This window comes from Halogeometricum sp. S1BR25-6 (assembly GCF_031624495.1).
Taxonomy (GTDB): Archaea; Halobacteriota; Halobacteria; order Halobacteriales; family Haloferacaceae; genus Halogeometricum; species Halogeometricum salsisoli.
In genome coordinates, this window is sequence record NZ_JAMQOP010000001.1 from 223,086 (window position 1) to 276,068 (window position 52,983).

The following is a 52,983-nucleotide window of genomic DNA, read 5'->3' on the forward strand; positions in this document are numbered from 1 at the left end:
GCGTGGGGTACTCCTCGAAACTCCCGCCGAGTTCGCGGACGACGTGCTTCGCGATGCCGCCGCCCATCTGGTTCGTCGATATCTTGATGTCCGGGCCGTCGCCGGACGCCGTTATCTCGGAGATGAAGGCGTTTCTGTCTCCGGTCTCCTGTCGCTCGGCGATGTAGGACTCCGCTATCTCGACGGCGCGTCGCTCCTCCTCGTCGGTCGGGTCGCGGTCCGTCCCGCGGATCTGGACGATGCTGGCGTAGTAGCCGCCGGCGATGCGACCGCACCGCTTGCAGGTCTGTCTGGAGATGAGCACCGGCACCGTCACCGTCTCCTCGACGTGCGTCCCCCGGACGATGCCGGAGAACGTGCAGTGCATGCGGATGTTGTTCTCGTCGACCTGCTCGGGTTCGACGCCCCAGCGGACGTCCTCGGCGCTCAGGTGGACGCCCAGCGCTTCAGACACCTCCTCGACGGCCACGTCGGTGTAGTCCTGGGCGCCGACGTCCACCCAACGGTTCCCTTTGTGGACCGCGCCGCACTGCGAGCAGACGCGGACCTCGATTCGCTCCGGCGCGTCCACGAGGTCGAAGTCCTCGAAGTAACACGAATCGCAGAGCACCGCGTCCTTCTCGCGCGGCATCCCGGGGAGCGGTTCCTCACGCTCCGGCACCGGGTCGCCGCACCGCGGACAGAAGTCGCCTGAACTCATTCGGCTGTTTTAGTGGACGAGCGCGTTTAAGGACGGCGACCTCGCTCCGACGATTCGAGGTACGTCAGCGCCTCCTCGTCTTTCACCTGCCCGAACGTTCGATAGTGAGCGCCGACGGCGGTGAAGTTCTCCGGCGTCTCGACGACCACCACCTCGTCCGCTTCCGTCCGGAGGTCCGACAGCGCCGACGCGGGGGCGACGGGCGCGCCGAAGATGACGCGCGAGGCGCCGCCCTCGCGGACCATCCGCAGGCAGGCCATCGCCGTCGCGCCCGTGGCGACGCCGTCGTCGACGACGACGACGCGTTTCCCCTCGACGTCCGGTACGGGGTCGCCGCCGCGGTAGTCCCGCACCTTCTCGCGCGCCACCTCGGCCTCGCTCTCGCGTTCGGAGTCGACGTAGGCGTCGTCGACGCCGAGGCGTTCGACCATCCCGTCGTTCAACCAGAGGCTCCCGTCGCCCGCGACGGCCCCGATGGCCAGTTCGGGGTTGTGCGGCGCGCCGAGTTTCGAGGCCACCGCCACGTCCAACGGGGCGCCGAGGGCGTCCGCGACGGCGCGGCCGACGGGGAGGCCGCCGCGCGGAATCGCGAGGACCACGTCCGCCTCGATGCCCGCCTCGCGCAGTCGCTCGCCGAGTCGTTCCCCCGCTTCCGTGCGGTCTGTGAACATAGATGTACCGTCGGTCGGCGGGGCGAAAAACGCTTCGCGGCCGCGCTCGGAGGGGATGGACCGGGCGAGGCGTCGTCTAGACCGAAACTCCCCACTCCAACAGCGTTTATACCGACGAACACGAAGGAGACGCCATGGATTGGAAACCCGACTGGGGGCTTCGGGGGCGCATGGCGCTCACGATGTTCCTGCTCTTCGCGCTCTACATCGTGTTCATCGCGGTGATCGCGCGGACGTACGCTGTCTTCCTTCCGCTGGTCGCGGTGTTCATGTTCGCGCAGTTCTTCTTCAGCGACAAACTCGCGCTGTACAGCATGGGTGCGAAAGAGGTGTCGGAGGAGGAGTACCCGCAACTCCACGCGACCATCGGTCGGCTCTCCCAACAGGCCGACCTGCCGAAACCGAAGGTCGCCGTCGTCGACTCGCGCGTTCCGAACGCGTTCGCCACCGGCCGGTCGCAGAAGAAGGCGGCCGTCTGCGTGACGACCGGAATCCTGCGGACGCTCGACGACGACGAACTGGAGGGCGTTCTCGCGCACGAACTCGCGCACGTGAAGAACCGCGACGTGATGGTGATGACCATCGCGTCGTTCCTCTCGACGGTCGCGTTCATGATCGTCCGCTGGGGCTTCTGGTTCGGCGGCGGCAACCGGGACCGACAGGGCGGCGGCGTCCTCGCGGCTATCGCCGCCTCCCTCGTCGTCTGGATCGTTTCGTACCTCCTCATCCGCGCGCTCTCGCGCTACCGCGAGTACGCCGCGGACCGCGGCGCGGCGGTCATCACCGGCCGTCCCTCGGCGCTCGCGTCGGCGCTGATGAAGATATCCGGGCGGATGGACCAGGTGCCGCAGGACGACCTGCGCGAGCAGTCGGAGATGAACGCGTTCTTCATCATCCCCATCAAGAGCGGCATCATCAGCCGCCTGTTCAGCACGCACCCCTCCACCGAGAACCGCATCGAACGGCTCCGCCAACTCGAACGCGAGATGGAGACGGCGTAAGATGGGTTTCATGGACTCGATTCGCTCCGTCCTCGGTATCAGCGCCGAGGCGGACGCCACGCGCGACGCCGACCCCGAGGACCTCTTCGGGATGAGCACCGCCTACCTCACGATGGAGGCCGACCTCGGCTTCGAGTCCGTCGGCGCGGCGGCGCTCTGTTTCTCCTCGGTCGACAGCACCGATTTCGAGCAGACGGTCGAGGAGGTGGAGGCCATCCTCCAGGCCGGCGAGGAGGAGACAGGCACCACGTTCCGCGTCCAAGAGGACTCGCACGGCTGGGAGTGGGTCGTCCTCGAAGACGACGACCCGGAGGACCTCGTGACGAGCATCCACTTCGCCGCCGACGAGTTCATCGAACGCGGGTACGGCTCCCGCCTCCTCGCGGCCGTCTTCGGCTTCGAACGCGACGGCGACCGGGCGTACTGGATCTACTCGTTCCGCCGCGGCGCCTACTACCCGTTCGCGCCCGGCCGCGGTCGCGAGCAGAACGACCGCGTTCTGATGAAACTGGAGTCGGTGCTTGACGGCGAACTCAGTCTCGAATCGGACAAGGAGTACTGGTACCCCATGTGGCCCGACCGCAAGGGCGGACACCCCTGGCAGTGACCCGCTGAGACGACCGTTCGATTCTCCGTTTTGGCTGCGCCGAACGCCTCCGGAAAGAGCGCCGGCGCCGCGAATCATCGCTTAAACCTTCACGACTATCTGAACGAAGATGCGCCGCTGTCGTGCGGTTTCACTTCCACTACGGTGTTAACGAGGGTTTATGTGCTCGTGGGACTCAGAGTGAGATACGATGCCCGAAGACGATCTCGAAAGTCTCCCCGGCGTGGGTCCCGCTACCGCAGACAAACTCGTGGAAGCCGGCTTCGAGAGCTACCAGTCGATAGCCGTCGCCAGCCCCAGCGAACTCTCGAACACGGCCGACGTGGGCGAGTCCACCTCCTCCGACATCATCAATGCCGCCCGCAAGGCGGCGGACATCGGCGGGTTCGAGACCGGTTCGATGGTCCTCGAACGACGTCAGGAGATCGGAAAGCTGAGCTGGCAGATTCCAGAAGTCGACGAACTGCTCGGCGGCGGACTGGAGACGCAGTCCATCACCGAGGTGTACGGCGAGTTCGGTTCCGGGAAGTCGCAGGTCACCCACCAGATGGCCGTCAACGTCCAACTTCCCCCCGAACACGGCGGTCTCGGCGGTTCCTGTATGTTCATCGACTCCGAGGACACGTTCCGCCCCGAACGCATCGACGACATGCTCCGCGGCCTCGACGACGAACTCATCCAGGCGATGATGGACGACCGCGAGATAGAGGGGACGCCGGACGACGAGGAGGCGATGTCCGTGCTCCTCGACGACGTGCTCGACAAGATTCACGTCGCGAAGGCGTTCAACTCCAACCACCAGATCCTCCTCGCCGAAAAGGCGCAGGAACTGGCGCGCGAGCACGAAGATGACGAGTTCCCCGTCCGCCTGCTCTGCGTCGACTCCCTGACCGCGCACTTCCGCGCGGAGTACGTCGGCCGCGGTCAACTGGCCGACCGCCAGCAGAAACTCAACAAGCACCTCCACGAACTCGACAAGGTCGGCAACCTCCACAACACGGTCGTCCTCGTGACGAACCAAGTCGCCTCGAACCCCGACTCGTACTTCGGCGACCCGACCCAGCCCATCGGGGGGAACATCCTCGGGCACAAATCGACGTTCCGCATCTACCTCCGCAAGTCGAAGGGCGACAAGCGTATCGTCCGCCTCGTCGACGCGCCGAACCTCGCGGACGGCGAGGGTATCATGCGCGTGCAGGACGGCGGGCTGAAACCCGAGTAACGATAACAGCAACGCCGACCGCGAGGGAGCGACTCACCCCGTCCTTTTCGACCGCCGGTAGCCGCGCCGAGAGAGCGCTCAGGGGAGCGGTCGCTCGCGCCGGCCGGTGACGACGAACCAGTCGAGGAGGAAGTTCGCGAGGAAGGGGAGCATCGTCGCCGTCGCCGCCGCCCACGCGGCCCCGTGCGGCACCACGGGAGCCAGAAGGACGGCCGTCGCCGCCATCTGTCCGCCGGCGAGCACGCGGCGCGACGTGCTGTGCGGGAGGTCGAAGACGGGCAGTCCGCGCTGTCGTCGCACCCACGCGCCGGCGACGAAGAGGTACCGCGCGGCACCGACGAGCGGGTACCACGGCGGGAGCGACCCGGCGGCGACGCCGACGACGGCGGCGGCGAGGAGTCCGGCGGCGTCGACGTTCATATCCAGCCACGCCCCGAGGAGCGTTCGCCGCCCCCGGGCGCGAGCGATGGCACCGTCGAGCGCGTCGAGCGCGGCGACGGCGCCGTAGAGAACTGCGGGGAACCACCCTACCGGCGGGTGAACGGCGAGCAACCCCGCGAGCGAGGCGACGAGCGCCCCCCGGAACAGCGTCACCGCGTTGGCGACGCCCAGCGTGTCGAACGGTCGGCCTCCCTCGGGCGGTCGATTCAGCCCGACGTTTCGACGCCCGAGGCCGACGACGGCCGCGACGCCCGCGCCCGAGAGAACGGCCCACGGGAGGCCCGCTCCGGGTGCTCGCCGCTCGACGAGGACGGCGACGACGCCGACGCACGCGAGGAATCCGACGGCGAGGGCCGCGAGTTGCCGCGCGGTCCGGGGCGGCGCAGCCTCGTCCGCGAGTCGCTCCGCCCGGTTGTCCGGGCGGGCGTCCCCCGTCTCGCTCGCTCGGGACACCCCGCGATTCTCCGGTGTCTCCTCCACGAAACGCGAATAGGGAGCCGACGGAGGTGAACGTTCGCACGCGCGACAGCTTTACCCCGACTCACCCGTCAGTCGTGGTATGCACCGACAGACAGCGGCCGGAACGGGGGCGTCGCCTCCCGCGGGCGTTCACCGGTGACCGACGCGAGGCGCGTTCGGTTCACCGAACCGCGAACCGTCGACGTCGAACACGGCCCGGTCCCGCGACCGGACGACGGGGAGGTGCTCGTGGAGACGACGGTGTCGGCCGTCAGCCCCGGCACCGAACTGCTCGTCTACCGCGACGACGTCCCCACGGACGTTCCGCTCGACGCGACGATAGACGGATTCGACGAACCGCTCTCCTATCCGGTCTCGTACGGTTACGCCGCCGTCGGCGTCGTCGTCGCCGTCGGCGACGCCGTCGACGCCGCGTGGGCGGGCCGCCGAGTCTTCGCCTTCCGCCCGCACGCGAGTCACTTCTGCGCCGCCCCCGACTCGCTCGTCGCCCTCCCGGACGACGTGTCCGACGAGGACGCCGCGATGCTCGCGACGGCGGAGACGGCGACGGGGTTCGTGATGGACGGCCGCCCGCGCGTCGGCGAACGCGTCGCCGTCTTCGGGCAGGGCGTCGTCGGCCTCCTCACCACCGCGTTGCTCGCGCGGTTCCCGCTCTCGGACCTCGTCACGGTCGACCGGCACGCCTCGCGCAGGACCCGGTCGCGGTCGCTGGGCGCGCACGAAGCGTTCACTCCCGAGGCCGTCCAGGACAGCGTCACCGACCGCTTCCCGGGCGACGGCCGGGCGGACCTCGCCTTCGAGCTATCGGGCAACCCCGAGGCTCTCTCGGACGCCATCTCGCTCACCGGCGACGATGGCCGCCTCGTCGTGGGGTCGTGGTACGGTTCGAAACCCGTCTCGCTCGACCTGGGCGGACGCTTCCACCGCAGTCGGATGCGCGTCCGGTCGAGTCAGGTGAGCGAAATCGACGCCGACCACGCCGGCCGTTGGGACAAGAAGCGTCGCCTCGACTACGTCCTCGACTCCCTGCCGGACCTCGAACCCTCGTCGCTCGTCACCCATCGCTTTCCGGTCGAGGACGCCGCCGACGCCTACCGGGTGCTCGACCGCGACCCCGCCGACGCCGTGCAGGTACTTTTCACCTACTGACTGGATTCGGCCGCTCCGGTCGCTTCGACCGCCCCGCCCGTTCCGGTCGCTCCGGCCGCCCCGACCGCGGTTTTACGGCGGTTCCGACCCACGGGACGCTATGTACGCCGTGACCGTCGTTCGGCCCTTCGTCGCCCAGCACGCGCTGACCGTTCCGAACCCCGGTCCCGAGGGGGAACCTCACTCGCATCGGTACCGACTGGAGGTCGAACTGACCGGCGAGACGCTCGACGAGTACGACTACCTGGTCGACATCGACGCCGTGGAGGCGGCGCTTGACGATGTGGAGGAGCGCTACGCCGACGCCTTCCTGAACGACTTGCCGGAGTTCGAGGGGTACAATCCCAGCGTCGAACGGTTCGCGCGGGTGGTCCACGACCGCCTCGCCGCCGAACTCGACGCCGAGGCGGTGTCGGAAGCGACGGTCACCGTCTGGGAGGACGACGTGGCGAACGCGGCCTACGCCGCGCCGCTCTGATGCGCGTCGCCCTCGTCGTTCCGGGGTCGCTCGACACCGCGTCCGGCGGGTTCGCCTACGACCGGGCGCTCGTCGATAGCCTCCGCGCCGCGGGCGAGACGGTCCGCGTCGTTTCCGTCCCGTGGCGGCGCTACCCGCTGGGCGTCGTCGACTCGCTGGTCCCCCGACGGCTCTCTCCGCCGGGGTTCGACCCGGACGTCGTCCTCGCGGACGAACTCGCCCATCCGGCGCTGCTTCGTTCTAACGTCGACGCGCCCATCGTCGCCCTCGTCCACCACCTCCGCTGCGACGCCGTCGACGGACTCGACGCGACCGTCGCACGGACGCTCGAACGACGCTTTCTCGACGACTGCGTCGCCGCCGTCTGCACGAGTCGCCCGACGGCGGACTCGGTCGAACGGCGCGCCCCCGGCCTCCGAACGCACGTCGCCCCGCCCGTCGACACGCAGTTCGACCCGGACGTGACGCCCGCCGAAGTCGACCGACGCGCCCGGAGAGAACCGTTCCGCGTCGCCTTCGTCGGCAACCTCGTCCCGCGGAAGGGCGTTCTGACGCTCCTCGACTCGCTCGCCGGACTGGACGAACCGTGGCGCGCCACGCTCGTGGGCGGCCACCCGGACGAAACCCACCTGCGCCGCGTCCGCGAGCGGATTCGGCGGCGCGGACTCGGCGACCGGGTCCGCATCACGGGGTCGCTTCCGACCGAGGAGACGGCCGCGGTCCTCCGCGAGAGCCACGTCTTCGCGATGCCTTCGGCGCACGAGGGGTTCGGCATCGCCTACCTCGAAGCGATGGGGTTCGGTCTCCCCGTCGTCGCCTCGGCGTCCGGCGGGGCGTCCGACCTCGTCGACCCCTCGACCGGCGTCCTCGCGGAACCGGGCGACGTGGGGGGCGTCCGGGACGCCATCGCTGGATTCGCCGCGGACAGAACTCGACTCGCGGCGGCCGGGCGGGCCGCCCTCGACCGGTACGCGGCGCACCCCCCGTGGTCGGAGACGGTGGCCGGCGTCCGACGCTTCCTCCGAGCGACCGTCGACCGCCGCGGTGCCGTCGTCGGCGACGCGGACCGGGACGACGACTCCGGCCCCGCTCCGCAGACGGAGACGGGAGGGAGAGGGGGGTGAAAGGCGATTTCCGACGCTACCTCGCGGCGAAGGAGTCCGTCGACGACCGGGCGTTCGCCCCCGACGTGCGCCGTCTCGTCCGGTCGGACCTCGCCGGCCGGTCGGACGGCCTCCGCCTCCTCGACGCCGGGGCGGGGACGGGGCCGTTCCTCCGCCGCCTCCTCGCGTGGGACGTCCCGGACCTCACGTACGTCGCCGTCGATTCCGACGGCGCGAACCTCGACCGCGCCCGCGAACGCGTCGCGGCGGCGGCGCCGGCGGCCGGGTACGCCGTCGATTCCGTCGACGCCGACGGCGGAGGTCCCGAGGGTGACTTCGAGTTCGACTTCAGTTTCGATTTCGACGTCCCGGGCGAGACGGTGGGGTCGCTGTCGCTGACGGGCGAGAACGATATCGACGTGCGCTTCGTCCGCGGCGACGCCCTCGACGCCGCCGAGGCGGGCGGGTGGGATTGCACCGTCGCGCAGGCGTTCGTGGACCTCCTCGACCCGGCGGGCGTGGACCGCCTCCTCGACGGCCTCGCTCCCGGCGGTCGGTTCTACTTCCCCATCACCTTCGACGGCGGCACCGCGTTCGCGCCGCCGCACGACGCCGACGACGCCGTCCTCTCGGCGTACCACGCGACGATGCACGACGGGGACCGCCTCGGGTCGCGGGCGGGGAGGTTGCTGGAGCGACACCTCGACGCGCGGGGTATCGATTACGTCGCGGCGGACGCCGACTGGTCGGTGCGGCCGGTCGGTGAGCACTCGCGGGGCGGGAACGGCCCGAACGAAGGCCCGGACGGCGATGCGGGGGACAGGCGCGGCTACCCGGCCGACGAGGCGTACTTCCTCCGCGTCGTCGTGGACACGGTGGCCGACGCCGTCCGGGGACGCGTCGACGAGGGGACGACACGCCGGTGGCACCGCGCGCGCCGACGAGAACTCGACGCTCGTCGACTGAAGTTCGCGGCGAGAAACAGGGACGTGACGGGAATCGTGTGACGCGGGCGGTGCGGTTCGCGGGCCGGCGACGCGACGGACTCAGTCGTCCGCTTCGGTCGTCGTCTTCTCCTCGTCGACGTCGCCCTCGTAGATGGCCGCACCGTCCTGGGTCACCTGTCGAGCGAGGACGGCGCACTTGATGCGCATCGGCGAGATGTCGACGCCGAGCATCTCGGTCACGTCGTCGGTGTCCATCTCCTCCAGTTCCGACAGCGTCGTCCCCTGCAGTCGCTCCGAGAGCATGCTCGCCGAGGCCTGACTGATGGCGCAACCGTCGCCGGTGAACGCGACGAACTCGATGGTCTCCTCGTCGTCTTCGAGTTTCACCTGCATCGTGATGGTGTCGCCGCAGGAGGGGTTCTCGCCGGTGTGCGAGAACGTCGGCTCTTCCATCTCGCCCTTGTTTCGGGGGTTCTTGTAGTGGTCCAGAATCTGCTGTCGATACATGTCCGAGCCCATACCCATAGTGAACGGTCGTAGGTGAGTTCGGCTGAAAAGCGTTCCGGGGCGAACGATTCCCGTCCGAACGCACTCGTGTCCGGGGGCCGTGTGGTCGCCTGATGGACCCGACCAAACGACTCGCGTCCAACCTCCGCTCGGAGTCGTCCGCCTACGGCTACACGCTCACCATCTGGGGAGCGGGCGCGCTGCTGATTCACGAGTACGGTATGCCCGGCGAGCCGTCGGTGTTCGCCTACGTCGGCGGCGCACTCCTCGGATTCGCGGCGCTCTCGTGGGTCGCGTTCGGGGGACCTCTCTCCCACGTCGACGAGACGGACGTCGACATGACCGCCCTCTCGATGATTCACGTCGCCGCCACCGCCGGCAACCTCGTCGTCGTCGTCCTCGTCGCGAACATGCTTCACGCCGCCGGCGTTCGACCGCCCGCGGCGTTCGGCGTCGTCGGCGCGCAGTCGACGGTGGTGTACAACGCGTCGCTGCTGCTCGAAGACTTCGTCTCGGAAGCGTTGGTCTCGGCGTTCAGCACGTGAACCGCGCTCACTCCGACTCCACCCGCCGCCACTTCTTCTCCACCTCGCGGTTGGCGACGACGACGGTGTCCCCCTCGTCGTCGCGGAACCGACTCTTCCGCAGGCCGATGGACTCGACGACGCCCGTCGCCGGGTCCGACTCCACGCGGTCGCCGGGGTTGAAATCCGGGTCGCGGAGCAGGTAGACGCCCGCCACCGTGTCGGCGATCATGTTCGACAGCGCGTAGGAGACGCCCAGCGCGACGAACCCCGTCGCGGTGCCGAGACTCGCAGCCACGTCCCCCATGCCGACTATCTTGAAGAACGCCAGCGCCGCGGCGAACCAGAGGAACACCCCGGCGACGGTGACGCCGAGACTGACCACGAGGTCCTGTTCGTCCGGGTAGAGGGCGTCGAGCGCCCCGCGGAGGAGCCACAGCGCGAGTCTGATGACGACGTAGGCGAGGACGAGAAAGACGATACCGCCGAGAACGTTCGGAATCGCCGCTCGAAGCCCGAGGACGAATTCCACGAACGTCCCGCGGACGACGTCTGCGACGGAACCGGTCTGTAACACACCGTTATCGACGTTTCATCGCGGAATAACGGTTGGGGAACGCCGCCTCGGTCCCTCGGTTTCCGCCGTCTGTCGACCGCGAGACGACCGTTCCCTTCCTTCACGAATTAATTTACTCATCATGTAGTAAGTCTTTTTACCACCTCAGTTGTAGCCATGTATATGGAAGCTCCCTCCAACAATGAACTCGAATTTGAGATGGAAAACAGATGATGTGGCAAGACCTCGTATTCCTCGCCGGAAACGTCTTCTCGATCGCCGCGCTCGCGCCGACGCTGAAGGACGAGACGTCGAACGTTCCGCTCGGGACGAGTCTTCCCTCGCTGACCCTCGGCTTCGTCTACGGCACGGCGTTTCTCACGATGGGCATGACCTACTCGGCGCTCGGCGCCCTCCTTACCGGTCTCATCTGGGGGCTCATCGCCCTCTTCCGGTCGCCCACGGACGTCTCCGACTTCGCGGCGTCGCTCCGCCGCTTCGGTTCCTCGCAGACGAATTCCGAAGCGATGGACTCGACGGCGTCCGCGTCGGCGCCCAGTGCGGACTGAACTCCGTCCGCACCGCTCTTCCTCGAAATCCTCCGACTGTGCGGTTTCGCTTCGCTGTTCGGTCCGTCCTCGGCGTACGTGCAACGAGTGACAAAAAACCGAGAGCGGCGACCGGACCCGCGTCGGCCGTCAGGCGACCGTACCCTGCGCCGGCGGCGCGTCCTCCGCTCTCCCGTCCGGCGTCCAGTCGCGCTCTTCTCAGGCGAACAACTGTCGGGCATCGTCGACCGCTTCCACGAGTTTGTCTATCTCCTCGTAGGTGTTGTAGACGTAGAACGACGCGCGCGTGGAGGCGGCCACGCCGAGTTTGTCGTGCAGGGGTTGCGTGCAGTGGTCGCCAGCGCGGACGGCGACGGCGTGGTCGTTGAGGATGCTGGAGAGGTCGTGGGCGTGCACGCCGTCGAGGTTGAACGCGACGAGTCCGCCCCGGTCGTCGCCCGGCGGCCCGTATATCTCGACGTCGTCGAGTTCGGTCAGTCGGTCGTAGGCGTACTCCGCGAGCAGTTCCTCGTGCTCCTGGACGTTCTCCATCCCGACGTCGTCGAGGTAGTCGATGGCGGCGTGAAGCGCGATGCCCTGTTCGATGACGGGCGTGCCGGCCTCGAACTTCCACGGGAGGTCCTCCCACGTCGAGTCCTCGTAGGTGACGCTGCGTATCATCTCGCCGCCGTAGAGGTACGGCGACATCTCCTCCAGAATCTCCTCCTTGCCGTAGAGAACGCCGATGCCCGTCGGTCCGAGCATCTTGTGTCCGGAGAACGCGTAGAAGTCGGCGTCTATCTCCTTCACGTCGACCGGACGGGTGGGGACGGCCTGCGCGCCGTCGACGAAAATGTACGCGCCCGTGTCGTGGGCCATTTCCGCGAGTTCGGCGACGGGGTTGATGGTTCCGAGCGTGTTCGAGACGTGGACGGCCGAGACCATCTTCACGTCGTCGTCGATGAGTTCCGCCGCGTGGTCCATATCGAGACGGCCCTCCTCGTCGACGCGGATGTACTCCACCGAAGCGCCCGTCTTCTTGGCTATCTGCTGCCAGGTGACCAAGGAGGCGTGGTGCTCCATCTCCGTGAGCACCACCGTGTCGCCGGCTTCGAGTTCTTCGAGGCCCCACGCGTAGGCGACGAGGTTCATCGCCTCCGTGGTGTTTTTCGTGAACACGATTTCTTCTCGTCCGGCGGCGCCGACGAACTCCGCCACCCGGTCGTGGGCGTTCTCGTAGGCGACCGAGGCCTCCTGGCTCAGGTGGTGAATTCCCCGGTGGACGTTGGAGTTGTAGCCGTAGTAGTAGTCGACGATGGCGTCGACCACCTGTTTCGGTGTCTGACTGGTCGCCGCGTTGTCGAGGTAGACGAGGGGTAAGTCGTCGTCCTCACTCTCGCCGGGTACCGTGAAGTCGCCGCCGACCTTCCGGTCGAGGATGGGGAAGTCCTCGCGGATGGCCGCGACGTCTATCGGGTACGATTCCTGCACTCCCATTGGGGAGTCATAGCGGTCCCAGCACTAACACGGCTTCGGTCCGCGCGGCGCGACGAAACCGAATCCGGTAACGTTTCGGCCGAATCGCGACGAGAACCAGCTACGACTCGCCCGCTACCGCATCCAGAGCAGTTGCGCGTGGCGCGTGTCGCCGACGTCGAGAACCGACTCCTCGTCGACGATGCCGGCGTCCACGGCGACTTCGACGGCGCGTTCCCCGACGATGTTCGCCACCGTCGCGCGCGTGAGACTGTCGACGACGGCTTGGGCGTCCGCGTCGTCGGCCTCCTCGCCGCCGTAGAACTCCTCGGTCACCTCGAGGGACACCGGACCGTCCTCGTACGTCTCGCCGAGGCAGTCGCGGTCGCAGACCGAGACGAGCAATCCCTCGGGCGTGTCTCGCTCGCGGAGGAGCATCTCCGTCACCGGTCCTCGATGAGTTCCTGTTCGCGTTGCTCTCGGAGTTCGTCGGCCTGCTGTTGGACCTGTTCGGCCTCGTCGTCGCGGCCCAAGTCCTCCAGCGCGCGGACTTTCTCCTCCAGGACGTCGGCGGTGCGCATCCCCAGTCTGATGGCGTTGTCGAAGGCGTTGACGGCCTCCTCGTTCAGGCCACGTTCGCGCAGGAAGAACCCGCGGTTGTACCACGCCTGCCCGAAGCGCGGGTCTATCTCGACGGCGCGTTCGGCGTGGTGCAACGCCTCTTCGGTCTCGCCGAACTGCCAGAGGGCGTAGGCGAGATTCGTCTCCGCGGAGGCGGCGTGCTCGGAGTCGTCGTCGATGTTGAGCGCCTCGCGGTAGGAGCCGATTGCCTCGTCGTACTCCTCTAACTCCGCGTGCGCGGCGCCTTTGTTCACCCACGCCTCCTGCGCTTCGAGGGAGTCCTCGTCGGCGAACTGCGCGGCCCGTTCGAACGCCTCGGTGGCCTCCTCGAAGCGGTTGATCTGCATGTACGAGAGACCGACGTCGACCAGTTGGTCGACGTCCACCTCGTCTTTCGCGATGTTCCGTTCGTCGAGTTCGTCGGCGATGACCCGGGTGTCGACCGGGTCGACCTTCGCCGGGTCGACGTTCAGTTCCGGCGGGTCGAGCGTGAACTCCTCGTAGTCCTCGCTGAACCCCTGTCCCTCGGAGAAACGGTGGGGTCTGTCTCGCTCGCCGTCTTCTGCCATGCGGCGCGCTTAGAGGTCGGGACGGTTAAGAACTGCGTCACGAATCCCGTCGTGCGGCGGTCTCTCGGGGGCCGGACCCCCGTCCGGCGTATGCCGGCCGAACGTTGAACCGTCGTCGGACCGTTTTCACCCCCATGCGCCTGTTCCTCAGCATCGACCTGCCCGACTCGCTCACGGAGTCCGTCGCGTCGGCGCAACAGCGGTTCGCCGGCGCCGAGGGGCTCCGGTTCGTCGCCCCCGAGCAGGTCCACGTCACGCTGAAGTTCCTCGGGGAGACGGACGAGGACCGCCTCCCGGACGTCGAGGCGGCCGTCGAGGACGCCATCGCGGACTCCGGCGTCGAGGCGTTCGACGCCACGGTCGGCGGGTTCGGCGTCTTCCCCTCCTTGGACTACATCAGCGTCGTCTGGGCCGGCGTCCGCGAGGGGGCCGGCGCGGCGGAGATGACGGCGCTCGCGGAGGCCATCGACCGAGAGACGGCCGCGAGCGGGTTCGGGTCGGAGGACCGCGAGTTCACGCCGCACGTGACGCTCGCCCGGATGGACGACGCGCGCGGCAAGGACCTCGTTCAGCGCGTCGTCCGCGAGGAGGACCCCGACGTGGGAACGTTTCCGGTGCGCGAGGTCCACCTGAAGGAGAGCGTGCTGACCGACGGCGGCCCGCGGTACGAGACGCTCCGGCGCTTCGCGCTCTGACCGCCGAGACGCGCTGTCCCCTTCTCACCGTCTCAGTCCGCGTCGCGCGGCATCCGCGCGTCGCCGTCGCACTCTCGTTCTCGTCGGCCTCCGCGCCCGCGGCCGAGCGCTCGCCGCACGTCCTCGCGCTTGACGAGCAGGAAGCCGACGAAGATGACGGCGAAGCCGGCGACGGTGGTCGCATCGAGCGCCGTCCCCCGAAGTCCCCACCCGGAGACAGCGGCGAAGACGGGGATGACGTACTCGAGGAGGCTCACCTCCACCGGTCCGACGCGGTCGAGCAGCCAGAAGTACATCACGAACCCGCCCGCGCCGGCGACGACGGCGAGGTAGAGGAGGGCGGCGACGGCCTCCGGGGTCCACTCGGCGGCCGCGAACGACTCCCACGGGAGGGCGGCGCTCGTCGCGTGCAGGAGGAGGGCCCCGACGAGCATCATCCACGCCTGCGTCGCGACGAACGGCAGGTCCGAGCGCGAGTCGTGCGTGAGCACCGCGCCGAGGGCGAACGCGACGGCCGAGGCGAGGACGAGGACGACGCCGAGGAGGTCCGACGCGCCGAGGTTCCCCGGGTCGGGGTCGGCGATGACGACCACGCCGACGAACCCGAGGAGGACGCCGGCGGCGCCGACGGGCGAGAGGCGTTCGGCCGCGGCGGTCAGACGGGTGAGCGCCGGCGTGATGACGGGGATGAGTCCGAGGAGCACGGCGGCGACGGCGCCGTCGACGTACACCTGCCCGGAGAACAGGAAGGCGTGGTGGACGCCGATGGTGAGGGCGCCGCCGGCGAGGACGGGCAGCCACTCCGCGCGCGAGGCGGGCAGGAGCCGGTCCCCCCGGACGCGCGCGAGACAGAAGAGGAGGAGCGCGGCCACGTCGAAGCGAACGGCAGCGAACAGGGCCGGCGGCAGGGAGTCGAGACCCACCTCGGTGGCGACGAAGGCGGTGCCCCAGACGGCCGAGAGAAGGACGAAGACGAGAGAGGTCCGATGACGCATCTGGCTGTCCGGAAGCGGTCGGCCGTCGTGAATGGCTCGGTTCCGCCCCGGTCGGACGGTCAACTCGGTGGGGCCGGCAGCATCGAGACGGAGGCGATACCGGCTCCGGTCGTACTGACTATCGGCCGTGGCGGCCGTGAGGCATCCTCGCACCGGCGGAACCGAAGGAACAAGATTTTATGCGGGCCGAGGGTAGTTTCGAGCACCATGAGCAAGAAATCCAAGGCCAAGAAGAAGCGCCTGGCCAAACTGGAGCGTCAGAACAGCCGCGTTCCCGCGTGGGTCATGATGAAGACGGACATGGAAGTCACGCGAAACCCGAAGCGCCGCAACTGGCGGCGGAGCAACACGGACGAGTAAGCCATGAGCGCAAGCGACTTCGAGGAGCGCGTCATCACGGTTCCGCTCCGAGACGTGAAAGCCGTTCCCGCGCACGAGCGTGCGGGCCGCGCGATGAAGATTATCCGCGAGCACCTCGCGAAGCACTTCTCGGTCGACACCGAGGAGGTCCGCCTCGACCCCGCCGTCAACGAGACGGTGTGGGCGACGGGCCGACAGCAGCCCCCGAGCAAACTGCGCGTCCGCGCCGCTCGGTTCGACGAGGACGGCGAGCGAGTCGTCGAGGCCGAGCCGGCCGAATAGCGTGCTCCGCACCTCCTTCGCTGGCTCGGGGTACGTCGGCGTCTTCGCCTGCGCGACCGACGACGTGCTGTTGGTCCGCCCGGACGCCGAGGACGACGTCGTCGGCCCGATAGCGGACGAACTCGGCGTGCCCGCGGTGCGGACAACCGTCGGCGGGTCGGGGACCGTCGGCGCCCTCGCGACGGGCAACGCCAACGGCGTCCTCGTCTCCGGGCGCGCGACCGAGCGAGAGAAGGAGACCATCGAGGACGCCGCGGGCGTCCCCGTCTCGGAACTCCCCGGCCGCATCAACGCCGCCGGGAACGTGGTCCTGGCGAACGACGCGGGCGCGTACGTCCACCCGGACTTCTCCGAGGAGGCGCTGTCCGCCGTCGAGGACGCCCTCGACGTCCCGGCCGAACGCGGCGACCTCGCGGACGTCCGAACGGTCGGCACCGCCGCCGTGGCGACGAACGACGGAGTGCTCTGTCACCCCAAGTCCCGCGAACCCGAGTTGGAGGCGCTCGAAGAGCTCCTCGACGTGCGCGCCGACATCGGGACGGTCAACTACGGCGCGCCGCTCGTCGGCTCCGGGCTGGTCGCCACCGAATCCGGCTACGTCGTCGGCGAAGAGACGACCGGGCCGGAACTCGGCCGCATCGAAGAGACGCTCGGCTACCTCGACTGACGACCGCCGCCCGACCGCTCTTCGCTTCTCTTCGTTCCGCCCCGCTCGCTCTCTCCGCCAGCGCCAGCGCCGGCGCTCGCTCATCGGTCCACCGTCGCCTGTTCCCTCCGAGTAGGAAGATACTTCCCGCTCGCGGGCCGAGGATGCGGGTATGAGCCAATTCACGGTGAGCGGCCAGTTCCAGAGCCGGGACGGCCACAGCAAGTTCGAGACAGTCGTCGACGCGCCGAACGAAAACGTCGCCCGCGACCGCGTCTTCTCGAACATCGGGAGCCAGCACGGACTCAAGCGTCCCCAGATCGAGATTTCGGAGGTGTCCGAACAATGATGGGCGGCGGCGGACAACAGCAGCTCCAGCAGCTCTCCCAGGAGCTTCAGGCGATCGACGAGGAGATCGAAGAGCTCGAAACCGACGTCGCGGACCTCGAACAGGAGAAAGAGGAGATAGACGAGGCCGTTGAGGCCATCGAGACGCTGGAGTCGGGGTCGACGGTGCAGGTGCCCCTCGGCGGCGGCGCCTACCTCCGCGCGGAAGTGCAGGACATCGACGAGGTCATCGTCGACCTCGGCGGCAACTACGCGGCCGAGCAGGAGCAGAACGACGCTATCGAGGCCCTGCGCGTGAAGCAGGACTCCCTCGACGAGCGCATCGCCGAAGTCCGCGGCGAGATCGAGGACCTCGAAGAGGAGAGCTCCGAACTCGAACAGCAGGCCCAGCAGATGCAGCAGCAGATGCAGCAACAGCAGATGCAGCAGATGCAGGGAATGCAGGGCGACGAAGACGGCGAGTAACGCCGCTCCGACCAGCTTTCACTCACTATGTTCGACGGACTGAAAAAGAAGCTCAACAGTTTCCGCGAAGACGTCGAGGACACCGCCGAGGAGAAGGCCGAAGCGGAGGCCGATGCCGAGGCGGAAGCGGACGTCGAGGCCGCCGGCGAAACCGAGGTTGACGCTACGGCCGAGACGCCGGTCGACGACGACGCCTCGGGGTCGACGGACGCCATCGCGGACGCCGACCCCGGCGCCGACGCGGACGCCGAGACGGTCCCCGAAACCGAACCCGGACCGACGGACGCGGACGCACCGACGCCCGCCGACGGCGAGAACGAACCCGGCGCGGCGACTGACGAGACGCCGGGGGACGACGCCGACGCGGAGTTGTCCGGCGAGACGACGCCCGAACCGACGGCCGACGCCGAGGCGCGGACGCCCGAGGAGAATTCCGAGACGGCATCCGCGTCAGCGGACACGTCGCCGCCGACCGACGACGCCGCGGACGCTGCCCCTACAGACGCAACTGCGGCGGACGCAGACGCGGATGCGACCGCGCCGGCGGCGGAAGCCGAGACGGCCGACCCCGCCGACGAACGCGTCGAGGAGGCGGCCGTGGACGCGGACGCCGAGGAAGCGCCGCCGCGCGAGCGTCTGGCTTCGGACGCCGCGAGCGAGGCGCTCCAAGCGGGCGAGAAGAAGGACGGCGCCGGCCGACTCAAGCGCGCCGCGGCGTTCGCCACGGGGAAGGTCATCATCGAGGAGGAGGACCTCGAAGACCCCCTCTGGGAGTTGGAGATGGCGCTCTTAGAGAGCGACGTGGAGATGCACGTTGCCGAAGAGATTCTGGAGACCATCCGCGACAAGATGATCGGCGAGTCGCGCCGGCAGGTCCAGACGATGGGCCAACTCGTCCACGAGTCGCTCCACGACGCCCTGTACGACGTCATCAGCATCGGCCAGTTCGACTTCGACCAGCGAATCGCCGAGGCGGACAAGCCCGTCACGCTCACGTTCACCGGCGTCAACGGCGTCGGGAAGACGACGAGCATCGCCAAGATGGCCCGCTACTTCGAGAAGCAGGGCCTCTCGGTGGTCATCGCGAACGGGGACACCTACCGCGCGGGCGCGAACGAGCAGATTCGCAAGCACGCCGAGAACCTCGATACGAAACTCATCACGCACGAGCAGGGCGGCGACCCGGCGGCGGTCATCTACGACGGCGTCGAGTACGCGAAGGCCCACGACATCGACGTCGTCCTCGGCGACACCGCCGGTCGCCTGCACACCTCCAACGACCTGATGGCCCAGTTGGAGAAGATAGACCGCGTTGTCTCGCCGGACATGACGCTGTTCGTCGACGAGGCAGTGGCCGGACAGGACGCCGTCGAACGCTCGAAGCAGTTCAACGACGCCGCGGAGATAGACGGCGCCATCCTGACGAAGGCTGACGCCGACTCCAACGGCGGCGCGGCCATCTCCATCGCCTACGTCACCGGGAAACCCATCCTCTTCCTCGGCGTCGGGCAGGGCTACGACGACATCGAGCGGTTCGACCCGCAACTGATGGTCGACCGCCTCCTCGGCGACGAGGAGTAGCCCGCCGCCCCCCTCCGTTTCCACTCGAACGAGGCCGCGTTCGGTCCCGACCGAAACCCCCCTGTTTCCACTCCAGACGGCCAGTTCACTCGACGGCGACGCCGACGCCGAGCGCCACCATCACGCCGCCGCCGAGCCAGTTTAACCCCGACGAAAAGCGCGAAGACTCCAGCGCGCGGCCGATTCGACCGGAACCGACCGCGACGACCGAGAGGTAGACGGCGGTCAGGCCGGCGTACGTCGCGCCGAGCAGCAGCATCCGCGCGTCCGCACCGGAACCGGTCCCCGCGAAGCCGGGGAGCAGGGAGAGAAAGAACAGCGCCACCTTCGGGTTGAGGGCGTTGACGAACACGCCGCGGCGGAAACTCCCCTCGGTGTCGACGTCGACGGTCGGGTCGAACTCGTCGTTTCGGAGCGCCGAGACGCCGAGGTAGACGAGATAGAGGGCGCCGGCGTACTTCACGACCCGGTAGGCCGTCGGCGCGGCGCGGAGGAGGGCGGCGAGGCCGAACGCCGCGGCCGCGGTGTGGACGAGCACGCCCGTCGAGATTCCGAGCGCCGACCGGACGCCGACGCCGCGGCCCTGCATCCCGCGGGCGAGGACGTACATCGTGTCCGGACCCGGCGTGAGGATGAGGGCGACGGCGGCCCCGCAGAACGCGAGGTACGTCGTCAGCGCCAGACCGGCGAACAGTTCGGGCATCGGTGGTCGGTGTGTCGGTGTCGTCCCGGCGACTAAAACTCCCCGTCACGGCGGCCCGACGCGTTAGGGCGATAGCTGGTTTCGCAGGTCGTCCCACTCGCCCGTCTCCGCGGCGCGTTCGACGTTCTCAGCGAGGATGTCGGCGAGTCGCGTGAAGTAGTGGGGCGTATGGCCCGACACGTGCGGCGTGAGGAGGACGTTCTCGAAGTCCCACAGCGGATGGTCCCGCGGGAGGGGTTCGGGGTCGGTCACGTCCAGCGCCGCCGCGCGGACGTGGTTGCGGCGAATCGCTCCGACGAGCGCGTCGGTGTCGACGACGCCGCCGCGGCCGACGTTCACCACCGCCGCGTCGTTCGGAAGCGCGTCCAGCGCGTCGGAGTCTATCAGTTTCTCCGTCGCGTCGGTCAGCGGGCAGGCGAGGACGAGATAGTCCGTCCGGACCAGGGCGGACTCCAACTCGTCGAACCCGACCACTTCGTCGGTCGGGCCGCCCTTCTCGGGCGTGTAGCGCGCGCCGACGGTGTCGACGCCGAACGGGTCCAGTCGCTCCACTATCGCCTGGCCGATGGCTCCGAGTCCGACCACGGTGACGGTCGACCCCTTCAGTTCGCCGAACGCCTGGAAGTGCCGCCATTCGCGGCGCTGCTGCCGGCGGATGCCCTCGTCGAGTCGCCGCGCGAGTATCAGCAGCCATCCGAGGACGTGCTCTGCGATGTTCGGACCGTGGACGCCCGAGGCGTTCGTCACCGCGACGCCGCGTTCGCGCAGTCGGTCGACGGGCAGGTGGTCGGTACCGGCGGACTGGGCGGCGAACAGGCGCAGGTCGTCGGCGGCCGCCAGTAGGTCGTCCGGGAGGGAGGTGCCGGTTATCACCTCGGCGTCGGCGGCTTCTTCGAGTCGCTCCGCCGACGTTTCGGGGTGGACGACCGTCGCGTCGGGGAGTCGCTCCCGGAGCGCGGTCGCGTACTCCGAGGGGGGAATGCCGTGCGCCGGGTCGCCGAGGACGAGTACTTTAGTCATCACTCGTGGCCTCGGGCGGTCGCGTGATAGCGTTTGGGCTGTTCGAGATGCGCAGACCGCTCGAACGCTCTATCGGCGTCGCCCCGCGCGACTGAGAACACCTCCGAGAACAACGGATAAAGCCTTTACACGGGCGGCGGCGTAGAGTAGGGCAATGGTACTCGACAATCTTGGGAGTTCCCTCCGCGGCAGTCTCGACAAACTGCAGGGGAAATCCCGGCTCGACGAGGACGACGTCGACGAAATCGTCCGGGAGATTCAGCGGTCGCTCCTCTCCGCGGACGTCGACGTGAGCCTCGTGATGGACCTCTCCTCGTCCATCGAAGACCGCGCGCTGCACGAGGAACCGCCGGGCGGCACGTCCGCGCGCGACCACGTCCTCAAAATCGTCTACGAGGAACTCGTCGACCTCATCGGCGAGTCGACAGACATCCCGCTGGAACCGCAGACCATCCTCCTCGCCGGCCTGCAGGGGTCGGGGAAGACGACCACCGCCGCCAAGATGGCGTGGTGGTTCTCCACGAAGGGACTGCGCCCCGCCGTCATCCAGACGGACACGTTCCGACCGGGCGCGTACGACCAGGCCAAGCAGATGTGCGAGCGGGCCGAGGTGGAGTTCTACGGTGACCCCGACGAGGAGGACCCCGTAAAAATCGCCCGCGAGGGGATGGAGGCCACCGAGGACGCCGACATCCACATCGTCGACACCGCGGGTCGACACGCCCTCGAAGACGCCCTCATCGACGAGATAGAGGAGATAGAGCGGCAGGTGAACCCTGACCGCTCCATGCTCGTCCTCGACGCGGCCATCGGGCAGGGGGCGAAAGACCAGGCCCGACAGTTCGACGACTCCATCGGCATCGACGGCGTCGTCATCACCAAATTGGACGGGACGGCGAAGGGCGGAGGGGCGCTGACCGCCGTCAACGAGACGGACTCCTCCATCGGCTTCCTCGGCACCGGCGAGACGGTGCAGGACATCGAGCGCTTCGAGCCGAACGGCTTCATCTCCCGGCTCCTCGGCATGGGCGACCTGAAGCAGTTGTCCGAACGGGTCGAGCGCGCGATGGCCGAGACTCAGGAGGGCGAGGACGACTGGGACCCCGAGGATATCATGAAGGGGTCGTTCACCCTCAAGGACATGCAAAAGCAGATGGAGGCGATGAACAAGATGGGGCCGCTCGACCAGGTGCTCGACATGATTCCGGGTCTCGGCGGCGGCTTCAAAGACCAACTCCCGGACGACGCGATGGACGTGACGCAGGACCGGATGCGCTCGTTCGACGTCATCATGGACTCGATGACCGAAGAGGAGTTGGAGAACCCCCGCATCGTCGGCGCCTCGCGCGTCCGCCGCATCGCCCGCGGGTCCGGCAAGGGCGAGGAGTTGGTGCAGGAACTGCTCGAACAGCACAAGATGATGGAACGGACGATAAAGCAGTTCCAGGGCATGGGCGACGGCGACATGCAGCGGATGATGAAGAAGCTCCAGAACCAGGGCGGCGGTGGCGGTGGCGGCGGACTCGGCGGCATGGGTCCGTTCGGCGACTGACTCGCGCACCGTCGACGCGCTCGGATTCCCTTCGCCGTTCTCCTCTGCGTTCTCTGACACCTCCCGGCCGCCGACCGACGGATAGGTCGGGGTTAAACACCGCTCGGCCTCTTCTCCGCACTCCAGACGACCGGACGCCCGCCGCGAGGACGGATCGGATTACGTTCTATCTACTAATGGTGGTGCCCGCACACTCCCGCACATGGACGTCGGAGACTGCGCCACTACCTGCCGGAACATCCTCGACGAGGTGTCCCGCGCCGTCGTCGCCGACCGCGCGGTTCTGCGGTCGATACTGTTGGGCTACCTCTCGCGGGGGCACGTCCTGTTGGAGGACGTCCCCGGGACGGGCAAGACGCTCACCGCGCGGTCGTTCGCCACCGCGCTGGGCCTCTCCGTCTCGCGCGTGCAGTTCACGCCCGACCTGCTCCCTTCGGACGTGACGGGCACGCACGTGTTCAACGAGCGGACCCGCGAGTTCGAGTTCCAGAAGGGGCCGCTGTTCGCCAACGTCGTGTTGGCCGACGAGATAAACCGCGCCTCGCCGAAGACGCAGGCCGCTCTCCTCGAAGCGATGGAGGAGGGGCAGGTCACCGTCGACGGCGACACGCACCCCCTACCGGACCCGTTCTTCGTCATCGCCACGCAGAACCCCGTCGAACAGGAGGGGACGTTCGAGTTACCCGAGGCGCAGAAGGACCGCTTCGTCGTGAAGACCAGCCTCGGCTTCCCGGACGAGGCGGGCGAACTCGAACTCATCAACCGGCGCGCGGAGCGCCACCAGCAGTCGCCGTCGGCCTCGCGCGTCTGCGACGAGCGCACGGCGACCGAGATTCGGAACGCCCCCGAACGGGTGCACGTCGAACCCGACGTGCGGCAGTACCTCGTCGACGTCGCCCGCGCGACTCGCGAGGACCGCCGCGTCCGCGAGGGCGTCTCGCCGCGCGCCACGCAGCGACTGTTCGAGGCGGCGCGCGCCCTCGCCGCGATTCAGAGCCGGGGGTTCGTGACGCCCGACGACGTGAACGCCGTCTCGAAACCCGTGCTGGCCCACAGACTCATCCTGACGCCCGACGCGCGCGTCGGGCAGGTGGACTCGCGGGACGTCGTCGACGACATCCTCGACGACCTCACGGTTCCCTCGGTGGACGTGCGGCAGCGGGCTTGAGGGAGTCGCGAGTAGCTTACTTCCCACGAAGTCAGAGCTGAAACGGCTACTCGGTAGAGACGTGCCCACCCACCTTTTGCCGAGGGCTGGCGGAGCCAGCCCTCGGCAAAAGCTGGACCATCGCCAGAAATCTTCGATTTCTGGCTGTTCAGCCAGAACGCTGCGCGTTCTGGCGACAAAAGCACTCCTCCCTCGCCTCAGGCGGCTTCGCCGCCTTCCGCTCGGTCGTCGGCCGCTCGCTCACTCCGTTCGCTCGCGGTGAGTGGCTCCCCTGTTCGGAGCGATTCCACTTCCCTACCAAAATACGCCGAGGACGACGGCCCCGGAGTTTCGGTACGACGCCGAATCAGTTCGACAGCGCCACCAGCGACGCGACGGCGGCGCACAGGAGCAACAGCAGGCCGAGGAGCGGCACGTCGGTGACGCCCATCCCGCGGACGCCGAGCGTCGCCGCGACGACGAGCGCGCCGTAGCCCGCGGTGGCGGCGGTGCGGCCGACCTCGACGGACCACGTCCGGGCCGCGACGCCGACCTGCGCGCCGAGGGAGACGGCTCGTTCGCCGGCGTCCCACGCGACGACGGCGGCGACCATCGCGGCGAGCAGCGGCGTCGCGCCCGCATCCGTCAGGAGGCCGGCGAGGACGACGGCGACGGTGAGGGCGGCGGCCCCGACGGTCACGAGTGCGCTCGCCCGATTCGACCGGAGGGGGGCGACGCCCGCACCGACGAGGCTGACGCCGGCGACACCCGCGCCGGCTACGAGTCGCTCCGGGAGCGTCGCGGTCCCCGTGGCCGCGGCACCGACGCCCGCGACGACGGCGCCCGCGCCCGCCAGCAGCAGCAGTCCGCCCACGAGGGGGTGACCGCGGCGGCGGACGCCGGCGGCCGCGACGAGACCCGCGACGCCGAGGAGCGAGAGACCGAGGCCGGCGACGGGAACGTCGGCGACGGCGAGGAGTCCCCCGGTCGCCGCTCCGGTCGGCGCGCCCGTGACGACGACTACGACGACGACGGCCGCGAGAACGGCGAGCGCGCCGCCGGGCCGGGTCGGGTGCGCGACGTGCCGCTTAGGCGTCGACGCCGTTCTCGCTCCCGACCCCCGGCCGGTTCGTCGGCTCACGCGAATCCCTCCCGCGCCCGGACGAGTTCCGGACCGAGCGGATCCGCGGGGTCCCAGTCGACGACCCGAACCTCCGCGCCCCGCAGGCGCCGGATTCGCTCGTCGCGTTCGACCGTCGCCAAGCGCCCGCCCTGCGTCTCCGTCGTCGTCGGGTCCGGCGAGACGACGGTGACGGCGGTGCCGCGCCGCTCCAGTTCGAGGGCGAACGTCGTCACCGCCTCGTCGGCGAGGGGGGAGAACAGCACGACTTGCGTCCCCGGGTCGAGGCGACGCCGCAACTGCTCTAGCTGTCCGTCGGCGCCCCAGTCGGCGTCCGGGGCGGGCGGGACGGTGGAGAAAGCGGGGTGGCTTCCCATCCGGCGGCGGGCCTCCGCGAGGTGGTCGCTCCCGGTCCGCGGCGGGAGCCAGCAGGCCTGCCGCCCGACGGCCGCGAGACCGACCGGATTCCGCGTGTCCGCCAGTGCGGTCAGCACCTGTGCCATCCCCTCGCGGCCGCAGGCGACGGCGTGCGGTTCGTCCTCGTCGGCCGCGCGGTACGCCGAGGGGCGCGCGTCGAGACAGAGGACGACCGATGCGAGTCGCTCTTCCCGGAACTCGATGGTGGTGAGTTCGCCCGTCTTCGCCCGCCGCCGCCAGTCGATGCGCGAGAGGGGGTCCCCGGAGCGGTACTCGCGCGTCTGGTGGAACTCGGTGCCGGCGCCGCCCTCGTCGGTGACGACGGACCCGCTTCCGTGCATCGTCTGTTTCCGGAGGGGCACCTCGGGCACCGTCGCGGCGCACTCAATAGCGGTGTCCTCGCGGACGGTCGTCTCGACTTCGTGCGCGCCGGCCGCGTCGCGGACGATGGCCGTCGCGGGGTCGAACTGGTGGCGGCCGTGTTCGGCGTGGACGGCGTAGGAGAACTCCGTCGTCGCGCCGGGACGCAGAAACGCCGCGTGCCGGGGCGTCCCCTCGCTCACGGTGAGCATCGGCGGGACGCCGTCGACGAGGCGGAGGTCCGTCAGCGTCGAGGACCCGACGTTTCGAACTCGGACGGTCACACTCACGTCCTCGCCCGCCGCGGCGTCGCGCGGTTCGACCGTCCGCGTCAGGTCGAGGTCGACCGACGGCGGCGAGGTGAGCCACGGGTACGCCGCGTACCCCGCGCCGACGGCGCCGAGGAGGAGGACGAGAGGGTCCTTCGCGAGGAGGCCGACGGCCGTCGCGAACAGGGCGACGGCGACGACGCCGCGCCACCGGCGGGTCCGACGGACCGTCGTCACCGCCGGCCCCCGTCGGTCGCGGCTCTCGGTCCGTCTTCGGGGCCGCTCCGTTCGTCCGCGGCGCCTTCGATTCGACACACCTCGTCCGCCGCGCGCTCGGCCCCCCGCCGGAACCCCGGCCCCGAGAACGGACCGAGCAGGCGGTCGGTCAGCGACGTCCGTCCGTTCTCGGCGAGGAACGCGGCCGCCGCGTCGTCGTCGGTCCAGTCCCCGGCGTCGACGCGCGTCGCCGCCCGTTCGCGCGCGACGCCGTCGCGGTACATCACCGACCGGACCGCGGCCTCGCGGACCCGTTCGCGGACGGCTTCTCGCTCCCCGCCGCGGCCGACCCGGTTCCGCGACTCGCCTCCGACCGCGCGGTCGAACTTGACGCCGGGGTGCGCGGCGTTCTGGACGGTCTCCGGTTCGGGCGGCGTCGTCCGATTCACGCCGTCGGCGCCGCGGAGGACGAGAACGGCGACGACGACCAGCAGGGCCACCGACGCGACGCCCGCCGCGAGCACGTAGTCGTTGCCGGCGAGTGCAACGAGCGCCGCCGCCGCGTCGTCGGGGGCGCCGTTCGGAAGCGCGACGAGTGCGAGCGCACCCGCCGCTCCGACGGCGCCGAGCGTCCCGACGAGGAGCCGTCCCGCGCGACTCACCGTCCCAGTCCTCCCGGCGTTCGACTCTCCTCGAACTGCGAGAGGCCCTCCTCCATCCGTCGGACGCGTTCGTCCGTCACCTCGCGTCCGCCGTACCTGACCTCCTCGAAGACCCGTCTGAGGCGCTCGACGCCCTCGGGGTCGAAGCCGCTCTCGACGGCGGCGGAGGCGCACTCTTCGGGGGTTCGCCGCCACGGGTCCTCCACGTCGGCCGCGGCGAGGACGGATACCCACGCGCGTTCGACGGCGTTCTGCGGTTCGAGTTCCGGCGCGCCGGTCGGTCCCCGTGGGTCGGCGTCGCCTCCGAGGCGTCGAACGAGTCCGTCGCCGTAGCGCGCCAACAGCACCGCGACGCCGAGCAGGACCGCCAGCGCGACGAACAGCGGGAGGAACGTCTCTAGGAAGTCGATAAAGACGTCGAGCCACTCCTGCGCCGGTTCGGTGACCTGCGAGTCGTCGGACTGCGACTGGGATTGAGATTGAGATTGAGACTGCGATTGAGACTGCGACTGCGATTGTGACTGGGATTGCGATTGGGACTGCGACTGTCGCTCCTCCTCGGATGCGTCGACGCGAGGTTGCGCCTCGCCGTCGCCGTCCACCGACCGCTGGACCGCCGCTTCAGACCCTTGGCCGGTCATCGCGCGCTTGAGGTCGCCCGCGGTGTCGGGGCTGATGGGGACGGTGTCGTAGTCGAGGTCGACCACCTCGTCGGGGTTGGTCGACAGCGACGTTTCGAGCGTCGTCGACGCGACGCCGACCGATGCGATACAGGACAGAACGACGAGAACGGCTGCGACTGTGCGTAGGTTCATCTCTCGGGGTGCGCGGTGGCGGTGACGGCTCGCGGCCGACGGGGCGTCTGCGTCTCCGAGGCCCGGGTCCCGCCGTCCGCGAATGCTGATTTCGCGTGGATAGCCGACTCGCGCGTCCGCGGTAAGGCACTTGTGACGCTTCCAGCTGAAACGCTCGCGTTAGCCGCCGCTTAGCGTGAAACCGTCCGAAACTGTTCGGACCGGCTAGAGGGGAGCGCGGCGCGGAGAGCGACCCCGCGGACCGCGCGCCGGTCGGCGGTGGCACGTCGTGACACGTCCGACTTTTTAGCCCCGCGCTCGTCGCCCCCTGTATGACCATCCGCGACGCGGCCGTGGAGGCGTACCGCGAAGCCCTCCCGGCACTCGTCGCGAGCCTCGTCGGGGGTCTCATCGCCGGCGTCGTTCTGACGGGGATGCGCGCCGAACTCCGCGAGGTGCCCGGACTGCTCGTTCTCGTTCCCGCTCTCCTCGCCACGCGCGGGAACGTCTACGGATCGCTCGGCGCGCGCATCGCCACCGCCCTCCACCAGGGGCTTATCGAACCCCGCGTCACCGCCGGGGACCGTCGCCTGCGCGCCGCCGCGGCCGCGGCGCTCGGAAACGGCCTCCTCGCCTCCGCGTTCGCCGCCGTCGCCGCCTTCCTCGTGCTCACGGTGCTCGGCGCACAGGTCGCGCCCGTCGGCGTCCTCGTCGCCATCGCCGTCCTCGCGGGTCTCTTATCCGGAGTCGTCCTCGTCGCCGTCGTCGTCAGCGTCGTCTTCGCGGGCTACCGCCGCGGGCACAACCCCGACACGCTCGTCGGCCCCATCGTGACGACGACGGGCGACGTGTTCGGCGTCCTCTTCCTGCTCGTCGCCGTTCGCACCGTTCTCGCCGTCGTGGAGGTGCTCTGAGTGGCCACCGAGTGGACCGTCCGCGACATCACGCGGGCGATGCTGCCCGTCCTCCTGGCGCTGACGCTCGTGGAACTCGGGAGCGGACTCGTCCTCGGGAGCTTCGAGTCCCAACTGTACCGATACCCGACGCTCCTCGCCCTCGTTCCCGTCACCATCGGCACCGCTGGAAATCTGGGGAGTATCCTCGCGGCGCGGCTCTCAACCGCATTCCACCTCGGGACGCTCTCGTTCGACCCGACGGACGAGGAACTCGCGGGCAACGCCCTCGCCACCGTCGCCCTCTCGGTCACCGTCTTCCCCGTCGTCGGCGTGGGCGCGTGGCTCCTCACCTCGTTGGTCGGGGGGACGGCGCTCCCCGTCCGGACCGTGCTCACGGTGTCGCTCGCCTCGGGCGTCGTCCTCGCCGTCCTCGCCGTCGTCGTCACGCTGGCGGCGACGTACGCGGCCTACCGGTTCGAACTCGACCCCGACGACGTGGTCATCCCGCTGGTGACGAACTCCTGCGACGTGCTCGGCGTCCTGGTGCTGTTCGCGTCGATACAGGTGTTCGTGTAGCTCGTTTCGTCAGTATTCGAAATTGGACTATCACGCGAGCACAGCTGTCTCGGGGTTTATTATTCGTGGAATAACCACGTGGTAACGTGTCACAAAAGATAGATACGGGGCGGCTCGACAGGCGTGGCGCGCTCAAGGCCAGCGGTTCGCTCTTCGCCGGACTCGCGGTCGGGAGCGTTCCGACCGCGGCGACGGACGACGGTCGGTTCCTGCTGAAACCGAAATCGAACGCCGGACTCGGCGGACTGACCGTCGAGGAAGAGCTCCCGGCGCTCGAGTACGTCGCGGTCAGCGGTTCGGAGCGGGAGGCGAAGAAGCGGTCCACGGCCTACGTGCCGGACCCGACGCTGGAACCGACGCGTCCGACCGTCGAGACGCCCTCACTGCGGGGGGCGGTCGAGGCGCGGGACGAACCGCTCCTACGACCTCCAGTGGGACAAACAGGACCTCGACGTGCCGGAGGCGCAGAACGTGACGCGCGGCGAAGGCGTCCGCGTCTCCGTCGTCGACTCCGGCATCGCGGCGGACCACCCCGACATAGACGGCGTGAACCTCGACCTCTCGAAGAACTTCAGCGGCGACGGTCTCGGCGTCGGCGGCCCGTACGGCGGCTACCACGGCACCCACGTCTCCGGTATCGTCGCCGCGACGGACACGAACGACCTCGGCGTCGTCGGCACCGCGCCGGGCGCCGAGTTGGTCGACTGCCGCGTCTTCTCGCACGGGGGCGGGGCGCCCTTCTCGGTGGTCCTCGCCGCGCTCCTCCACAACGTCGAGGTGGACTCGGACGTGACCAACGTGAGCCTCGGCGCGTACTCGCCGCGGAGCGACTACGTGGACGACGGACGGTTCGGACGCTTCTACGGGCGACTCCTCAACCGCACGCTGACACACGCCAAGCGGGAGGGAACGCTGGTCGTAATGTCGGCGGGGAACAGCGGCGCCGACCTGCAGCGCGACAAGCGGTGGCTCAGCCTGCCGAACGAGGGCGCACAGGGTCTCAGCGTCGCCGCAACCGGCCCCGTCGGGTTCGGGTGGGGCGCGGAGGGGAGGCGGGAACCGTACCGGAGTCCGGCGTTCTACACGAACTACGGAACGAACGCCATCGACCTCGCGGCGCCCGGCGGCGACGCCGACCGGTCGACCATCGGAACCGGCGTCCCGTGGCACCGCGACCTGGTCTTGAGCACCGTGGCGACGTTCGAACGGGGCGCGGACGGCGAGATAACCGGCGACCCCACCTACGGATGGGACTGGGCCGCCGGCACCTCGATGGCGGCGCCGAACGTCTCCGGGGCCGCCGCGTTGGTGCAGGCGAACAACCCCGAGTTCGGCCCGGAACGGGTGGAATCGGCGCTCACACGGGCCGCGGAGGTGCCAGAGGGATACGACAAGTCCTACTACGGATCCGGCTATCTGAACGTCGTCGACGCCCTGTGACCGCGCCGCGTCCGCCGGTTACCCCGACGCGTAGAAGTAGCCGGCGACGAGGGCGACGACGGCTTCGGCGACTTTCGAGGCGATGGCCATCGGATTCGTCGGCCCGCCCATGGCGACGTAGGCGACGATTGTCAGGACGGCGTAGCCGGCGGCGACGAGGTGAAGCGCGCGCCGCCAGTAGCGGGTGAAAAACAGGCCGACGCCGACGAGCCACCCCAGCGCGTTCAGGTAGAACAAAACGCCCGTCGTCGGGTCGAACCCCATGACCGTCGGGGCGAGGTACAGGTGGATGACCGCGGAGACGAGGGCGGCGACGACGCCGAGGTACGCGAGGTTGTTCGATGGAAGGCTCAACAGCGAGGACCCGGAGGCGGCAGTCGATTGACTGGCCATACTCCCAGTAGCGCGGCCGGGGTGCAAATACCTTGACAGATTCGCCGCCGTTGGTAGTTCCGCTCTCTCTAGGGTTTGCTCGTCTCCCGTCCTCGCCCGTCCGTCGTCGGACGCCGACCGACGCCGATTAGGCCCGGCGTTCCCTACCGTCGTCCGTGCAGTCTGCCGGCTTCTTCGCCGAACTCTGGCCCGTCGCCGTCGAGGTTGCTCCCCGCGTCGCCCGCATCTCGGTACTGATCGCCGTCCCCAGAACTCGGAGAGTTCTGGGCTCGGAAATCGCTACGCGATTTCCGACCGTCGGCGTCTTCGTCGCCAACCTCGCCGTCGGGTTCGGCCTCGTCCGGTACGTCGCGGGCCTCTCGAAGTACCTCACCCGGCCCGCCAACCTCCCGGACGAAGCGGGAACGGCGATTATAACGACCGCTGCCTCCCCGACCGCAGGCTACGGCATGCTCGCGGAGTTCCGCGAGTCCGGGTGACTGGACGACACCGCCACCCTCGTCGCCGTCACGATAAACACGTTTTTCGGCTTCGTCCAGCACATCTTCACCCCATTTAGAGCGATGTCCTCTATCTTGATGTTCACCACTTCACTGCATCTCATACCGAACTTGAGCAGCAGGACTACCGCTTGGTCCCTCATGTGGTAGATACCGTCGACCGCCTCTCGCACCTCTTCGACGGGAATTTTCGGCGGATCCGGTGGTGGGACGTCGTAGGTTCGACTTGGTGAGCGCCAGCTCAAACGAGTTGAGCTCGTTGTACTTAGCAGGGAGCGACGGCTCTGCCTGCCAGTATCGTATATCCGGTTGAGATAGCGGAACTTAGTCTTGACAGTCTCTGCAGAATTCGACTGTCCTCCGGACTGGTCGCGTGTAACAGTCACGGGATGAATTCACGAGCCTGTGACTCGTTTGGACGGGCAGGATGACGGTAGCCGACGATCCACCACCGATGGTCATTTGCTTACTCACCCTCGAATAATGACTGTGGCTTCCGTGGTCGTCGCACTCCAGTCACAGCCGAGCGCGCTCCTCCCAGTCGTGGCCGAGGTGCTTCCCCGAGTCGCGCGGATAGCGCTGTTCATCGCCTTCGGAGTGTTCCTCGCGAACCTCGCCGTCGGGTTCGGTCTGGTTGAGCGAGTCGCTGGACTCTCGCGCTTTCTCACCGGTCCCGCAAATCTCCCGGACGAAGTCGGAACGGCCATCCTCACAACGGCTGCCTCCACGACTGCAGGCTACGGGATGCTTGCCGAGTTCCGCGAATCGGGGACGCTAGACGACAAAGCGACGCTCGTAGCCGTCACCATCAACACGTTCTTCGGCTTTGTGCAGCACATTTTCACGTTTTACCTGCCAGTTCTTCTTCCGATACTCGGCCTTCGAGTGGGACTCCTGTATGTCGGCTCGCGGGCGCTCGTCGCTCTCTGTATCACGTTCACTGGCGTCTTCGCCGGAGCACTACTGCTCTCTCCCGCGAACGTCGACCAGTCAACGACCACCGCGGCCGACGGCGGCGCACAGGAGAGGGGTTCCGACACTCCCCGAGAGGTCGTCCACAACGCTTGGGACCGCACGCTCCCGAAGCTCCGGCGTATCGTTCCCCGGCTCGCCGTCGTCTATACTCTCGTCGTCGTCCTCACCCGGACAACGGATCTGACGGCGCTCACCGAGGTCGCGGATCCGCTCGCGACTATCGTCGGACTCCCGGGTGCGGCGATTCCTGTCATCGCCGTCTTCGCGCTGGACACCACGGCTGGAGCCGCGACCATCGCTCCGCTGGTCGGGGTGGACTTCACCGCTCGGCAGGCCGTGGCAACGATGCTCATCGGTGGTATCGTCTCTTTCGCGGTTTCAACGTTCAAGCGGTCCATTCCATTCCAGTACGGTATTTGGGGCCCCCGCTTTGGGTCCAAAGTAGTCGCCGTCAATACGGCGCTGAAGATAGTGTGGATTGGAGCAGCGGTCGCTACTCTATTATGGATACCCTCTCCGCTATGAACTCAATCGCTCTCCAGCTACCGTAGCTGGTACACACCGTGTCTGCTGAACTCTTTAGAGTGTGATAGAAATAGCGTGCTGAATACAGAGGGGTGAGTTCAGCACGGCTTCGACAAACGATCAGCAACCGAAGGATTCAACGGAGTCTCGAAAATCAGACCGTCGCCCGATAGTACGTGGATAGGCCGTCTTGCCCTCGCTCGGTCCGCCGACGCTTCTCGACGAGACCAACGTCGTTCGAGATGAACCGCCGTGGGGCGCTGAAATCGCTCGCTACGGCGGGCCTCCTCGTCGGTGAGCCTTCGACGCCGAGACGACCACGACGGTCTGACTACGTCTTCGTATCGCGGCCGGGAACGACAGTGATTCGGAACGAGAGCGGTTTCTATTCGTCGACGAACGCCGTGTCGAAGTGTTCCACCCGACTATCACGCCATAATCCGCCCGTCTTCATCGCGGTCCCCGCTCCCGACGGGTACGCACTAGGTCGGTCTGTTCGCCCTCACGTCCCACCCGAAGGTGTACTCCTGGACATTCCCATCGCCGTTCAGCATCCGGTATTCCACTCTTACCTTACCGAACGACAGTGAGTAGCTCTCTATCGGTCCAGCGTCGACCATGCCGTTGTTGTCGAACGTGAGGACCTCGACGTCCTCTAGTGTCACGGTGTAGACGTCGGCTTCGGGACCGTCAGTCGCTCGCGTGAGCGAGAGCACCGCCTCGGGGCGGTGTGCACCCGTCACGGCCAGTTCCAGCAACTGCGGTGTCGCCCTGTCGATGCCCTTCGTGAGGACCAGCGAGTCGAATTGGGCAGCGCCCGTCGCCCGTCCTGTGCCGCGACTGCTCGCTCTCGATACACCCCAGCTGAACGAGAGTACCTCGATCTCGTTTTCGTGGCCCGCGGTCTGCGATTCGCCCTGGATATCAGGGATCTTCAGATACAGTCCGGATGGGGGGGTCCCGGATTGTAACGCCCCTGTAGCCACGCTGTCACGGTTGTGGGCACCCAGTGGGAACCCTCCCACTCCCCCGGCTATCGATCCGGCCGCCATACCGCCCATAAAATGTCTCCGACTTGTCAAGAATTCGTCCATCGCCTACTGTACGTTACCAATTAACATATAGCTTGCTAGCCCCCTATACGGACGGATCCGTCGAACGACGGACGTCCACGCCGACGAAAATTCTGGCGTATTCGGCGTGGAGTGAATGCCGACAGTAACACCACGTCCTGTCGAAGCGAGTCCTACTACCCCGTACAAGAACCCAAACGTGGATGGCGTCGGTATTCGATCGTTTCTCGTACGTGACAGGACCTTGCCACTTCGCCCAAGTGAAAGATTCGCGCGCTGTATTCAGTACAGCCTCAAAAATATATCTGCTTATGAGGCCTCGGCGGAACCGCTATGACCCGTCTGACTTCTCTCAGAATTCAATTGTAGATTCCAGTTCTACCTTCTACGCGCCCGTGCTGATTCCCATCCTCGGCCTCCTGTACGTCGGCGCCCGCGCGGCCGTCTCGCTGGCCATCACGCTCACCGGCGTCCTCGCAGGCGCGGTGTTGCTGTCGGAGGGGCGTGTTCGCTCCTCGTCCGCCGCCGAGGTGGACACGACGGACGCCGCGGAGACCGACGGCGGCGCGGCCGCCTTCGACGACGGCCCGGGGACGACTCGCGGCGTCGTCCGCGAGGCGGCCGAGAAGACGTGGCCGAAACTGACCCGCCTCGTCCCGCGTCTGGCCGTCGTCTACCTCCTCGTTACCCTCCTCGTGGAGACGGTGAATCTCCGCGAGTTCACCGCCGTCGCCGAACCCCTCACGACGCTCCTCGGTCTGCCCGGCGCGGCGGTGCCCGTCATCGCCGTGCTCGCCTTCGACACCACCGTCGGCGCGGCGACCATCGCGCCCCTCGTCGGCGAGGCGTTCACCCCGCGGACCGCGGTGGCGACGATGCTCGTCGGCGGCATCGTCTCCTTCGCCGTCTCGACGTTCAAACGCTCCATTCCGTTTCAGTACGGCATCTGGGGGGCGCGCTTCGGGTCGAAGGTCGTCGCGTCAACACGGCGCTGAAAGTCGTCTTCATCGGAGTCGCGCTGGTCGTCCTGCTCGCACCTAAAGTGAGTATATCTCCGCGTCGCTCGTATCTCGACGCCCATGACAGAGATTCGACGCTGTCCCGACTGCGGCGTGACGATGGAGTCGATGAAACTACAGACCGCCGAGGGCTTCTCGCTGCATCTCGTGACGAACGAGCGGAAGAAGGGGTTCCTCGGCGGATTCGGTCTGAGGGAGAAACTCGAACCGACCGCGTACGTCTGTCCGGAGTGCGGGTTGATTCGCTCGTACGCCGAACGCGACGAGTCGGAGTGAATCGCTCCTTCGCCGCTACTCGCGTTCGTCGGGCCGGACTGGTTTACCGTCTTCCGTCGGCGGCGCGACGTGATCGACGAACTCGTCAATGCTCGGGTTCTCGACGGTGACGTGCACCTCGATGTCGCCCAGTTCGTCGGGGTTGCCGACGGAGAAGTTGACGACGCCCTTGAACGCCGCCTGCTTTTTCAGCGCGAAGGAGAAGCCCGACTCGTCGCCGCGCTTGGTGAACTCCCGCCGGGCCGTGTCGAGGATGGCCTGTTCGTGCAGTTTCTCGGAGAACTGTTCGAGCGAGTGCGTCTCGCCGACTATCCGGCCGGCCTCTCGTTCGAACTCCACGTTCGGGAAGATGTTGCGAACGGCGTCCTCGACGCGGTCGGTCACCTCCGTGTCGCGCACCGGGACGACGATGCGCGCGTGAGCGCTGTAGATCACGTCCGACCCTCCGCTTCGGTCTCGACTCCGGCCTCACCGCCGTCCGCGTCGCCGGTGTCCGACCCCTTCTCGCTTCTATCCTCTTCGAGAAGTGCGCGGATTCGCTCGCGGAACCGTTCGAGCGAGTCGGTGTTGTCGACGACGACGTCCGCGCGGTCCATCACCTCGCCCATGCCGAAGCCGAGTTCGCGCTCCTCCCGGTCGCGCAGGGCCTCGCGGTCCACGTCGCTGTCGTCGCGGCCGCGGTCCGAGAGGCGTTCGGCGCGGACCTCGAACGGCGCTTCGACGCTCACGAGGACGAACGCCTCCCCGAACGCCTCGCGAAATCGGTCGAGTTCGTGCTCCGAGCGGAGGCCGTCGACGAGCACCACGTCGCTCGATTCGAGTTCCACCTCGACGAGCGGTAGCGAGCGCTCGGCGATGGCGGCCGGCCCCTCCTCCTCGCGGAGCGCCGTCGCTATCTCACCGTGGTGCTCGGCGGGTTCGAGGCCCCGCTCCCGGCACTCCGAGCGAATCACGTCGCCCATGGTCACGACCGGGACCCCGGCGTCTCGGGCGACCGACGCGGCCTCTCCCTTCCCGCTTCCGGGGAGTCCGACGGTTCCGATGACCTTCATCGTCGCTCGTTTCTCGTCTGCCGGACTTAGGGCTGCCGTTCGTTCCGTCTCGCGTTTCGCCGCGGTCCCACCGTCTCGGGGCTTCGGCCGACCGTCCGACGCTATCACGCGAACAGACCGAGTTCTACTAGGAGGACGAGTACGAGGGTAACAGACGCCTGCGCGACCGGCGCCCCCAACAGCGCCGCGGCGGCCAACGGTCGCGAGACGCTCCCGGCGACGACGTACGCGGCCGCGAGTGCGACCACGAACCAGAGAAACATCCCGAGGTCGTACAGCACCATCTCCTGACCGGTCAGCTCGCGCGGGAGCAGGTAGCTCACCGCGACCACGTAGACGCCGAGGACGCCGAGTCCGGACCCGGCGACACCCCACCCGAGGAGGCCTAGTATTCGCTTCGACGACGCCTCCCGGACGCGGAGATAACAGAGCGTCGCGACGACCGGTGCGGTTACCAGAATCGGACCCGGTCCCGCGCGGAACGCAATCGACTGGTCGATCGCGTGCAGGAGCAGTCCCACCAGTAACGCCGCGGCGGCGGGGAGTAACGACGTGCGCGGATGCGCGTGCCGACCGAGAGTCCTCGACACGTCTCCTCTCACGGCGGTGGCGGGGATAAGCGTACGTGGAGAGCGAGGCTTTTCCGGGTCGGCGTCCTCCTCTCGGTTATGCGAGACCGTTCTCTGGTGGTGCGTGCGCTGTGGTTCCTGCTCGTCGGCTGGTGGGCGACGCCGGTCGTCGTCAACGCCGCGTGGGCGCTGAACGCCACCGTAATTCTCCTCCCCCTCGGCATCAAGGTCATCAACGTCGTCCCGACCGTCCTGACGCTGAAGGAACCCCGCTCGCTGTCGGTGCCCGAATCCGCGCGCGGCCAGCGCTCGCTTTTCGTCCGCGCCGTCTACTTCGTCCTCGTCGGCTGGTGGCTCAGTTTCTTCTGGGCGAACCTCGCGGCGTTCCTCGCGATAACGGTCGTCGGCCTACCCGTCGCTTACTGGATGCTCAACCGCCTGCCGTTCGTCACGTCGCTGTACCGCTTCCACGGCTAACTCGGACGGAACCCGCATCGCTTTTGAACGGTCGGCTGATTAATCGAGAGGAGGGCGCGTAGCTCAGTTGGACAGAGCGTCGGACTTCTAATCCGATGGCCGCGGGTTCGAATCCCGTCGCGCTCGCTCCCTTCGGTCGCTCGCGCGACGACCCTCCGCTCACTGCGTTCGCGGAGGTCCCGTCGCGCTCTTTTCGATATTCAACTGCCGTGTCTGGTGAGAACCCGTCTACCGAATCTCCAACTCCCGCCCGCATTCGGGGCACTCTTCGTCGACTATTGTCACCTGCGCGTCGCAGTCCGGACAGAACTCGCGGTAGCACGCGCGGTCGCCCATACCGTCGGCTACGCACGCGACTCTGTTGTACGTTACCCCGTTTCACTAACGCACGAGACGCGCCGCTCTCGGATTCGCGTCGAAAGAAATCGGAGTCGATTCGGCCTGCGGCCGACGGTTGCGCGGCGATGCGAGGCTGGTCTGGGGAGTGGGTGGTGTAAGGCGTGCTGCGGGAGCTTACATCGCTCCGCCCATGCCGCCCATGCCGCCCATACCGCCCATGCCGCCGCCCATTCCGCCGCCGCCGGGCGGCATCTCGTCGTCGCCGTCGTCGTCGCCGACCTGACCGCCGGAGAGGTCGCCCGCGGCGATGACGTCGTCGATGCGGAGGATCATCACGGCCGCCTCGGTGGCGGACTCGATGGCCTGCGTCTTCACGCGGAGGGGTTCGACGACGCCCTCCTCCTCCATGTCGATGACTTCGCCCGTGTAGGCGTCGAGACCGGCGCCGAACTCGCCGCCGTCGTGGCGGGCGCGCAGGTCGACCAGCGAGTCGATGGGGTCGAGACCGGCGTTCTCGGCCAGCGTGCGCGGGATGACGTCGAGCGCCTCTGCGAACGCCTCGACCGCGAGCTGTTCGCGGCCGCCGACGGAGTCGGCGAACTCGCGGAGCTGCAGGGAGAGTTCGGTCTCGGGGGCGCCGCCGCCGGGCAGGACCGTCCCGTCGTCGAGCGTCGTTTTGACGACGCCGAGGGCGTCCACGATGGCGCGCTCGAGTTCGTCGACGACGTGGTCGGTGCCGCCGCGGAGGATGAGCGTGACGGACTTGGCGTCGTCGACGTCCTCGACGAAGATGCGCTCGTCGCCGCCGATGTCCTTCTGACCGACGGAGCCGGCGAAGCCGAGGTCGGACTCCTCGATGTCGTCGAGCGAGCCGACGACGCTGCCGCCCGTCGAGCGGGCGAGGCGCTTGAGGTCCGAGGACTTCGCGCGGCGGATTGCCAGGATGCCCTCCTGCGCGAGGTAGTGCTGCGCCATGTCGTCGATGCCGTCACCGACGAAGACGACGTCGGTGCCGACGTCGACGAGCTGGTCGACCATCTCCTTCAGCTGTTTCTCCTCTTGGTCGAGGAACTGCTGAAGCTGGTCGGGGTCGGTGACGTTGACTTCGGCGTCGATTTCGGTCTCGCGGACTTCGAGGGCGCCGTCGAACAGCGCGACGTTGGCGTCCTCGACCATGTAGGGCATGTTCTCGTCGACGCGCTCTTTGTCGACGATGACGCCCTCGACGAGCTCCGAGTTGTCGATGGAGCCGCCGACGACCTTCTCGATGGAGACGTTGTCCGTGTCGACGTTGTCCTCGTCGGCGACGGCCAGCACGGCGTCGACGACGAGTTCGGCGAGGAGGTCCTTCGCGGACTCCGCGCCCTTGCCCGTCATCGCCGTGGAGGCGATTTTGACGAGCGTCTCGCGGTCGTCCTTGGAGACGTCGATGGCCTCGTTCTCGAGTACTTCCTTGGCCTTCTCGGCGGCCTGGCGGAAGCCCTGCGCGATGGTGGTCGCGTGGACGTCCTGTTCGATGAGTTCCTCGGCCTGGTCGAGCAGTTCGCCGGCGATGACGACGGCGGTCGTCGTACCGTCTCCGACCTCGTCCTCCTGCGTCTCGGAGACTTCGACGATCATGTTCGCCGCCGGGTGGTCGATGTCCATCTCCTTGAGGATCGTTACGCCGTCGTTCGTGACGACGACCTCGCCGGAGTTGTCGACCAGCATCTTGTCCATACCCTTCGGACCCAGCGTGGTCCGGACGGACTCGGCCACGGCCTTACCGGCCGAGATGTTCATCGATTGCGCGTCCTTCCCCTGTGTGCGCTGGGAGTCGTCGCCCAGAATGATCATGGGCTGTCCCTGCTGCATTCGCTGAGACATATTCAGCCGATTGGTTGTTTGCGATTCTATAAAAAAGTTTCTCACCGCGCTCGACAAAACCGGGGTACGGGGCCGCTATTTGCATGATAGGACGTGGCACGAAAACATGCCTATATATACTATTTTCGAGGTTCGGCGGGTGGTCCAAAAGGGTCAGAACGGTGGACGGGAGGAGGTCAGCGTCGGGACCCGTCGGTCGACGGTTCAGTCCGAGGGCTGGACGTCGAAGTCGCGCGTCAGTTCGTTGTGCTTGCGTTCGAGGAACGAGTAGACGGCGCCGTGCGGCGCGCCGTCGAGGAGCATCCCCGTGGCGCGGCGGACGGCCTCGACCTCCTCGGGTTGGCCGATGATGCCGAGCGTCGTCCCGCGGATGACGACTTCCGCACCCGACAGTTCCTCCATCAGTTCGCGCGTCCGGCCGTTCTCGCCGATGAGTCGGCCCTTCTGTCGCTGGAGGTCGTTCTTGTTTCGCGTGTGTTGCTGTAGGTCGATGAGTTCGAACGTCCGCATGTCGTCGTCGAGAAGCGAGAGCGCCGCTTCGGGCGTGAACCCGCGACCGACCGCGCGGACGATGTCGGGGGCGAGCATCCCCGTGACGGGGTCCCCGACTTCGTCGATGGCGACGGCGCCGGTTTCGGAGTCGATATCCAGACGGACCTCGGCCCGGCGCTCTATCTCGCGCATCGTCTCGCCGCCCTCGCCGATGAGGACGCCGATACGGTCCTGCGGGACCTTCACGTGTTGCATACCACTCGCTATCCGACCAAGCGGTTTAAGAGTTTTTCCGTCGGTTCGGGCCGTGCGGGCGCGCCTCGTGGCGTCGTAGCGCTCTTCGAGTCAGTTCTCGCCCCCCGCCTCTCGCCCGTCCACCTCGGGGTCGCCCGTCGGGTCCGCCTCCGCGTCGGTGACGAACTCGTACAGGTCGTCGGCGGAGGTGTCGGTGCCCTGCCGCGAGAAGAACTTCGCCACGTTGCGGCAGTCCCGCCGCAGGAACTCGTCGGCGTTGGGGTGGTGGACGGTGACGGCCTGCCCGAGGTCGATGACGACGAGTTCGCCGTCGTGGATGATCATGTTGTACTCAGAGAGGTCGCCGTGGACGAGTCCGGCGGAGTAGAGGCGGCGCATGTACTCGCGGGCGACCTGATAGGCCGTCTCGGGGTTCTCGACGTTCACCTCGGCGAGTCGCCGCGCCCGGTCTTCGACCAGTCCCACGAGTTCCATCACGAGGACGTTCCGCTCGACGGCGATGGGTTCCGGCACCCGGACCCCGGCCCGTCGGGCGCGCGAGAGGTTGGCGAACTCCTTCTGCGTCCACGCGAGGACGACGCGCTTCTTGTCGTTTCCGATGCCCTCGAAGCGCGGGTCGCCTTCGAGGTAGTCGCGCATGTGGCGGAAGTTCGAGGCGTTTATCCGATAGATTTTGACCGCCACGTCGGTGTCGTCGGGACCGAGTGCTTCGTAGACGTTCGCCTCCTTACCCGTCGAGATAGGGCCGCCGAACGCGTCGATGTGGCCATCTTGGACGAGTTTGTAGATGGCGGCGAACGTCGCGTCGTCGAACACCGACTGCTCGACTTTGAACTGGTCGGCGTCCTTCAGACGCTTCCGGAAGTCGTTGAACTTGCGGTCGCGCTTTCGGGCGATGCGGTCGGCTTCCGTGTCGGAGACGTCTATCTCCTCCCACTCGTCTCCCGGCGTGTCCGCCTCGTCCGGCGCGATGAGGCCGAACTCGTCGCTCTCGGTCATCTACGACGACGTACGGGACGGACCCTGAAAACCCCACAGGTCGGCGCGCCCGTGAGAGACGAGACACGAAGCGCGCGAGAACGGAGACGAGTTCAGGCGATGTGGCCTTCGTCGCGCAGTTGGTCGGCCTCGGCCTTCTCGTAGCGCCACGCCACGTCGGCCTTCTCGTCCTGCCAGTCCCACGGGTCGACGAGGACGACGTCGCCCTCCCGAATCCAGATGCGCTTTTGCATCCGACCGGGGATTCTGGCCGTCCGTTCGACGCCGTCGGCGCAGCGCACCTTGATTCGGTTCGCTCCGAGCATGTCCTCCACGACAGCGAACACCTCGTCGCCCTCGGGCATCCGCAGGTCGCGGTGACCCGCGTTTTCGTTGTCGCTCATGGGGTCGCATTGGTCCTCGCGTCGTTTAAAACCGCCCGTTCGCCCGTCGGCGCGGAACGGCACGTTTAGGTGACTGTCGCGGCGAGCGGCGGTATGCTCGACAAACTCGGTACGAAAGGCATCGCGGGCGTCGTGCTCCTCGTCGTCGGCATCGCGCTGGTCGCCTATAGCTCCCCCATCGTCGCCGCCGGTCTCGCCCTCGTCATCGCCGGCGTCGGCCTCGTCGCCTCCGGTCTCATCCAGTCGGCGATGGGCGCGTTCGGGATGATGTAGCTACAGTCGCTCGTCCAGCCACGAGAACACCGACTCGCGAATCTCGGGGTACCAGTACGACGAGTGGAGGTAGACGTGGTCGGCCCCCGCGTCGGTCCGCAACCTCGTCGTCGTGCCCGTTTCTTCCAGTCTCGCGGCCATCGCCTCCGAGGACTCGACGGGCACCGTCCCGTCCGCTTCCCCGTGCAGGAGGAACGTCGACGGTGCGTCCGCGGCGACGTGCGTCACCGGCGACGCCGCCGCGTACCGCTCCGGAACCTCCTCCTCGCTCCCGCCGAGGAACCGCCGCACCACGCCGTCCTCGTCCGAATCGGCCCGGAGGTCGTACGGACCGCTGATTCCCACGGCGGCGTGGACCGTCGGTTCGGGGTCGTACTCGCCGCCGAACGCATTTTCCGGCGCCAACGCGGCGAGCATCGCGAGGTGCGCGCCCGCGGAGTGGCCGACGACGGCCACCCGGTCGGCGTCGCCGCCGAACCGCTCGGCGTTCTCGCGGACCCACGACAGACACGCCCGCACGTCGCGTATTTGCGCGGGGAACGTCGCCTCGTCGCTCAGTCGGTACTCGAGTTCGACGGCGACGAAATCCTCGCTCGCCGTATCGTCGGACTCCGTCCGACTGCTCGCCGGACCGCGTCCGGCGGCGTCTAACGCCCACCGCGAGAACTGTCCGCGCGCGCCGGATTCCCACGCGCCGCCGTAGACGAAGACGACGATGGGAGCGCCCTCGACGCCCTCGCCTCGGTAGGTGTCGACGGCGAGTCCGTCGGTCACCTCGCGGCCGCGTTCGACCCGTATCGATTCCTCCCCGTTCCGTCGGTCGGTCTCGCTCACGACCCGAACTGCGGGCCGGCGGGTCGAGAGTGTGGTGTTTCGGCGTCCGAAAAAAGCCGGGAAAAGGGGTTACCCCGAGCGTCGGTCAGGAGCGCTGCTGTCGAATCTTCTCGCGACCCGGCGCGACGAGTTCGTTCAGGTACTCCGCGAGCGCTCCCTTCGCGTCGGCGGGGTGGAGTTCGCCCGAGTCGAGGTCCGACGCCAGCGACTCGTAGTCGTCGTACTCCAGGTCGCCGCCGTACTGTTCGGGGCGTTCGACGACCACCTCGCCGAAGCGGGGGAAGACGTGGTACTCGAATATCTGCAGCACCGGGTTGTCTCGGTCCTCGCCGTCGGCGTCGGGTTCGGGGTCGCGCGACGGCGGGCAGTACGCCTTGTTCACCTTCTCGCGGAGTTCCTCCTCCGAATCCTCCATCGAGATAGAGACGCCCGCGGAGGAGGACATCTTGCCGACGCCCGTCGACAGGTCGGCGATGAGCGGCGTGTGCAGACAGGTCGGCGCGTCCGCGCCGATGCTCGGCAGGGTGTCGCGCGCGAGCATGTGCACCTTGCGCTGTTCCATCCCGCCGATGGCGAGGTCCACGTCGAGGTAGACGATGTCCAGCGCCTGCATCAGCGGGTACACTGCCTGCGCCACCGTCGCGGTATCGCCGCTCTGTATCTCGGCCATCGCTCTCTCGGCCCGCGAGAGGTTCGTCTCCAGTTCGAGGGCGTGCAGGTCCAAGGTGTACTCCTCGTCCAACTGGAACTCCGAACCGAGGACGAACTCGGTGTCAGACTCTTCGAGACCGTAGGCGACGAACTGCTCGCGCATCCGGTCGGCCGTCTCGCGAATCTCCTCGAACGTCCCCTTCCCGTTGAGGTAGGCGTGGACGTCCGCGAGGAGGACCACGATTTCGAAGCCGGCCTCCTGCAACTCGATGAGTTTGTTGGCCGTCAGCATGTGGCCGATGTGGAGGACGCCGGAGGGTTCGTAGCCGACGTAGGCCCGTTTTCCGTCGGGGTCCTCGGCTAACGAACGTACCTCGTCCTCCGTGACCACCTCGGCGGCGTTCCGGGTGATCAGGTCGTACGCGTCCATACCCCTTCGTGTCCGGGGGGGAGGATATGACTTCTGGAACCGCGCGGACGGCGCTGCGGTGAGTTATCGTAGCGTCTGCAAGTCATTACTCACTCGACCGCACGACAGCGCACGGTCGGATAAGTAGACAGATGCAGACGCTACGATAGGTTAGTCTTCCCGCGTCGGAACTACGCGACCGGTCGCGCGCGGATTGAGCACTCTCTTATGGCAGCGTATTGACCTGATACGCGTTCGAGACATGTCTTCCCTACTACTCGTCGTCGGCGCAGTCCTGCTGGTCGTCGCGGCCTTCGCGGGCGTCTACGGTCGCCGCCAACATCGCAGGAGTGCCCTCATCGGCGATACCGAACGACCGACGTACGGGACATCAAAGGCGAGGGCCTCGTCGAACTCAAGTGGACCATCCGCGCCAGTGACCCGTTCGACGCTCCGATAACGGGAACGCAGAGCGTGCTTTCGGCGTGGGAAGTCGAGGAGTGGGACGAACGCGGCGGGTCCGATATGTGGGAGACGCGCGCCACGGGCGTCTACGCGACCCCCTTCGAACTCGACGACGGAACCGGGCGCGTCCGCGTGGACGTCGGCGACCACGTGAACGACGCGTCGTCCGGCACCGGGATTCACGATATCCAGGTGGGGGCGGTCGACGTCGACCGACTCCTCTCGACGGGGGTGACCGCCGACAACGTCCTCGCACCGCTCGAGGGTTCTCCGTCGAGACTAGCGTCCCCCCGGAGCGCATCGCGGAGTTCGTCCGCGGCGAGGCGGGACTCTCGACCCAGACCGACTCGATCACCAACGTCCTCGACGTCGGGAACGAACACGGTGAACGACGCTACTACGAGGGGACGCTCGGTCCGGGCGACGAAATCTACCTCCTCGGCCGGTCCCGCGCCGTCGAGAACGCGACACGTCCCCTGAAACCCGACGACGTCGTCGTCGCGCCGCCCGACGACGGCCAGTTTATCATCTCCGGCAGATCCGAGGCGGAACTCGCGGACTCCTTCGGCCAGTACAGGTACGCGTACCTCGGCGCCGCCGTCGCGGCCGTCGTCGGAGTCGCCGCCCTCGCCGTCGGTGCGGGTCTCGTATAGAGCCGGATAGCCATCTCGTCGGCGTCGCGTCCTCGCGGGGGACGACGCGCCGCAGCGCACCCGACGAAACGCGGGAAGAGAAACCCTCATCACCGCACCGCCGCTAGCCCCGAGAGATGGCTACGCGTTCACCGCTGTCGCTTCTCGCGCTCCTCGTCCTCGCGGCGTTCGTGCCGCTGGTGGTCATGTGGGCCGCCGTCTCCGGGTGGGGCGGCGTCGGCTATCTCCTCGGGTTCGCGCTCTTCTTTCTCGTCTTTCAGGTGCTCGTCCCCGCGCGGGTGTACGTCCACGCCCGCGCCAACGGCAGCAACGCCGTCCTCGCGTGGACGGGGCTGGCGTTCGTCCTTCCGGTCGTGGGTGCGCTCGTCTACTTCCTCGTCGCGGTAGCGTTCGACCGGGCGGACCGGGCGGAGACGGACGGGTAGTCGAGAGACGGCTCCCGCCTCAGCGGCTCTCGCTCTTCGTCTCGGCCCGGTGCTCGGAGATGATGCGGTCGACCATCTCCGACTGCTCCTCCTTTCGTCTGTCCTCGGCGCGCCGCTCCCAGTCCTCGATGACCGCTCCGACGTCCGCCTCGCGGGCGACGGCCAGTTCGTCTATCTCCTGCATCGTCACGTCCGCCGCCGGTCCGACGGGTATCCCGTGCTCGAACAGCACCTCGTCGGCGACGTCCGAGAGGCCGCCCGTCCGCAGGACCGCTCGCGGGTCCGTCTCCGCCAGTCGCTCGGCGGTCGACCGGCCCGCGCCCGAGGCGTCACGGAGGTAGACGACATCGCCGGGCGAGAGGCCGTACGCCTCGTCCGCGCTGTCGATGGCACCCTTCGTGAACTGCTCGACGACCTTCACGGGCACGAGGTTCTTGTTCGTGTTCACGTCCGCGAAGTTCGAGTGGTCGAGCTTCCAGAGATGTTTCAACCGCTCTATCTTCGCCGATAGCTCCTCGTTCTCCTCCTCCATCGACGCCAGTTCCCGTTCGAGGCGGCCGTTGTCGCGTTCGAGACGCTGGACCTCGCGCCGCTCTCTCGCCTCCCGGCGCTCCTCGCGCTTGGCCTCCGAGAGTTCCTCTTTGTACCGCTCGATGGTCTCCTCTTTCTCCTCGATGGTCGATTCGAGGCTCTCGGCGTGCGATTCGAGGCGTTCGACGCGACGCTCCAGCCGCTTTATCTTCTTCTCCTCCTCCGTGAGTTCCCGCTCCTCGTGCGTCGACTCCTCCTCTTCTTCTCCGCCGTCGTCGCCGGTCATCTCGCGGAGGACCGCCTCGACGGACTCCTCGCCGGCGACGACGCGGGAGATGACCTCGCCGCGTTCGATGTTCGGCGGCACCTTCCGCGAGATGCGCTCGAACTGGTCCTCGTGGGCGTCGAAGGCGAACAGGGCCGCCGCGAGGGCGTCTCGCTCGTGGTCGTTCTCGTAGCCGGCCTCGCGCGTGCGGTGGAGTTTCTCGTCGACCGGGAGGTCCTTCTCGGGTTCCCACCCGGCGGCGTCGAAGCTCCGGCGGAACTTCTCGACGGTTTCGGGCATCGGTTCCACGTCGGCGGCGACGATGACCGGCCGCCCGCGTTCGATGAGCCACTCGATGACGTCGGCGGTGTCGGCGGTGCGCGTCGAGTGCACGTCGAGTTTGTTCCCGTCCAGGTCGATGACGGCCGCCGCCGTCGTCGTTCCGGGGTCGATGCCGACGATGACGTGGTCGCGGCGCTTCACGAGCGGTTCGAACTCGATGCCGTCGCGCCGCTCTCTGTCTATTTCGACCCGCGTGTCGCCCGCGCGGCCGCTGGAGACGGGGATGTCGGAGGGTCGACCCTCGATGGTGAACACGGCGTTCGAGTAGCCGCCGTACTTCTCCGTCACGTCGATTTCGTACTCCAACCCCGCCTGCTTCAGTCGGTCCTCCACCTCGCGGCTCCGGCGCTTGACGGAGCCGTGGATACGCCGGGTGTAGCGGTCCTGGCTCCACCCGCCTTTCCCGGTCGAGCGCCCTCGGGACACCTTCAGCGTCGTGGTGTTGGTGAAGGCCGACACCTCGTGGCCGACGTTGACCGCGGCGAGTCGGGCGGCCGCCTCGGCTTCCTTCATCGGCTTCTTGCCGTAGGGGACGCCGTGGCGGGAGGCCACCCTGGAGAGCGGTTCCGGGCGCTCGGCGCCCGTCACCTGCACGAGTTTCGTCTCGGCCGGGAGCGAGCGCAGGAAGCGGACGAGTTCGTCCTTGTCGGCGGCCAACTCGTACATGTTGTCGGTCGCGAGGATGGCCGGCCGCTCTCGCTCGACGAGTCGCCGCAGCTTCCGGTGTGAGACCACGTCTCGGTCGATGTTCTCGCCGTCGAAAGCCACGACGGCGTACGATGGGGCGTCGCCGCGCACGTCGCCGCTCTGGATGTCCACGCCGAAGACGAGAGAGTCGAGTGCGCTCGTCCGGTCGTTCACGGACGACGGTTGGTCGTGTGTGGATATGAATCCCACGCCAGGGGGCGTCCCCGTCGGCGGTCGAACTTCCCGTCCGTTCGGTTCGACACTACTGCCTTCACGAAGGTCGGAGCCCCGGCACTCTCCCCTCCTCGGGGGCCGCTACTGCGCGGACTGTCTGGACTGACTACAGCAGGTCACCCTCGGCGACGAACTCGACGCGCCCGCCGACGCGGACGGACACCTCCTCGCCGTCTTCGGCTTCGAGGTGGAGCACGGACGGCCGACCCATCTCGTACCCCTGTTCGACGGAGACGGCCACCTCGTCGTCGCCGAAGTAGCGGTGTCGGGCGAGGTAGCCTGCGAGGTTCCCGTTGGCGCTTCCGGTCGCGGGGTCCTCGTACAGGCCGTGACCGGGCGAGAACATCCGGGCCGCGAGGTGGTGGCCGTCCTCGCGCGGGTCCGCGCAGAACGGGAAGACGTTCTCGACGCCCGTCTCGTCGTACAGCGCGCCGTACGCCGTCCGGTCGATATCGACCCGTCCGAGCGCGCCGCGGCCCGTCAGCGGGACCAGAATAGAGGGCAGGCCGGTCGAGACGACCTGCACGGGCCACTCGCGGTCTACGTCCTCGCTGTCGAGTCCGAGCACGCGGGCGAGGCGGGCGTGGTCGAGTTCGGCGCCGAACTCGGGGGCGTTCTGCGTCATCCAGTACGCCTCACCGTCGCCGTCGGGACGGACCTCGACGGGGATGTCGCTGACGCCGAGGCGCAGGGTCACGTCGTCGCCCGCGTCGAACCGCTCTCGGAGGACCGCCGCGGTGCCGAGCGTCGGGTGGCCGGCGAACGGAATCTCCTCCTTCTGCGTGAATATCCGCACCGGCCACGCGCCGTCGACGGGGTCGCCTTCGAGAAACGTCGTCTCCGAGTAGTTCATCTCCCGCGTGATTTCGAGCATCTCGTCGTCGGAGAGCGTCTCCCGACTCTCGACGACGGCGAGTTGGTTGCCGGCGTAGCGCCGTTCTGCGAACACGTCCACGAGGTGGAACGGGGGGCCCGTCATACGAGATTCTGCGGCGTCTTCGGAGAAAAGGCTACGGTGGGCGTGCGACTCCGTCTCCCCTTACGCCCCGTCGCGGTCGGCGTCGGGGTACGGCACCTCGAACTTCTGGCCGTCGTCGGGGACGAACGCCTCGCCGTCGAACGCTGCCTGCGCCTCGCGTTCGATGGGCGAGGCGTCGCCGGCGTACCGCGATGAGATGTGCGTCAGCGCCAGGTGCTTCGCCCCGGCGCGCGCGGCGATGTCGGCAGCCTCCTTTCCGGTCGAGTGACCGGTGCCGCGCGCCCGGTCGGCGCGGTCGGAGGCGAACGTCGCGTCGTGGACGAGGAGGTCCGGTTCGTCGGCCGCTTCGACGGTGGCGTCGACGGGGCGCGTGTCGCCGGTGTAGACGAGTTTCCGACCGGGTCGGGGGTCGCCGACGACCTCTTCGGGCCGGACGACGGTGCCGTCGTCCAGTTCGACCGCTTCGCCCTCGTGCAGGCGGCCGAACGCCGGGCCGACGGGGACGCCGAGTTCCTCGGCTCGCTTCCTGTCGAACCGGCCGCGCCGGTCGTCTTCGAGGAGTGCGTAGCCCATCGAGCGGACGTTCCTGTGCTCGGTCTCGAACGTCCGCACCTCGTAGTCGTCGCCGGAGAGGGCGACGGTGCCGGGTTTCACCTCGTGGATGTTGACGGGGAAGCCGGGTCGGTAGCCGCCGGCCTCGACGAGGCTCCGGAGGTGCCGCTTCGACCCCGGCGGGGTGTGTATCGCGAGCGCTTCCTCGCGGTCGTTGAAGTCCCACGTCTGCACCAGACCGGGAATGCCGAGAACGTGGTCGCCGTGGAGGTGCGTGACGAACAGGTGCGAGACCGTAAAGCCCGTCCCGAAGCGCATCATCTGCCGCTGGGTGCCCTCGCCGCAGTCGAACAGCAACCGCTCGCCCTCCCGGTTGACGAGGAGGGCGCTCGGACCCCGTTCGGTCGTCGGCACCGCGCCGCCGGTCCCGAGGAACGTCACGCGCATCGACATGTGACGACAGAGAGGGTGACGGGGTAAACGCGTGTCGAATCGCCCGGCCGGGACGCACGCTCTCCCGGCCGACGAGTCCGACGCCCCGGCCCGCGCACAGTCTTTTCGTTCCCCGGCGCGACTGAGTTCGTATGAGCGGGTCGGGTTCGGACCGAGAGGAGAGCGACGAGGACCGCTGGCTGAGCGACTGGTGGGACGACGAGGACGACAGTTGGGCCGGCATCGCCTCGCTTCTCGTCACCGGTCTGGGGTTGGCATCGCTGTTCGGACTGGTCCCCATCGGTCCGTTCTGGGCCATCTTCGCCATCGGTTTCGCCGTCGTCGTCCCTATCGTCGCCGTGCTCGAATCGCGGTACGGGAGGGCTTCGGAGTCGACGACGCCGCCCGAATCCGAGGCCCGCGCCCGCGCCGAACGCGCCGCCGACGAGGACGACTCCGTCGCCGACGCCCTCGACCGCCTCCGCGACCGCTACGCCCGCGGCGACCTCTCCGACGAGCAGTTCGAGCGCAAACTCGAAGTGCTGCTGGAGACGGACACGCCCGAGAACGCCCGCGAGCGAGCGGATAGACGGCGTGATGAGCGGAAACGAGAGGGACGCGAGCGCGAGTCCTCCGAGCGGGAGACGTAGGGTTTCTTACGCTCCGGCGGTTAGGCGAGTCCGATGGACGCGCCCCTGTGGACCGACGCGCACGCCCCGTCGCTGTCGGACCTGCCCCAATCGGAGGTCCGCGACCGACTGGGCCGCACGGTGGACGAACCGATGAACCTCCTGCTGCAGGGGCCGCCGGGCGTCGGCAAGACGGCCGCGGTCCGAGCGCTCGCCCGCGAGGCGCACGACGACCCGGACAACGACCTCGTCGAGATAAACGTCGCGGACTTCTTCTCCCGGACGAAAAAGCAGATTCGAAACGACCCGCGGTTCGAGCAGTTTCTCACCGGACGGAGTCGGATGGCCAAGCGCGACATGATAAGCCGCGTGCTGAAGGAGTCGGCGGGCTACGCCCCCGTCTCCGGCGACTACAAGACCATCCTCCTCGACAACGCCGAGCACATCCGCGAGGACTTCCAGCAGGCGCTCCGCCGCGTGATGGAGAAGCACCACCGCACGACGCAGTTCGTCATCACGACGCGGCAACCGACGAAGCTCATCCCGCCGATTCGCTCGCGCTGTTTCCCCGTTCCCGTCCGCGCCCCCTCGACCGAGGAGACGAAAGCAGTCCTCCGCGACGTCGCCGAGGCGGAGGGCGCCGAGTGCGAGGAGATGGCGCTCGACATCGTCGCGTCGAAGGCCAACGGCGACCTGCGCGAGGCCATCTTGGCCGCCCAGAGCGCCGCCGTCGAGGGCGACGGCGAGCTAACGACGGAGTCCGCACAGACCGCGCTCTCATCGGTCGGTCACGACGACGAGTTGAAGGACGTCTTGGAGACGGCCCGCGACGGCGACCTGACGGACGCGCGGAAGTCGCTCACGACGCTTCTGGACGACGAGGGCTTCGACGGGCAGGAACTGCTCCGGGACCTCCTGCGCGTCGCCGACACCTACCCCGAGGAGTTCGGGGAGAGCGACGTGGTCCGCCTGCACCGTCTGGCCGGGTCGGTCGACCTGGACCTCGCGGAGGGCCTCGACGCTCGCCTCCACCTTACGCACCTGCTGTCGGCGTGGGCGACCGGACAGCGCGAACTCGACGAGAACCCGGACCGGGAGCGGGCGGTCTGATGCGCTACGCGCCCGGTGCCCGCAGGTTCGCGCTCCCGGTGTTCCTCGCGGCCGTCCCCCTCGCCGTCGTCGCACCGCCGCTCTCCGCCCTCTCGCTTCTCCTCGGCGGGTTCGTCCTCTGGTTCTTCCGCGACCCCGACCGAAAGCCGTCCGCGCCGGGCGTCGTCTCCCCCGCCGACGGCCGCGTCTCTGTCGTCCGCGAGGAGGGCGAACAGGTTCGCGTGGGCGTGTTCATGAACGTCACCAACGTGCACGTCAACCGCGCGCCGTTCGACGGCCGGGTAAACAGAGTCACCCACCGCTCCGGGGCGCACCGCCCAGCGTTCTCGAAGGAGTCCGAGCGGAACGAGAGAGTCGATATCGACGTGTCGACGCCCGAGGGCCCGGCCGAACTGTCGCTCATCGCGGGTGCGTTCGCCCGCCGCATCCACCCCTACGTCGAAGAGGACGACACCCTCGCCCGCGGCGGCCGAATCGGCCACATCGACTTCGGCAGTCGCGCGGACGTGCTCCTGCCGCCCTGTTACGACCCCGAGGACGTGACGGTCGAGGTGGGGGACAGACTGCGGGCCGGCGAGTCGGTGGTCGCGAAACGCGAGGAGTAGTCACTTCGACTGTTCGACTCCCGCCGACAACACGCAATCCGTGCATAGTTCAGTCACAGAATGAGACAGAAAAACGAATTTACATATTAGCATTCTGTTTACTAGTTGAGAGTAAACACAGATGGACGAAACAGATTCACGTAGGTTCGGGAGACGCGCGTTCGTCGCCGCGGCGGCCTCCGTCGCGGTGGCCGGGTGTTCGAGCGAGGGCGGTACGACGGCGGAGGTAGATTCGTCGGGGGGTTCGACCTCGGAGGCAGGCGGATCCCCCGAGCAAGCCGCCACCGACACGGCAACGGCGACGGAGTCCTCTGAGACGGAGACGACGGAACCCGAACAGGGAGCACAGAGCGCGTCAGTGGCCGTCGGTGAGGTGGTCGAAGACGACTCGCTCGCGATGGTCGTCCGCGGCGTGGAGAAGACGACGAACATCGGTGAGTTCCAAGAGTCGGATTCCGGGAACACCTACGTCGTCGTCGAGATGGCGGTGAAGAACAAGTCTTCCTCGGAGTTCGTGGACTTCAACAGCTTCTGGCAGACGCGCCTCAAAGACGACGCGAACCACGTGTACGACCAGACGATAGCCGTCACCGACAGTTCGATGCAGAGCGGGCAACTGGCGCCGGGTGAGGTATCTCGCGGCGACGTCGTCTACGAGATACCGAAGGACGCCTCGGGTCTCTCGATGCAGTTCGACTTCAGTTCCTTCGACCTGTTCTCGTTCAACCGGGTGACGGTAGACCTCGCCTCCACGGCATCGAACGTCGCCGACCTCTCTCAGAACCTCGCCGTGGACGTGCATTCGGCGGGCGATACGGTCTCCAAAGAAAACCTCCAAGTGACGCTCCACGGCTCCCGGACGGAAACAGAACTCGGCTCCTTCACGCAGGCCGAGGACGGGAACCGATACGTCATCCCCGACATCTCGGTGAAGAACGACACGGGCGAACCGCTCTCCGTGTCCATCGCCCTCCAGATGCTCGTCAAGGACGGAACGGGACGAGCGTACACCGCCGATATCGGCGGTCTGTCGGCGCTCGACCAAGCGTTCGCACAGGGGTCGGAAATCGCGGCCGACGAGACGCGCCGCGGTGAAGTCGCCTATCAAGTACCCGAAGACGCGGGCGAACTGTTCTTCGCGTTCGAGTTCAGTCTCCTCGCCGACGGCGACAAGACGTTCTGGTCGCTCTCCCCGTAGCCGTCGGACTCACTCCTCGTGGCCGTCGCGGGCGGCGAACGGCCCCACGAACAGCGTCGAACGCGACATCGCCGTCAGCCGGAACACGTAGGCGACGAGGACGACGAACGGCGCTCGGCTCCTTCGTCCTCGTCACACTCACTTCGTGGCTCGGTATCCTCCTCGCCCTCCTCGTTCTCGTCTTCGTCGTCCTCGACGTGTGGACGCTCCGAAAGAGGGAGTCGGCCGCGTGGACGCCGAGTTTCGCGTGGACGCTCGCGGGTCTCGCACACCTCGTCGGGGCTGTCTTCGCCCCCGTCCTCGTCGTCTCGGTGCCCTCGCTCTCCTACTACGTTTACCGACGGTACGGCGACGAGCGGCCACCCGTCTGAC

At 67.9% G+C, this 52,983-nt stretch carries 61 protein-coding genes, 1 tRNA gene and 4 pseudogenes (1 of these 66 cut by a window edge); 35 read left to right on the top strand and 31 right to left on the bottom strand.

Annotated features, from left to right (window positions below):
• On the bottom strand, nt 1-700 hold the 5' portion of the coding sequence (locus NDI76_RS01085) for a 60S ribosomal export protein NMD3 (protein ID WP_310922123.1). 434 nt of this gene lie to the left of the window's left edge; only the first 700 of its 1,134 coding nucleotides appear in the window; its start codon is at nt 698-700; its stop codon lies off the left edge, out of view.
• Between the two features lie 26 nt (nt 701-726).
• A complete protein-coding gene (locus NDI76_RS01090; protein ID WP_310922124.1) occupies nt 727-1,371 on the bottom strand; it encodes a phosphoribosyltransferase in 645 nt (214 codons plus the stop codon).
• Between the two features lie 134 nt (nt 1,372-1,505).
• On the opposite strand from NDI76_RS01090, the gene htpX reads away from it, so the two are divergent.
• From htpX to radA, 3 genes are all read left to right on the top strand, one after another.
• Complete coding sequence (gene htpX, locus NDI76_RS01095) at nt 1,506-2,372, top strand: zinc metalloprotease HtpX (protein ID WP_310922125.1); 867 nt, start codon at nt 1,506-1,508, stop codon at nt 2,370-2,372.
• Nucleotide 2,373: 1 nt separating this feature from the next.
• Nucleotides 2,374-2,979 (top strand): PspA-associated protein PspAB, encoded by a 606-nt coding sequence (pspAB, locus tag NDI76_RS01100; RefSeq protein ID WP_310922126.1) that lies wholly within the window; start codon nt 2,374-2,376, stop codon nt 2,977-2,979.
• A 190-nt stretch (nt 2,980-3,169) separates the two neighbouring features.
• Complete coding sequence (gene radA / locus NDI76_RS01105) at nt 3,170-4,201, top strand: DNA repair and recombination protein RadA (protein WP_310922127.1); 1,032 nt, start codon at nt 3,170-3,172, stop codon at nt 4,199-4,201.
• Nucleotides 4,202-4,279: 78 nt separating this feature from the next.
• On the opposite strand, the gene NDI76_RS01110 is transcribed toward radA, so the two are convergent.
• The gene (locus NDI76_RS01110) at nt 4,280-5,122 is read right to left on the bottom strand and encodes a CDP-alcohol phosphatidyltransferase family protein (protein WP_310922128.1); all 843 of its coding nucleotides are present in this window, start codon (nt 5,120-5,122) and stop codon (nt 4,280-4,282) included.
• A 135-nt stretch (nt 5,123-5,257) separates the two neighbouring features.
• Between NDI76_RS01110 and NDI76_RS01115 the strand changes: the two genes are divergently transcribed.
• From NDI76_RS01115 to NDI76_RS01130, 4 genes are all read left to right on the top strand, one after another.
• Nucleotides 5,258-6,271, top strand: coding sequence for a zinc-dependent alcohol dehydrogenase (locus tag NDI76_RS01115; protein ID WP_310922129.1), 1,014 nt, complete (start codon nt 5,258-5,260; stop codon nt 6,269-6,271).
• A gap of 100 nt (nt 6,272-6,371) precedes the next feature.
• Nucleotides 6,372-6,749 carry a 6-pyruvoyl trahydropterin synthase family protein gene (locus tag NDI76_RS01120; protein WP_310922130.1) on the top strand — a complete coding sequence of 126 codons (378 nt, stop codon included), beginning with the start codon at nt 6,372-6,374 and terminating at the stop codon, nt 6,747-6,749.
• A complete protein-coding gene (locus tag NDI76_RS01125) occupies nt 6,749-7,873 on the top strand; it encodes a glycosyltransferase family 4 protein (RefSeq protein ID WP_310922131.1) in 1,125 nt (374 codons plus the stop codon). Before NDI76_RS01120 ends, NDI76_RS01125 begins: the two co-directional genes overlap by 1 nt.
• Entirely contained in the window at nt 7,870-8,859 is a 990-nt protein-coding gene (locus NDI76_RS01130) for a hypothetical protein (protein ID WP_310922132.1), read from the top strand. The genes NDI76_RS01125 and NDI76_RS01130 overlap by 4 nt, the downstream gene beginning before the upstream one ends.
• A gap of 39 nt (nt 8,860-8,898) precedes the next feature.
• Here NDI76_RS01130 and sufU read toward each other — a convergent pair whose 3' ends face one another.
• On the bottom strand, nt 8,899-9,324 hold the full coding sequence (gene sufU / locus NDI76_RS01135; protein WP_310922134.1) for a Fe-S cluster assembly sulfur transfer protein SufU: 426 nt from the start codon (nt 9,322-9,324) through the stop codon (nt 8,899-8,901).
• A 95-nt stretch (nt 9,325-9,419) separates the two neighbouring features.
• On the opposite strand from sufU, the gene NDI76_RS01140 reads away from it, so the two are divergent.
• On the top strand, nt 9,420-9,851 hold the full coding sequence (locus NDI76_RS01140; RefSeq protein ID WP_310922136.1) for a hypothetical protein: 432 nt from the start codon (nt 9,420-9,422) through the stop codon (nt 9,849-9,851).
• Between the two features lie 7 nt (nt 9,852-9,858).
• On the opposite strand, the gene NDI76_RS01145 is transcribed toward NDI76_RS01140, so the two are convergent.
• Nucleotides 9,859-10,407 carry a mechanosensitive ion channel domain-containing protein gene (locus NDI76_RS01145; protein ID WP_310922137.1) on the bottom strand — a complete coding sequence of 183 codons (549 nt, stop codon included), beginning with the start codon at nt 10,405-10,407 and terminating at the stop codon, nt 9,859-9,861.
• 209 nt (nt 10,408-10,616) lie between these two features.
• Between NDI76_RS01145 and NDI76_RS01150 the strand changes: the two genes are divergently transcribed.
• A complete protein-coding gene (locus NDI76_RS01150) occupies nt 10,617-10,955 on the top strand; it encodes a hypothetical protein (RefSeq protein WP_425498307.1) in 339 nt (112 codons plus the stop codon).
• Between the two features lie 198 nt (nt 10,956-11,153).
• Here the strand turns inward: NDI76_RS01150 and sufS are convergent, their stop codons facing one another.
• The 3 genes from sufS to NDI76_RS01165 all read right to left on the bottom strand — a co-directional run bounded on the left by sufS (nt 11,154) and on the right by NDI76_RS01165 (nt 13,600).
• Nucleotides 11,154-12,425: a bifunctional cysteine desulfurase/selenocysteine lyase SufS gene (gene sufS, locus NDI76_RS01155; protein ID WP_310923844.1), complete on the bottom strand. Its 1,272-nt coding sequence runs from the start codon at nt 12,423-12,425 to the stop codon at nt 11,154-11,156.
• 120 nt (nt 12,426-12,545) lie between these two features.
• On the bottom strand, nt 12,546-12,848 hold the full coding sequence (locus NDI76_RS01160; protein WP_310923845.1) for a DUF424 domain-containing protein: 303 nt from the start codon (nt 12,846-12,848) through the stop codon (nt 12,546-12,548).
• 5 nt (nt 12,849-12,853) lie between these two features.
• Complete coding sequence (locus NDI76_RS01165; protein ID WP_310922140.1) at nt 12,854-13,600, bottom strand: tetratricopeptide repeat protein; 747 nt, start codon at nt 13,598-13,600, stop codon at nt 12,854-12,856.
• A 134-nt stretch (nt 13,601-13,734) separates the two neighbouring features.
• Here NDI76_RS01165 and thpR point away from each other — a divergent pair, with 134 nt between their 5' ends.
• Nucleotides 13,735-14,295 carry an RNA 2',3'-cyclic phosphodiesterase gene (gene thpR / locus NDI76_RS01170; RefSeq protein WP_310922141.1) on the top strand — a complete coding sequence of 187 codons (561 nt, stop codon included), beginning with the start codon at nt 13,735-13,737 and terminating at the stop codon, nt 14,293-14,295.
• A gap of 32 nt (nt 14,296-14,327) precedes the next feature.
• Here the strand turns inward: thpR and NDI76_RS01175 are convergent, their stop codons facing one another.
• Entirely contained in the window at nt 14,328-15,290 is a 963-nt protein-coding gene (locus NDI76_RS01175) for a DMT family transporter (protein ID WP_310922142.1), read from the bottom strand.
• 207 nt (nt 15,291-15,497) lie between these two features.
• On the opposite strand from NDI76_RS01175, the gene NDI76_RS01180 reads away from it, so the two are divergent.
• From NDI76_RS01180 to ftsY, 6 genes are all read left to right on the top strand, one after another.
• Complete coding sequence (locus NDI76_RS01180) at nt 15,498-15,650, top strand: 50S ribosomal protein L39e (RefSeq protein ID WP_008386605.1); 153 nt, start codon at nt 15,498-15,500, stop codon at nt 15,648-15,650.
• A 3-nt stretch (nt 15,651-15,653) separates the two neighbouring features.
• Entirely contained in the window at nt 15,654-15,932 is a 279-nt protein-coding gene (locus tag NDI76_RS01185; protein ID WP_310922144.1) for a 50S ribosomal protein L31e, read from the top strand.
• A 1-nt stretch (nt 15,933) separates the two neighbouring features.
• On the top strand, nt 15,934-16,599 hold the full coding sequence (locus NDI76_RS01190) for a translation initiation factor IF-6 (protein ID WP_310922145.1): 666 nt from the start codon (nt 15,934-15,936) through the stop codon (nt 16,597-16,599).
• A 151-nt stretch (nt 16,600-16,750) separates the two neighbouring features.
• Nucleotides 16,751-16,927: a 50S ribosomal protein L18Ae gene (gene rpl18a, locus NDI76_RS01195; protein WP_310922146.1), complete on the top strand. Its 177-nt coding sequence runs from the start codon at nt 16,751-16,753 to the stop codon at nt 16,925-16,927.
• Complete coding sequence (gene pfdA / locus NDI76_RS01200; RefSeq protein ID WP_310923846.1) at nt 16,927-17,391, top strand: prefoldin subunit alpha; 465 nt, start codon at nt 16,927-16,929, stop codon at nt 17,389-17,391. The genes rpl18a and pfdA overlap by 1 nt, the downstream gene beginning before the upstream one ends.
• 27 nt (nt 17,392-17,418) lie before the next feature.
• Nucleotides 17,419-18,972, top strand: a complete 1,554-nt coding sequence (gene ftsY, locus NDI76_RS01205) for a signal recognition particle-docking protein FtsY (RefSeq protein ID WP_310922147.1) — start codon at nt 17,419-17,421, stop codon at nt 18,970-18,972.
• Nucleotides 18,973-19,057: 85 nt separating this feature from the next.
• Here ftsY and NDI76_RS01210 read toward each other — a convergent pair whose 3' ends face one another.
• Together NDI76_RS01210 and NDI76_RS01215 are read right to left on the bottom strand one after the other, a co-directional pair.
• Nucleotides 19,058-19,675: a LysE family translocator gene (locus tag NDI76_RS01210; RefSeq protein WP_310922148.1), complete on the bottom strand. Its 618-nt coding sequence runs from the start codon at nt 19,673-19,675 to the stop codon at nt 19,058-19,060.
• 63 nt (nt 19,676-19,738) lie between these two features.
• Nucleotides 19,739-20,695 (bottom strand): D-2-hydroxyacid dehydrogenase, encoded by a 957-nt coding sequence (locus NDI76_RS01215; RefSeq protein ID WP_310922150.1) that lies wholly within the window; start codon nt 20,693-20,695, stop codon nt 19,739-19,741.
• A gap of 154 nt (nt 20,696-20,849) precedes the next feature.
• Here NDI76_RS01215 and NDI76_RS01220 point away from each other — a divergent pair, with 154 nt between their 5' ends.
• Nucleotides 20,850-22,247 carry a signal recognition particle protein Srp54 gene (locus NDI76_RS01220; protein WP_310922151.1) on the top strand — a complete coding sequence of 466 codons (1,398 nt, stop codon included), beginning with the start codon at nt 20,850-20,852 and terminating at the stop codon, nt 22,245-22,247.
• A gap of 202 nt (nt 22,248-22,449) precedes the next feature.
• A complete protein-coding gene (locus tag NDI76_RS01225) occupies nt 22,450-23,415 on the top strand; it encodes an AAA family ATPase (RefSeq protein ID WP_310922153.1) in 966 nt (321 codons plus the stop codon).
• A 346-nt stretch (nt 23,416-23,761) separates the two neighbouring features.
• Here the strand turns inward: NDI76_RS01225 and NDI76_RS01230 are convergent, their stop codons facing one another.
• From NDI76_RS01230 to NDI76_RS01245, 4 genes are read right to left on the bottom strand one after another with little or no spacing between them, the layout of a single operon-like run.
• On the bottom strand, nt 23,762-24,535 hold the full coding sequence (locus NDI76_RS01230) for a DUF7519 family protein (protein ID WP_310922154.1): 774 nt from the start codon (nt 24,533-24,535) through the stop codon (nt 23,762-23,764).
• A complete protein-coding gene (locus tag NDI76_RS01235; protein ID WP_310922155.1) occupies nt 24,532-25,797 on the bottom strand; it encodes a DUF58 domain-containing protein in 1,266 nt (421 codons plus the stop codon). The genes NDI76_RS01230 and NDI76_RS01235 overlap by 4 nt, the downstream gene beginning before the upstream one ends.
• Complete coding sequence (locus tag NDI76_RS01240) at nt 25,794-26,438, bottom strand: DUF7269 family protein (RefSeq protein WP_310922156.1); 645 nt, start codon at nt 26,436-26,438, stop codon at nt 25,794-25,796. Before NDI76_RS01240 ends, NDI76_RS01235 begins: the two co-directional genes overlap by 4 nt.
• Nucleotides 26,435-27,253 carry a DUF4129 domain-containing protein gene (locus NDI76_RS01245; protein WP_310922157.1) on the bottom strand — a complete coding sequence of 273 codons (819 nt, stop codon included), beginning with the start codon at nt 27,251-27,253 and terminating at the stop codon, nt 26,435-26,437. The genes NDI76_RS01240 and NDI76_RS01245 overlap by 4 nt, the downstream gene beginning before the upstream one ends.
• A 311-nt stretch (nt 27,254-27,564) precedes the next feature.
• On the opposite strand from NDI76_RS01245, the gene NDI76_RS01250 reads away from it, so the two are divergent.
• The 3 genes from NDI76_RS01250 (at nt 27,565) to NDI76_RS01260 (ending at nt 30,144) form a co-directional block, all read left to right on the top strand.
• Nucleotides 27,565-28,146, top strand: a complete 582-nt coding sequence (locus NDI76_RS01250) for a magnesium transporter (RefSeq protein WP_310922158.1) — start codon at nt 27,565-27,567, stop codon at nt 28,144-28,146.
• Nucleotides 28,147-28,704 carry a magnesium transporter gene (locus tag NDI76_RS01255; RefSeq protein ID WP_310922159.1) on the top strand — a complete coding sequence of 186 codons (558 nt, stop codon included), beginning with the start codon at nt 28,147-28,149 and terminating at the stop codon, nt 28,702-28,704. It begins immediately after the preceding gene.
• A gap of 471 nt (nt 28,705-29,175) precedes the next feature.
• Nucleotides 29,176-30,144: a S8 family peptidase gene (locus tag NDI76_RS01260; RefSeq protein WP_310922160.1), complete on the top strand. Its 969-nt coding sequence runs from the start codon at nt 29,176-29,178 to the stop codon at nt 30,142-30,144.
• Nucleotides 30,145-30,162: 18 nt separating this feature from the next.
• Here NDI76_RS01260 and NDI76_RS01265 read toward each other — a convergent pair whose 3' ends face one another.
• A complete protein-coding gene (locus tag NDI76_RS01265; RefSeq protein WP_310922162.1) occupies nt 30,163-30,537 on the bottom strand; it encodes a DUF7475 family protein in 375 nt (124 codons plus the stop codon).
• A 155-nt stretch (nt 30,538-30,692) separates the two neighbouring features.
• Between NDI76_RS01265 and NDI76_RS01270 the strand changes: the two are divergent.
• Nucleotides 30,693-31,088: pseudogene (locus NDI76_RS01270) on the top strand (hypothetical protein); the annotation flags it as partial.
• 438 nt (nt 31,089-31,526) lie between these two features.
• The gene (locus tag NDI76_RS01275) at nt 31,527-32,537 is read left to right on the top strand and encodes a nucleoside recognition protein (RefSeq protein WP_425498308.1); all 1,011 of its coding nucleotides are present in this window, start codon (nt 31,527-31,529) and stop codon (nt 32,535-32,537) included.
• A gap of 157 nt (nt 32,538-32,694) precedes the next feature.
• On the opposite strand, the pseudogene NDI76_RS01280 reads toward NDI76_RS01275, so the two are convergent.
• Nucleotides 32,695-32,772, bottom strand: a pseudogene (locus NDI76_RS01280) (ArsR family transcriptional regulator); the annotation flags it as partial.
• Between the two features lie 247 nt (nt 32,773-33,019).
• Entirely contained in the window at nt 33,020-33,631 is a 612-nt protein-coding gene (locus tag NDI76_RS01285) for an Hcp family type VI secretion system effector (protein ID WP_310922163.1), read from the bottom strand.
• 359 nt (nt 33,632-33,990) lie between these two features.
• Here NDI76_RS01285 and NDI76_RS01290 point away from each other — a divergent pair.
• Both NDI76_RS01290 and NDI76_RS01295 read left to right on the top strand, forming a co-directional pair.
• Nucleotides 33,991-34,646: pseudogene (locus NDI76_RS01290) on the top strand (nucleoside recognition protein); the annotation flags it as partial.
• A 43-nt stretch (nt 34,647-34,689) separates the two neighbouring features.
• The gene (locus tag NDI76_RS01295) at nt 34,690-34,905 is read left to right on the top strand and encodes a hypothetical protein (RefSeq protein WP_310922164.1); all 216 of its coding nucleotides are present in this window, start codon (nt 34,690-34,692) and stop codon (nt 34,903-34,905) included.
• 15 nt (nt 34,906-34,920) lie between these two features.
• Here the strand turns inward: NDI76_RS01295 and NDI76_RS01300 are convergent, their stop codons facing one another.
• The 3 genes from NDI76_RS01300 to NDI76_RS01310 form a co-directional block, all read right to left on the bottom strand.
• Nucleotides 34,921-35,340, bottom strand: coding sequence for an RNA-binding domain-containing protein (locus tag NDI76_RS01300; protein WP_310922165.1), 420 nt, complete (start codon nt 35,338-35,340; stop codon nt 34,921-34,923).
• Entirely contained in the window at nt 35,337-35,957 is a 621-nt protein-coding gene (locus NDI76_RS01305; RefSeq protein WP_310922166.1) for an AAA family ATPase, read from the bottom strand. Before NDI76_RS01305 ends, NDI76_RS01300 begins: the two co-directional genes overlap by 4 nt.
• Nucleotides 35,958-36,061: 104 nt before the next feature.
• Complete coding sequence (locus tag NDI76_RS01310; protein WP_310922167.1) at nt 36,062-36,547, bottom strand: hypothetical protein; 486 nt, start codon at nt 36,545-36,547, stop codon at nt 36,062-36,064.
• A 78-nt stretch (nt 36,548-36,625) separates the two neighbouring features.
• On the opposite strand from NDI76_RS01310, the gene NDI76_RS01315 reads away from it, so the two are divergent.
• Both NDI76_RS01315 and NDI76_RS01320 read left to right on the top strand, forming a co-directional pair.
• Nucleotides 36,626-37,003, top strand: a complete 378-nt coding sequence (locus tag NDI76_RS01315) for a YccF domain-containing protein (protein ID WP_310922168.1) — start codon at nt 36,626-36,628, stop codon at nt 37,001-37,003.
• Nucleotides 37,004-37,055: 52 nt separating this feature from the next.
• Nucleotides 37,056-37,129 (top strand) — tRNA-Arg (locus tag NDI76_RS01320).
• A 387-nt stretch (nt 37,130-37,516) separates the two neighbouring features.
• Here the strand turns inward: NDI76_RS01320 and thsA are convergent.
• From thsA to eif1A, 4 genes are all read right to left on the bottom strand, one after another.
• Nucleotides 37,517-39,178 carry a thermosome subunit alpha gene (thsA, locus tag NDI76_RS01325; RefSeq protein WP_310923848.1) on the bottom strand — a complete coding sequence of 554 codons (1,662 nt, stop codon included), beginning with the start codon at nt 39,176-39,178 and terminating at the stop codon, nt 37,517-37,519.
• A 234-nt stretch (nt 39,179-39,412) separates the two neighbouring features.
• Complete coding sequence (locus tag NDI76_RS01330) at nt 39,413-39,955, bottom strand: KH domain-containing protein (RefSeq protein WP_310922169.1); 543 nt, start codon at nt 39,953-39,955, stop codon at nt 39,413-39,415.
• Between the two features lie 90 nt (nt 39,956-40,045).
• A complete protein-coding gene (gene rio1 / locus NDI76_RS01335) occupies nt 40,046-40,954 on the bottom strand; it encodes a serine/threonine-protein kinase Rio1 (protein WP_310922170.1) in 909 nt (302 codons plus the stop codon).
• 92 nt (nt 40,955-41,046) lie between these two features.
• Nucleotides 41,047-41,337, bottom strand: coding sequence for a translation initiation factor eIF-1A (eif1A, locus tag NDI76_RS01340; RefSeq protein WP_310922171.1), 291 nt, complete (start codon nt 41,335-41,337; stop codon nt 41,047-41,049).
• 93 nt (nt 41,338-41,430) lie between these two features.
• Here eif1A and NDI76_RS01345 point away from each other — a divergent pair, with 93 nt between their 5' ends.
• Entirely contained in the window at nt 41,431-41,610 is a 180-nt protein-coding gene (locus NDI76_RS01345; protein ID WP_310922172.1) for a DUF7470 family protein, read from the top strand.
• Here the strand turns inward: NDI76_RS01345 and NDI76_RS01350 are convergent, their stop codons facing one another.
• Both NDI76_RS01350 and NDI76_RS01355 read right to left on the bottom strand, forming a co-directional pair.
• Nucleotides 41,611-42,444 (bottom strand): prolyl oligopeptidase family serine peptidase, encoded by an 834-nt coding sequence (locus tag NDI76_RS01350; protein WP_310922174.1) that lies wholly within the window; start codon nt 42,442-42,444, stop codon nt 41,611-41,613.
• A gap of 85 nt (nt 42,445-42,529) precedes the next feature.
• The gene (locus NDI76_RS01355) at nt 42,530-43,525 is read right to left on the bottom strand and encodes a tyrosine--tRNA ligase (protein WP_310922176.1); all 996 of its coding nucleotides are present in this window, start codon (nt 43,523-43,525) and stop codon (nt 42,530-42,532) included.
• Between the two features lie 506 nt (nt 43,526-44,031).
• Between NDI76_RS01355 and NDI76_RS01360 the strand changes: the two genes are divergently transcribed.
• Both NDI76_RS01360 and NDI76_RS01365 read left to right on the top strand, forming a co-directional pair.
• Nucleotides 44,032-44,622 (top strand): hypothetical protein, encoded by a 591-nt coding sequence (locus NDI76_RS01360; RefSeq protein ID WP_310922178.1) that lies wholly within the window; start codon nt 44,032-44,034, stop codon nt 44,620-44,622.
• 116 nt (nt 44,623-44,738) lie between these two features.
• Nucleotides 44,739-45,047, top strand: coding sequence for a hypothetical protein (locus tag NDI76_RS01365; RefSeq protein WP_310922179.1), 309 nt, complete (start codon nt 44,739-44,741; stop codon nt 45,045-45,047).
• 19 nt (nt 45,048-45,066) lie between these two features.
• Here NDI76_RS01365 and NDI76_RS01370 read toward each other — a convergent pair whose 3' ends face one another.
• The 3 genes from NDI76_RS01370 to rnz all read right to left on the bottom strand — a co-directional run bounded on the left by NDI76_RS01370 (nt 45,067) and on the right by rnz (nt 49,084).
• Nucleotides 45,067-47,046: a DUF460 domain-containing protein gene (locus NDI76_RS01370; RefSeq protein ID WP_310922180.1), complete on the bottom strand. Its 1,980-nt coding sequence runs from the start codon at nt 47,044-47,046 to the stop codon at nt 45,067-45,069.
• 166 nt (nt 47,047-47,212) lie between these two features.
• Complete coding sequence (locus NDI76_RS01375; protein WP_310922181.1) at nt 47,213-48,085, bottom strand: PhzF family phenazine biosynthesis protein; 873 nt, start codon at nt 48,083-48,085, stop codon at nt 47,213-47,215.
• Between the two features lie 60 nt (nt 48,086-48,145).
• Entirely contained in the window at nt 48,146-49,084 is a 939-nt protein-coding gene (gene rnz / locus NDI76_RS01380; protein ID WP_425498344.1) for a ribonuclease Z, read from the bottom strand.
• Between the two features lie 137 nt (nt 49,085-49,221).
• Here rnz and NDI76_RS01385 point away from each other — a divergent pair, with 137 nt between their 5' ends.
• The 4 genes from NDI76_RS01385 (at nt 49,222) to NDI76_RS01400 (ending at nt 52,611) form a co-directional block, all read left to right on the top strand.
• A complete protein-coding gene (locus NDI76_RS01385; protein ID WP_310922183.1) occupies nt 49,222-49,719 on the top strand; it encodes an SHOCT domain-containing protein in 498 nt (165 codons plus the stop codon).
• Nucleotides 49,720-49,752: 33 nt separating this feature from the next.
• The gene (locus NDI76_RS01390) at nt 49,753-50,808 is read left to right on the top strand and encodes an AAA family ATPase (RefSeq protein ID WP_310922184.1); all 1,056 of its coding nucleotides are present in this window, start codon (nt 49,753-49,755) and stop codon (nt 50,806-50,808) included.
• Nucleotides 50,808-51,413 carry a protein sorting system archaetidylserine decarboxylase gene (locus tag NDI76_RS01395; RefSeq protein WP_310922185.1) on the top strand — a complete coding sequence of 202 codons (606 nt, stop codon included), beginning with the start codon at nt 50,808-50,810 and terminating at the stop codon, nt 51,411-51,413. The genes NDI76_RS01390 and NDI76_RS01395 overlap by 1 nt, the downstream gene beginning before the upstream one ends.
• A gap of 121 nt (nt 51,414-51,534) precedes the next feature.
• Nucleotides 51,535-52,611: a DUF4352 domain-containing protein gene (locus NDI76_RS01400; RefSeq protein ID WP_310922186.1), complete on the top strand. Its 1,077-nt coding sequence runs from the start codon at nt 51,535-51,537 to the stop codon at nt 52,609-52,611.
• 9 nt (nt 52,612-52,620) lie between these two features.
• Here the strand turns inward: NDI76_RS01400 and NDI76_RS22810 are convergent.
• A pseudogene (locus NDI76_RS22810) lies at nt 52,621-52,713 on the bottom strand (hypothetical protein); the annotation flags it as partial.
• 95 nt (nt 52,714-52,808) lie between these two features.
• Between NDI76_RS22810 and NDI76_RS01405 the strand changes: the two are divergent.
• Complete coding sequence (locus tag NDI76_RS01405; RefSeq protein WP_310922187.1) at nt 52,809-52,982, top strand: hypothetical protein; 174 nt, start codon at nt 52,809-52,811, stop codon at nt 52,980-52,982.
• The last annotated feature ends 1 nt before the right edge of the window (nt 52,983 follow it).

What these genes read in the sequence shown, in the direction of transcription:
- NDI76_RS01125 (WP_310922131.1), top strand. Translation starts at nt 6,749, where the DNA reads ATGCGCGTCGCCCTCGTCGTTCCGGGGTCGCTCGACACCGCGTCCGGC.
- pspAB (WP_310922126.1), top strand. Translation starts at nt 2,374, where the DNA reads ATGGGTTTCATGGACTCGATTCGCTCCGTCCTCGGTATCAGCGCCGAG.
- NDI76_RS01150 (WP_425498307.1), top strand. Translation starts at nt 10,617, where the DNA reads ATGATGTGGCAAGACCTCGTATTCCTCGCCGGAAACGTCTTCTCGATC.
- thpR (WP_310922141.1), top strand. Translation starts at nt 13,735, where the DNA reads ATGCGCCTGTTCCTCAGCATCGACCTGCCCGACTCGCTCACGGAGTCC.
- thsA (WP_310923848.1), bottom strand. Translation starts at nt 39,178, where the DNA reads ATGATCATTCTGGGCGACGACTCCCAGCGCACACAGGGGAAGGACGCG.
- NDI76_RS01345 (WP_310922172.1), top strand. Translation starts at nt 41,431, where the DNA reads ATGCTCGACAAACTCGGTACGAAAGGCATCGCGGGCGTCGTGCTCCTC.
- NDI76_RS01120 (WP_310922130.1), top strand. Translation starts at nt 6,372, where the DNA reads ATGTACGCCGTGACCGTCGTTCGGCCCTTCGTCGCCCAGCACGCGCTG.
- NDI76_RS01220 (WP_310922151.1), top strand. Translation starts at nt 20,850, where the DNA reads ATGGTACTCGACAATCTTGGGAGTTCCCTCCGCGGCAGTCTCGACAAA.
- htpX (WP_310922125.1), top strand. Translation starts at nt 1,506, where the DNA reads ATGGATTGGAAACCCGACTGGGGGCTTCGGGGGCGCATGGCGCTCACG.
- NDI76_RS01395 (WP_310922185.1), top strand. Translation starts at nt 50,808, where the DNA reads ATGCGCTACGCGCCCGGTGCCCGCAGGTTCGCGCTCCCGGTGTTCCTC.
- NDI76_RS01160 (WP_310923845.1), bottom strand. Translation starts at nt 12,848, where the DNA reads ATGCTCCTCCGCGAGCGAGACACGCCCGAGGGATTGCTCGTCTCGGTC.
- eif1A (WP_310922171.1), bottom strand. Translation starts at nt 41,337, where the DNA reads ATGAGCGACAACGAAAACGCGGGTCACCGCGACCTGCGGATGCCCGAG.
- NDI76_RS01180 (WP_008386605.1), top strand. Translation starts at nt 15,498, where the DNA reads ATGAGCAAGAAATCCAAGGCCAAGAAGAAGCGCCTGGCCAAACTGGAG.
- NDI76_RS01165 (WP_310922140.1), bottom strand. Translation starts at nt 13,600, where the DNA reads ATGGCAGAAGACGGCGAGCGAGACAGACCCCACCGTTTCTCCGAGGGA.
- radA (WP_310922127.1), top strand. Translation starts at nt 3,170, where the DNA reads ATGCCCGAAGACGATCTCGAAAGTCTCCCCGGCGTGGGTCCCGCTACC.
- sufU (WP_310922134.1), bottom strand. Translation starts at nt 9,324, where the DNA reads ATGGGTATGGGCTCGGACATGTATCGACAGCAGATTCTGGACCACTAC.
- NDI76_RS01265 (WP_310922162.1), bottom strand. Translation starts at nt 30,537, where the DNA reads ATGGCCAGTCAATCGACTGCCGCCTCCGGGTCCTCGCTGTTGAGCCTT.
- NDI76_RS01295 (WP_310922164.1), top strand. Translation starts at nt 34,690, where the DNA reads ATGACAGAGATTCGACGCTGTCCCGACTGCGGCGTGACGATGGAGTCG.
- NDI76_RS01175 (WP_310922142.1), bottom strand. Translation starts at nt 15,290, where the DNA reads ATGCGTCATCGGACCTCTCTCGTCTTCGTCCTTCTCTCGGCCGTCTGG.
- NDI76_RS01400 (WP_310922186.1), top strand. Translation starts at nt 51,535, where the DNA reads ATGGACGAAACAGATTCACGTAGGTTCGGGAGACGCGCGTTCGTCGCC.
- NDI76_RS01225 (WP_310922153.1), top strand. Translation starts at nt 22,450, where the DNA reads ATGGACGTCGGAGACTGCGCCACTACCTGCCGGAACATCCTCGACGAG.
- pfdA (WP_310923846.1), top strand. Translation starts at nt 16,927, where the DNA reads ATGGGCGGCGGCGGACAACAGCAGCTCCAGCAGCTCTCCCAGGAGCTT.
- NDI76_RS01330 (WP_310922169.1), bottom strand. Translation starts at nt 39,955, where the DNA reads ATGCAACACGTGAAGGTCCCGCAGGACCGTATCGGCGTCCTCATCGGC.
- NDI76_RS01355 (WP_310922176.1), bottom strand. Translation starts at nt 43,525, where the DNA reads ATGGACGCGTACGACCTGATCACCCGGAACGCCGCCGAGGTGGTCACG.
- NDI76_RS01315 (WP_310922168.1), top strand. Translation starts at nt 36,626, where the DNA reads ATGCGAGACCGTTCTCTGGTGGTGCGTGCGCTGTGGTTCCTGCTCGTC.
- NDI76_RS01305 (WP_310922166.1), bottom strand. Translation starts at nt 35,957, where the DNA reads ATGAAGGTCATCGGAACCGTCGGACTCCCCGGAAGCGGGAAGGGAGAG.
- NDI76_RS01285 (WP_310922163.1), bottom strand. Translation starts at nt 33,631, where the DNA reads ATGGACGAATTCTTGACAAGTCGGAGACATTTTATGGGCGGTATGGCG.
- NDI76_RS01250 (WP_310922158.1), top strand. Translation starts at nt 27,565, where the DNA reads ATGACCATCCGCGACGCGGCCGTGGAGGCGTACCGCGAAGCCCTCCCG.
- rio1 (WP_310922170.1), bottom strand. Translation starts at nt 40,954, where the DNA reads ATGACCGAGAGCGACGAGTTCGGCCTCATCGCGCCGGACGAGGCGGAC.
- rpl18a (WP_310922146.1), top strand. Translation starts at nt 16,751, where the DNA reads ATGAGCCAATTCACGGTGAGCGGCCAGTTCCAGAGCCGGGACGGCCAC.
- NDI76_RS01215 (WP_310922150.1), bottom strand. Translation starts at nt 20,695, where the DNA reads ATGACTAAAGTACTCGTCCTCGGCGACCCGGCGCACGGCATTCCCCCC.
- NDI76_RS01375 (WP_310922181.1), bottom strand. Translation starts at nt 48,085, where the DNA reads ATGACGGGCCCCCCGTTCCACCTCGTGGACGTGTTCGCAGAACGGCGC.
- NDI76_RS01365 (WP_310922179.1), top strand. Translation starts at nt 44,739, where the DNA reads ATGGCTACGCGTTCACCGCTGTCGCTTCTCGCGCTCCTCGTCCTCGCG.
- ftsY (WP_310922147.1), top strand. Translation starts at nt 17,419, where the DNA reads ATGTTCGACGGACTGAAAAAGAAGCTCAACAGTTTCCGCGAAGACGTC.
- NDI76_RS01210 (WP_310922148.1), bottom strand. Translation starts at nt 19,675, where the DNA reads ATGCCCGAACTGTTCGCCGGTCTGGCGCTGACGACGTACCTCGCGTTC.
- NDI76_RS01185 (WP_310922144.1), top strand. Translation starts at nt 15,654, where the DNA reads ATGAGCGCAAGCGACTTCGAGGAGCGCGTCATCACGGTTCCGCTCCGA.
- NDI76_RS01140 (WP_310922136.1), top strand. Translation starts at nt 9,420, where the DNA reads ATGGACCCGACCAAACGACTCGCGTCCAACCTCCGCTCGGAGTCGTCC.
- NDI76_RS01390 (WP_310922184.1), top strand. Translation starts at nt 49,753, where the DNA reads ATGGACGCGCCCCTGTGGACCGACGCGCACGCCCCGTCGCTGTCGGAC.
- NDI76_RS01385 (WP_310922183.1), top strand. Translation starts at nt 49,222, where the DNA reads ATGAGCGGGTCGGGTTCGGACCGAGAGGAGAGCGACGAGGACCGCTGG.
- rnz (WP_425498344.1), bottom strand. Translation starts at nt 49,084, where the DNA reads ATGCGCGTGACGTTCCTCGGGACCGGCGGCGCGGTGCCGACGACCGAA.
- NDI76_RS01090 (WP_310922124.1), bottom strand. Translation starts at nt 1,371, where the DNA reads ATGTTCACAGACCGCACGGAAGCGGGGGAACGACTCGGCGAGCGACTG.
- NDI76_RS01245 (WP_310922157.1), bottom strand. Translation starts at nt 27,253, where the DNA reads ATGAACCTACGCACAGTCGCAGCCGTTCTCGTCGTTCTGTCCTGTATC.